62 protein-coding genes (2 of these 62 only partly in view) are annotated in these 52,409 nt (G+C 72.4%); 33 read left to right on the plus strand and 29 right to left on the minus strand.

The window, feature by feature from the left end; genetic code table 11:
* Positions 1–126 carry the final stretch of a TetR/AcrR family transcriptional regulator gene (locus tag ACS5RC_RS06670; protein ID WP_478343038.1) on the plus strand. It extends 492 nt beyond the left edge of the window, so only the last 126 of its 618 coding nucleotides appear in the window; its start codon lies beyond the left edge, outside the window; the stop codon is at positions 124–126.
* A 37-nt stretch (positions 127–163) separates the two neighbouring features.
* Here ACS5RC_RS06670 and ACS5RC_RS06675 read toward each other — a convergent pair whose 3' ends face one another.
* Genes ACS5RC_RS06675 through ACS5RC_RS06690 form a run of 4 tightly spaced genes read right to left on the minus strand, consistent with a single transcriptional unit; the run spans position 164 to position 3,685 of the window.
* On the minus strand, positions 164–1,078 hold the full coding sequence (locus ACS5RC_RS06675; RefSeq protein ID WP_478343039.1) for a polysaccharide deacetylase family protein: 915 nt from the start codon (positions 1,076–1,078) through the stop codon (positions 164–166).
* Entirely contained in the window at positions 1,078–1,869 is a 792-nt protein-coding gene (locus ACS5RC_RS06680) for an ABC transporter ATP-binding protein (protein WP_478343040.1), read from the minus strand. Before ACS5RC_RS06680 ends, ACS5RC_RS06675 begins: the two co-directional genes overlap by 1 nt.
* A gap of 5 nt (positions 1,870–1,874) precedes the next feature.
* A complete protein-coding gene (locus tag ACS5RC_RS06685; RefSeq protein WP_478343041.1) occupies positions 1,875–2,735 on the minus strand; it encodes an ABC transporter permease in 861 nt (286 codons plus the stop codon).
* Complete coding sequence (locus ACS5RC_RS06690) at positions 2,732–3,685, minus strand: ABC transporter substrate-binding protein (RefSeq protein WP_478343042.1); 954 nt, start codon at positions 3,683–3,685, stop codon at positions 2,732–2,734. The genes ACS5RC_RS06685 and ACS5RC_RS06690 overlap by 4 nt, the downstream gene beginning before the upstream one ends.
* Positions 3,686–3,803: 118 nt before the next feature.
* On the opposite strand from ACS5RC_RS06690, the gene ACS5RC_RS06695 reads away from it, so the two are divergent.
* Positions 3,804–4,700, plus strand: a complete 897-nt coding sequence (locus ACS5RC_RS06695; protein ID WP_478343043.1) for a LysR family transcriptional regulator — start codon at positions 3,804–3,806, stop codon at positions 4,698–4,700.
* An 87-nt stretch (positions 4,701–4,787) separates the two neighbouring features.
* On the opposite strand, the gene ACS5RC_RS06700 is transcribed toward ACS5RC_RS06695, so the two are convergent.
* Entirely contained in the window at positions 4,788–5,420 is a 633-nt protein-coding gene (locus tag ACS5RC_RS06700; protein WP_478343044.1) for a hypothetical protein, read from the minus strand.
* A gap of 137 nt (positions 5,421–5,557) precedes the next feature.
* On the opposite strand from ACS5RC_RS06700, the gene ACS5RC_RS06705 reads away from it, so the two are divergent.
* Positions 5,558–5,734, plus strand: a complete 177-nt coding sequence (locus ACS5RC_RS06705; protein ID WP_478343045.1) for a hypothetical protein — start codon at positions 5,558–5,560, stop codon at positions 5,732–5,734.
* A gap of 101 nt (positions 5,735–5,835) precedes the next feature.
* Positions 5,836–6,249, plus strand: a complete 414-nt coding sequence (locus ACS5RC_RS06710; RefSeq protein WP_478343046.1) for a phage holin family protein — start codon at positions 5,836–5,838, stop codon at positions 6,247–6,249.
* Positions 6,250–6,262: 13 nt separating this feature from the next.
* On the opposite strand, the gene ACS5RC_RS06715 is transcribed toward ACS5RC_RS06710, so the two are convergent.
* Together ACS5RC_RS06715 and ACS5RC_RS06720 are read right to left on the minus strand one after the other, a co-directional pair.
* A complete protein-coding gene (locus ACS5RC_RS06715) occupies positions 6,263–7,150 on the minus strand; it encodes an alpha/beta fold hydrolase (protein WP_478343047.1) in 888 nt (295 codons plus the stop codon).
* A 28-nt stretch (positions 7,151–7,178) separates the two neighbouring features.
* Positions 7,179–7,613, minus strand: coding sequence for a phasin family protein (locus ACS5RC_RS06720; protein ID WP_478343048.1), 435 nt, complete (start codon positions 7,611–7,613; stop codon positions 7,179–7,181).
* Between the two features lie 343 nt (positions 7,614–7,956).
* Here ACS5RC_RS06720 and ACS5RC_RS06725 point away from each other — a divergent pair, with 343 nt between their 5' ends.
* Together ACS5RC_RS06725 and ruvC are read left to right on the plus strand one after the other, a co-directional pair.
* On the plus strand, positions 7,957–9,579 hold the full coding sequence (locus ACS5RC_RS06725; RefSeq protein WP_478343049.1) for an AMP-binding protein: 1,623 nt from the start codon (positions 7,957–7,959) through the stop codon (positions 9,577–9,579).
* Positions 9,580–9,766: 187 nt separating this feature from the next.
* Positions 9,767–10,333, plus strand: coding sequence for a crossover junction endodeoxyribonuclease RuvC (gene ruvC / locus ACS5RC_RS06730; RefSeq protein ID WP_478343050.1), 567 nt, complete (start codon positions 9,767–9,769; stop codon positions 10,331–10,333).
* An 8-nt stretch (positions 10,334–10,341) separates the two neighbouring features.
* Here the strand turns inward: ruvC and ACS5RC_RS06735 are convergent, their stop codons facing one another.
* Positions 10,342–10,956: a YceI family protein gene (locus ACS5RC_RS06735; protein WP_478343051.1), complete on the minus strand. Its 615-nt coding sequence runs from the start codon at positions 10,954–10,956 to the stop codon at positions 10,342–10,344.
* Between the two features lie 188 nt (positions 10,957–11,144).
* Between ACS5RC_RS06735 and ruvA the strand changes: the two genes are divergently transcribed.
* From ruvA to ACS5RC_RS06785, 10 genes are all read left to right on the plus strand, one after another.
* Positions 11,145–11,756, plus strand: coding sequence for a Holliday junction branch migration protein RuvA (gene ruvA, locus ACS5RC_RS06740; protein WP_478343052.1), 612 nt, complete (start codon positions 11,145–11,147; stop codon positions 11,754–11,756).
* Between the two features lie 306 nt (positions 11,757–12,062).
* Positions 12,063–12,332: a (2Fe-2S)-binding protein gene (locus tag ACS5RC_RS06745; RefSeq protein WP_478343053.1), complete on the plus strand. Its 270-nt coding sequence runs from the start codon at positions 12,063–12,065 to the stop codon at positions 12,330–12,332.
* 54 nt (positions 12,333–12,386) lie between these two features.
* Positions 12,387–12,884: a bacterioferritin gene (gene bfr / locus ACS5RC_RS06750; RefSeq protein ID WP_478343054.1), complete on the plus strand. Its 498-nt coding sequence runs from the start codon at positions 12,387–12,389 to the stop codon at positions 12,882–12,884.
* 104 nt (positions 12,885–12,988) lie between these two features.
* Positions 12,989–13,786 carry a 4-hydroxy-tetrahydrodipicolinate reductase gene (gene dapB / locus ACS5RC_RS06755; RefSeq protein ID WP_478343430.1) on the plus strand — a complete coding sequence of 266 codons (798 nt, stop codon included), beginning with the start codon at positions 12,989–12,991 and terminating at the stop codon, positions 13,784–13,786.
* Positions 13,787–13,984: 198 nt separating this feature from the next.
* The gene (locus ACS5RC_RS06760) at positions 13,985–14,617 is read left to right on the plus strand and encodes a 2,3-bisphosphoglycerate-dependent phosphoglycerate mutase (RefSeq protein ID WP_478343055.1); all 633 of its coding nucleotides are present in this window, start codon (positions 13,985–13,987) and stop codon (positions 14,615–14,617) included.
* Between the two features lie 4 nt (positions 14,618–14,621).
* Positions 14,622–15,281: an alpha-ketoglutarate-dependent dioxygenase AlkB gene (locus ACS5RC_RS06765; protein WP_478343056.1), complete on the plus strand. Its 660-nt coding sequence runs from the start codon at positions 14,622–14,624 to the stop codon at positions 15,279–15,281.
* 64 nt (positions 15,282–15,345) lie between these two features.
* Complete coding sequence (locus tag ACS5RC_RS06770; protein ID WP_478343057.1) at positions 15,346–16,272, plus strand: DUF817 domain-containing protein; 927 nt, start codon at positions 15,346–15,348, stop codon at positions 16,270–16,272.
* On the plus strand, positions 16,272–16,643 hold the full coding sequence (locus ACS5RC_RS06775) for a ribosomal maturation YjgA family protein (RefSeq protein ID WP_478343058.1): 372 nt from the start codon (positions 16,272–16,274) through the stop codon (positions 16,641–16,643). Before ACS5RC_RS06770 ends, ACS5RC_RS06775 begins: the two co-directional genes overlap by 1 nt.
* Positions 16,644–16,738: 95 nt before the next feature.
* The gene (locus ACS5RC_RS06780; protein WP_478343059.1) at positions 16,739–17,719 is read left to right on the plus strand and encodes a hypothetical protein; all 981 of its coding nucleotides are present in this window, start codon (positions 16,739–16,741) and stop codon (positions 17,717–17,719) included.
* Positions 17,720–17,894: 175 nt separating this feature from the next.
* Entirely contained in the window at positions 17,895–18,944 is a 1,050-nt protein-coding gene (locus tag ACS5RC_RS06785) for a PAS domain-containing protein (protein ID WP_478343060.1), read from the plus strand.
* Positions 18,945–19,007: 63 nt separating this feature from the next.
* Here the strand turns inward: ACS5RC_RS06785 and oxlT are convergent, their stop codons facing one another.
* The 5 genes from oxlT to ACS5RC_RS06810 form a co-directional block, all read right to left on the minus strand.
* On the minus strand, positions 19,008–20,300 hold the full coding sequence (gene oxlT / locus ACS5RC_RS06790) for an oxalate/formate MFS antiporter (protein WP_478343061.1): 1,293 nt from the start codon (positions 20,298–20,300) through the stop codon (positions 19,008–19,010).
* 256 nt (positions 20,301–20,556) lie between these two features.
* Positions 20,557–21,861, minus strand: a complete 1,305-nt coding sequence (locus ACS5RC_RS06795) for a Gfo/Idh/MocA family protein (RefSeq protein WP_478343062.1) — start codon at positions 21,859–21,861, stop codon at positions 20,557–20,559.
* A gap of 112 nt (positions 21,862–21,973) precedes the next feature.
* Positions 21,974–22,684 (minus strand): phosphatase PAP2 family protein, encoded by a 711-nt coding sequence (locus tag ACS5RC_RS06800; protein ID WP_478343431.1) that lies wholly within the window; start codon positions 22,682–22,684, stop codon positions 21,974–21,976.
* Between the two features lie 68 nt (positions 22,685–22,752).
* Positions 22,753–23,268, minus strand: a complete 516-nt coding sequence (locus ACS5RC_RS06805; RefSeq protein WP_478343063.1) for a 2'-5' RNA ligase family protein — start codon at positions 23,266–23,268, stop codon at positions 22,753–22,755.
* A gap of 27 nt (positions 23,269–23,295) precedes the next feature.
* Positions 23,296–24,408, minus strand: a complete 1,113-nt coding sequence (locus ACS5RC_RS06810; protein ID WP_478343064.1) for an SPL family radical SAM protein — start codon at positions 24,406–24,408, stop codon at positions 23,296–23,298.
* A gap of 73 nt (positions 24,409–24,481) precedes the next feature.
* On the opposite strand from ACS5RC_RS06810, the gene ACS5RC_RS06815 reads away from it, so the two are divergent.
* On the plus strand, positions 24,482–25,405 hold the full coding sequence (locus tag ACS5RC_RS06815) for an alginate O-acetyltransferase AlgX-related protein (RefSeq protein ID WP_478343065.1): 924 nt from the start codon (positions 24,482–24,484) through the stop codon (positions 25,403–25,405).
* On the opposite strand, the gene ACS5RC_RS06820 is transcribed toward ACS5RC_RS06815, so the two are convergent.
* Positions 25,398–25,622, minus strand: coding sequence for a hypothetical protein (locus tag ACS5RC_RS06820; protein ID WP_478343066.1), 225 nt, complete (start codon positions 25,620–25,622; stop codon positions 25,398–25,400). The two genes, ACS5RC_RS06815 and ACS5RC_RS06820, sit on opposite strands and share 8 nt — an antisense overlap.
* Before the next feature lie 474 nt (positions 25,623–26,096).
* Between ACS5RC_RS06820 and ACS5RC_RS06825 the strand changes: the two genes are divergently transcribed.
* The 4 genes from ACS5RC_RS06825 (at position 26,097) to ACS5RC_RS06840 (ending at position 28,652) form a co-directional block, all read left to right on the plus strand.
* On the plus strand, positions 26,097–26,615 hold the full coding sequence (locus ACS5RC_RS06825) for a hypothetical protein (protein ID WP_478343067.1): 519 nt from the start codon (positions 26,097–26,099) through the stop codon (positions 26,613–26,615).
* Positions 26,616–26,795: 180 nt separating this feature from the next.
* Positions 26,796–27,710 (plus strand): thioredoxin, encoded by a 915-nt coding sequence (trxA, locus tag ACS5RC_RS06830; RefSeq protein ID WP_478343068.1) that lies wholly within the window; start codon positions 26,796–26,798, stop codon positions 27,708–27,710.
* Between the two features lie 43 nt (positions 27,711–27,753).
* Positions 27,754–28,422: an LON peptidase substrate-binding domain-containing protein gene (locus ACS5RC_RS06835; protein ID WP_478343069.1), complete on the plus strand. Its 669-nt coding sequence runs from the start codon at positions 27,754–27,756 to the stop codon at positions 28,420–28,422.
* A 23-nt stretch (positions 28,423–28,445) separates the two neighbouring features.
* Positions 28,446–28,652: a Trm112 family protein gene (locus ACS5RC_RS06840; protein WP_478343070.1), complete on the plus strand. Its 207-nt coding sequence runs from the start codon at positions 28,446–28,448 to the stop codon at positions 28,650–28,652.
* Here ACS5RC_RS06840 and ACS5RC_RS06845 read toward each other — a convergent pair.
* Together ACS5RC_RS06845 and ACS5RC_RS06850 are read right to left on the minus strand one after the other, a co-directional pair.
* Positions 28,615–29,049 carry a tautomerase family protein gene (locus ACS5RC_RS06845; RefSeq protein WP_478343071.1) on the minus strand — a complete coding sequence of 145 codons (435 nt, stop codon included), beginning with the start codon at positions 29,047–29,049 and terminating at the stop codon, positions 28,615–28,617. The two genes, ACS5RC_RS06840 and ACS5RC_RS06845, sit on opposite strands and share 38 nt — an antisense overlap.
* Positions 29,050–29,185: 136 nt before the next feature.
* Positions 29,186–29,764, minus strand: a complete 579-nt coding sequence (locus ACS5RC_RS06850; RefSeq protein WP_478343072.1) for a DUF4865 family protein — start codon at positions 29,762–29,764, stop codon at positions 29,186–29,188.
* Positions 29,765–29,831: 67 nt separating this feature from the next.
* Here ACS5RC_RS06850 and ACS5RC_RS06855 point away from each other — a divergent pair, with 67 nt between their 5' ends.
* Together ACS5RC_RS06855 and ACS5RC_RS06860 are read left to right on the plus strand one after the other, a co-directional pair.
* Entirely contained in the window at positions 29,832–30,698 is an 867-nt protein-coding gene (locus tag ACS5RC_RS06855) for a LysR family transcriptional regulator (protein WP_478343073.1), read from the plus strand.
* A gap of 264 nt (positions 30,699–30,962) precedes the next feature.
* Positions 30,963–31,373: a hypothetical protein gene (locus tag ACS5RC_RS06860; RefSeq protein ID WP_478343074.1), complete on the plus strand. Its 411-nt coding sequence runs from the start codon at positions 30,963–30,965 to the stop codon at positions 31,371–31,373.
* Between the two features lie 18 nt (positions 31,374–31,391).
* On the opposite strand, the gene ACS5RC_RS06865 is transcribed toward ACS5RC_RS06860, so the two are convergent.
* Positions 31,392–32,615: a thermonuclease family protein gene (locus ACS5RC_RS06865; protein WP_478343075.1), complete on the minus strand. Its 1,224-nt coding sequence runs from the start codon at positions 32,613–32,615 to the stop codon at positions 31,392–31,394.
* Between the two features lie 133 nt (positions 32,616–32,748).
* Positions 32,749–33,606: a hypothetical protein gene (locus ACS5RC_RS06870; protein ID WP_478343076.1), complete on the minus strand. Its 858-nt coding sequence runs from the start codon at positions 33,604–33,606 to the stop codon at positions 32,749–32,751.
* A 438-nt stretch (positions 33,607–34,044) separates the two neighbouring features.
* Here ACS5RC_RS06870 and ACS5RC_RS06875 point away from each other — a divergent pair, with 438 nt between their 5' ends.
* Together ACS5RC_RS06875 and ACS5RC_RS06880 are read left to right on the plus strand one after the other, a co-directional pair.
* On the plus strand, positions 34,045–34,962 hold the full coding sequence (locus ACS5RC_RS06875; RefSeq protein ID WP_478343077.1) for a lipid kinase: 918 nt from the start codon (positions 34,045–34,047) through the stop codon (positions 34,960–34,962).
* A gap of 105 nt (positions 34,963–35,067) precedes the next feature.
* Complete coding sequence (locus ACS5RC_RS06880; RefSeq protein ID WP_478343078.1) at positions 35,068–35,853, plus strand: TerC family protein; 786 nt, start codon at positions 35,068–35,070, stop codon at positions 35,851–35,853.
* Positions 35,854–36,143: 290 nt separating this feature from the next.
* Here ACS5RC_RS06880 and ACS5RC_RS06885 read toward each other — a convergent pair whose 3' ends face one another.
* The 3 genes from ACS5RC_RS06885 to ACS5RC_RS06895 form a co-directional block, all read right to left on the minus strand.
* A complete protein-coding gene (locus tag ACS5RC_RS06885) occupies positions 36,144–36,359 on the minus strand; it encodes a Flp family type IVb pilin (RefSeq protein ID WP_478343079.1) in 216 nt (71 codons plus the stop codon).
* Between the two features lie 223 nt (positions 36,360–36,582).
* A complete protein-coding gene (locus ACS5RC_RS06890) occupies positions 36,583–36,861 on the minus strand; it encodes a DUF3072 domain-containing protein (protein WP_478343080.1) in 279 nt (92 codons plus the stop codon).
* A 98-nt stretch (positions 36,862–36,959) separates the two neighbouring features.
* Entirely contained in the window at positions 36,960–37,847 is an 888-nt protein-coding gene (locus ACS5RC_RS06895) for a branched-chain amino acid aminotransferase (protein WP_478343081.1), read from the minus strand.
* Positions 37,848–37,991: 144 nt separating this feature from the next.
* Between ACS5RC_RS06895 and ACS5RC_RS06900 the strand changes: the two genes are divergently transcribed.
* From ACS5RC_RS06900 to ACS5RC_RS06910, 3 genes are read left to right on the plus strand one after another with little or no spacing between them, the layout of a single operon-like run.
* The gene (locus tag ACS5RC_RS06900; RefSeq protein WP_478343082.1) at positions 37,992–38,603 is read left to right on the plus strand and encodes a MarR family winged helix-turn-helix transcriptional regulator; all 612 of its coding nucleotides are present in this window, start codon (positions 37,992–37,994) and stop codon (positions 38,601–38,603) included.
* Positions 38,603–39,337 carry a response regulator gene (locus tag ACS5RC_RS06905; protein ID WP_478343083.1) on the plus strand — a complete coding sequence of 245 codons (735 nt, stop codon included), beginning with the start codon at positions 38,603–38,605 and terminating at the stop codon, positions 39,335–39,337. The genes ACS5RC_RS06900 and ACS5RC_RS06905 overlap by 1 nt, the downstream gene beginning before the upstream one ends.
* 57 nt (positions 39,338–39,394) lie before the next feature.
* Positions 39,395–40,504, plus strand: coding sequence for a glycosyl transferase family 90 (locus ACS5RC_RS06910; protein WP_478343084.1), 1,110 nt, complete (start codon positions 39,395–39,397; stop codon positions 40,502–40,504).
* A 103-nt stretch (positions 40,505–40,607) separates the two neighbouring features.
* On the opposite strand, the gene ACS5RC_RS06915 is transcribed toward ACS5RC_RS06910, so the two are convergent.
* Both ACS5RC_RS06915 and ACS5RC_RS06920 read right to left on the minus strand, forming a co-directional pair.
* The gene (locus tag ACS5RC_RS06915) at positions 40,608–41,498 is read right to left on the minus strand and encodes a TIGR01459 family HAD-type hydrolase (RefSeq protein WP_478343085.1); all 891 of its coding nucleotides are present in this window, start codon (positions 41,496–41,498) and stop codon (positions 40,608–40,610) included.
* Between the two features lie 113 nt (positions 41,499–41,611).
* On the minus strand, positions 41,612–43,042 hold the full coding sequence (locus tag ACS5RC_RS06920) for an EAL domain-containing protein (RefSeq protein WP_478343086.1): 1,431 nt from the start codon (positions 43,040–43,042) through the stop codon (positions 41,612–41,614).
* Between the two features lie 245 nt (positions 43,043–43,287).
* Between ACS5RC_RS06920 and ACS5RC_RS06925 the strand changes: the two genes are divergently transcribed.
* Together ACS5RC_RS06925 and ACS5RC_RS06930 are read left to right on the plus strand one after the other, a co-directional pair.
* Positions 43,288–43,530, plus strand: coding sequence for a heavy-metal-associated domain-containing protein (locus ACS5RC_RS06925; RefSeq protein ID WP_478343087.1), 243 nt, complete (start codon positions 43,288–43,290; stop codon positions 43,528–43,530).
* 128 nt (positions 43,531–43,658) lie between these two features.
* Entirely contained in the window at positions 43,659–43,892 is a 234-nt protein-coding gene (locus ACS5RC_RS06930) for a hypothetical protein (RefSeq protein WP_478343088.1), read from the plus strand.
* 170 nt (positions 43,893–44,062) lie between these two features.
* Here the strand turns inward: ACS5RC_RS06930 and ACS5RC_RS06935 are convergent, their stop codons facing one another.
* Both ACS5RC_RS06935 and ACS5RC_RS06940 read right to left on the minus strand, forming a co-directional pair.
* Positions 44,063–44,704: a DedA family protein gene (locus tag ACS5RC_RS06935; RefSeq protein WP_478343089.1), complete on the minus strand. Its 642-nt coding sequence runs from the start codon at positions 44,702–44,704 to the stop codon at positions 44,063–44,065.
* Positions 44,705–44,836: 132 nt separating this feature from the next.
* A complete protein-coding gene (locus tag ACS5RC_RS06940) occupies positions 44,837–45,316 on the minus strand; it encodes a redoxin family protein (RefSeq protein WP_478343090.1) in 480 nt (159 codons plus the stop codon).
* A gap of 189 nt (positions 45,317–45,505) precedes the next feature.
* Here ACS5RC_RS06940 and ACS5RC_RS06945 point away from each other — a divergent pair, with 189 nt between their 5' ends.
* A complete protein-coding gene (locus ACS5RC_RS06945) occupies positions 45,506–46,108 on the plus strand; it encodes a YqgE/AlgH family protein (protein ID WP_478343091.1) in 603 nt (200 codons plus the stop codon).
* Between the two features lie 3 nt (positions 46,109–46,111).
* Here the strand turns inward: ACS5RC_RS06945 and ACS5RC_RS06950 are convergent, their stop codons facing one another.
* Positions 46,112–47,098: a hypothetical protein gene (locus ACS5RC_RS06950; protein WP_478343092.1), complete on the minus strand. Its 987-nt coding sequence runs from the start codon at positions 47,096–47,098 to the stop codon at positions 46,112–46,114.
* A 411-nt stretch (positions 47,099–47,509) separates the two neighbouring features.
* Between ACS5RC_RS06950 and dnaK the strand changes: the two genes are divergently transcribed.
* Together dnaK and ACS5RC_RS06960 are read left to right on the plus strand one after the other, a co-directional pair.
* Positions 47,510–49,432: a molecular chaperone DnaK gene (gene dnaK / locus ACS5RC_RS06955; RefSeq protein ID WP_478343093.1), complete on the plus strand. Its 1,923-nt coding sequence runs from the start codon at positions 47,510–47,512 to the stop codon at positions 49,430–49,432.
* Between the two features lie 155 nt (positions 49,433–49,587).
* Complete coding sequence (locus tag ACS5RC_RS06960; protein WP_478343094.1) at positions 49,588–49,863, plus strand: hypothetical protein; 276 nt, start codon at positions 49,588–49,590, stop codon at positions 49,861–49,863.
* A gap of 122 nt (positions 49,864–49,985) precedes the next feature.
* On the opposite strand, the gene ACS5RC_RS06965 is transcribed toward ACS5RC_RS06960, so the two are convergent.
* From ACS5RC_RS06965 to ACS5RC_RS06975, 3 genes are all read right to left on the minus strand, one after another.
* Complete coding sequence (locus tag ACS5RC_RS06965) at positions 49,986–50,654, minus strand: DUF937 domain-containing protein (protein ID WP_478343095.1); 669 nt, start codon at positions 50,652–50,654, stop codon at positions 49,986–49,988.
* A 319-nt stretch (positions 50,655–50,973) separates the two neighbouring features.
* Positions 50,974–52,398, minus strand: a complete 1,425-nt coding sequence (locus tag ACS5RC_RS06970; protein WP_478343096.1) for an MATE family efflux transporter — start codon at positions 52,396–52,398, stop codon at positions 50,974–50,976.
* 5 nt (positions 52,399–52,403) lie between these two features.
* On the minus strand, positions 52,404–52,409 hold the end of the coding sequence (locus ACS5RC_RS06975; protein ID WP_478343097.1) for a monovalent cation:proton antiporter-2 (CPA2) family protein. It continues 1,971 nt past the right edge of the window; the window shows 6 of its 1,977 coding nt (coding positions 1,972–1,977); the start codon falls outside the window, past its right edge; it ends in the stop codon at positions 52,404–52,406.

The raw sequence follows: 52,409 nt of genomic DNA on the forward strand, positions 1-52,409 counted from the left end.
TTCGATCGGGATCTGACGGACCGGGACTGGCGCGCCGCGCGGCGCGCCGATGCCTACGCGATGCTGCGCGGCTTCCTGCTCGCCCGGGACGGGGAGCGGCGCGCGCCTGCCGCCGAGCCGGGGTGAGGCGGGACGGCGGCGCGGCCCGGGCCGGAATGGCGGATCAGGCCTCGTCCCCGGTGGCGAGATACCAGTCGAGGATCTCGCCGCCCTGCATGAAGACCGCGTCGTCGCGCGCCACGAGGGCATCGAGCAGCCGTTCGAGCAGGCCGATGCGGTGCGGCACGCCGGTGATGTAGGGGTGGATCGCGAAGCCCATCACCTTGGCGCCCCCGAGCGGGCCGGAGCCCGCGGCCTCGGCGGCGAGGCGGTCGACATTGGCGAGCGCCCGGTCCACGAACTCGTCGGCGCGGTGGTGCTGGATCGCGAGCATCGGGATGTCGTTCAGCTCGACTGAATAGGGCAGCGCCACGAGCGGCCCCGCGCGGGTGGCCACCCGGCATGGCCGGTCGTCGACCACGAAATCGCCGACATACTCGATGCCGGCGGCGCGCAGGTGATCGGGCGTATCGAGGGTCTCGGTCAGACCTGGACCGAGCCAGCCGCGCGGCGCCTGCCCGGTGATGCCGCGCACCGCCGCGACCGTGCGGGCGATCATCGCGGCCTCGTCGGCGACCCGGTGGGTCGGGATCTGGTGGAAGCCGTGGGCCATGAACTCCCAGCCGGCCTCGTGCGCGGCCGCCGCGATCCGCGGATAGGCGGTGCAGACCGATCCGTTGATCGACAGCGTCGGGCGGATGCCCCGGGCGGCGAAGGCGTCGAGGAAGCGCCAGAAGCCCACCCGCATGCCGTACTCGTGCCACGCCCAGTTCGGCAGGTCCGGCAGCAGGCTCGCCGCGGTCGGCGGCACCAGGATCTGGCGCGGCATGGGATGGTCGATCAGCCAGTGCTCGACGTTGACCACCGGCCACACGGCGACGTGCTTCCCGCCGGGCAGCGCCAGCCGCGGGCGGTCGATGGCGGCCCGGTAGGCGAGCCGATTCTCCGGCCTGCGGGGATCGTCGGGGGGAGCGTCCATCAGGCGGCCGCCACCGCGGCCCTCGGGGCGTGGTGGCTGTTGAGCTGCGCCGCCAGCATCCGGCGCAGGTCGTTGAAGGCCGGGCTCGAGACGTCGCGCCGCCGCGGCAGGTCGATCGGGTGCACGGCCTCGATCCGGCCCGGGCCGGGCGACATCATCACGATGCGATCCGCCAGGAAGATCGCCTCCTCGATGGCATGGGTGACGAACAGGATCGTCAGCCCAGTGCGCGACCAGAGATCGAGCAGCTCGTCCTGCAGCCGCTCGCGGGTCATGGCGTCGAGGGCCCCGAACGGCTCGTCCATCAGCACCACCTCGGCCTCGTTGGCGAGCACGCGGGCGATGGCGACCCGCTGCTTCATGCCGCCCGAGAGCTGGTGCGGATAGGCGTCGGCGAAGGTCTGGAGGCCGACCAGCGCGATGTACCGCTCGGCGGTGTCGCGCACCTCGGCGGCGGGCCGCCCGCGCGATTTCGGACCGAAGCCGATGTTGTCGCGCACGGTGAGCCACGGGAACAGGCCGTAATCCTGGAAGACCATGCCGCGGCTCGGTCCCGGGCCCGCGATGGGCTTGTCCCACATCAGGGCGGCGCCCGAGCTCGGCGTCTCGAAGCCGGCAGCCACGCGCAGCAGCGTCGACTTCCCGCAGCCCGAGGCGCCCAGCAGGCAGACGAACTCGCCGCGCGACACGGTGAGGTTCGCCTCGCGCAGGGCCTCGGTCCGGCGCCCGTTCGCCGCGTAGACCTTCGAGACCGCGCGCATGTCGAGGATCGGGATCGTGGGGTCAGCCATCGGCCTCATCCATGGGTCGGGCTCCAGGAGAGCAGCCGGCGGCCGAGGAGCGTGACGAGCCAGTCGGAGACGAACCCCGCGACCCCGATCACCGCCATCCCGCAGATCACGATCTCGGTGCGCGAGAGCTGGCGCGCCTCCATGATGATCGCGCCGAGGCCGGTCTGGACGCCGGTCATCTCGCCGACCACGATCACCACCCAGGCGAAGCCGAGGCCGAGCCGGAGACCGGTGAAAATCGACGGGAGCGCCGCCGGCAGCACAACCCGGGCGAACTGCGCCGGTCCGGTGCATCCCAGCATCGCGGCGGCCTCGAACAGGCGCGGCTCCACCGAGCGCACCCCGAACACGGTGTTGATCAGCACCGGATAGAAGGCCCCGAGAAACACCAGGAAGAAGGCCGAGCGGGGACCGAGGCCGAACAGGATCATGGCGAGCGGCAGCCACGCGGTGACCGGGACGGGCCGCAGGATCTGCAGGACGGGATCGAGGAGAGCCCGGATCAGGGGGACGCGGCCGATCAGCAGCCCGAGCGGCAGGGCCACGGCGGCGGCCAGCGCGAACCCGCCGTAGACCCGCCCGAGCGAGGCCGCGAGGTGCGTCCACAGGGTGCCGCTGAAGGCGTCGTCGTTGACGCCGCCGATCGCGAGGTCTCGCAATTCCGCCCAGACCTCGGCGGGCGGCGGGATCAGGCTGTAGGGCCGGCCCGCCGTGGTGACCTGCCAGACCGCGACCAGGATCGCAGGCACCACGCAGGCCAGCGCCAGCCGGCGCAGGCGGGCGAGGCCGATGGCGCCACGCTCGGCCCCCGGGGCGCGCGCCGACACGGGTGCCGGCAGGGCGCCGGCCTCGATCCCGGTGGTCACGCCGGCCCCATCGCGTCGACGAAGCGGGTGTCGATGAAGCCGGGCTCGGGCAGGCGCTTGATCTGCTTGAGCGCGAGCATGTGCTGGGCGTAGGCCTCGGCCTGCCGAACCTCGTTCGGTCCGAGGCGCCAGGTCAGCTCGACGTTCGGGGCCGAGAGCTCGAGCGCGTCGCGTTTCTGGCCGAGCTTGGCCACCGCCATGGCGATCATCGCGTTGCGGTCGCCGGCGGCGAAATCCGTGGCCTTGCGGTGGATCTCCAGCATGGTCCGGACCGTGTCGGGCCGCTCGGCCAGCGTGTCGCGGTGGGCCCCGAACACCATGTTCAGGGCGCCCATCTCGGTGCCGTAGGGATACTCGACGAGCTGCCCGACGCCCGAGGCCAGGCTGACGCCCGGTCCGGGCTCGGCGCCGACATAGGCGTCGACGTCGCCGCGGGCCAGGGCGATGTGCATCTCCGAGAAGGAGACCCGCACCGGGGTGATGTCCTTCACGGACAGGCCCTCCATGCGCATCCGCTCCAGGACGAAGACCTCCTGGGTGCTGCCGGGCCAGATCGCGACCCGCTTGCCCCGCAGATCCTTGATGGCGCGGATGTCGGAATCCTTCTTGGCGATCACCGCCATCCCGCGATTGCAGGTGGAGGCGATCACCACGAGGGGCTCGCCCGCGGCGGCCCCCAGCGTCGCGGCGGCGATGCCGAACGTCCCGAAATCGACCGACTTGGTGACGACGGCGTTCTTGCACTCGGTCGGGCTCTCGAAGGGCACCACCTCCACCCGCACGCCCGGGGGCGTGAAGCGTTCGTAGAAGCTCGGGGCGATCGAGTGGATCAGCTTGAGCGACCCCATCCGGATCGTCACGGGCGCGCCCTGTGCGCGCGCGCCGCCGGACAGGCGTCCGAGCGCGAGGCCGGCCCCGAGACCGGCCAGAAGGGTGCGGCGGCGGATCATCGAACGGCTCCTGCAGAGTCCTGAGACCGAGGACGCTAGGAGGGGAAGCCGTTGCGTGGAAGTGCTATTTTCTGAGCGAGCCGTTGCGTTTCAGGCAACACACATCCAGGATCGGCCCGTGAAGCACCTGCGCACCGTCACCTACGTCGCCGAGGTCGCCCGCGCCGGCTCGATCCGGCGCGCGGCGGAGCGGCTGAACATCACCCCATCGGCGCTCACGCGGCAGATCCAGGATCTCGAGTACGAGCTCGGCACGCCGATCTTCGAGCGGCTCCCGGTGGGGATGCGCCTCAACGCGGCCGGCGAATTGTTCGCCCGCCACATCCGCGACCAAGTCGCGGACCTCGACCGGGTGCGCTCCCAGATCGCCGACCTGTCGGGAGTGCGGCGGGGGCACGTGGCGCTGGCCTGTAGCCAAGCCTTCGTGACCCAGGTGGTGCCGGAGGAGGTGGAGACCTATCGCGCGCGCTTTCCGCAGGTCGGCTTCACCGTGCAGGTTCGCGACCACGCGCAGGCGGTGACGGCGCTGATCGGCTTCGAGGCGGATCTCGCCCTGATCCTGCAGCCGCCGCCCTCGGCGGAACTGCATCTTCTCTATTCCGGCCACCAGACCCTGTACGCCCTGATGCGGGCGGGCCACGCCCTAGCGGGGGAGACGGGGCCCGTTCGGCTGCGCGACTGCCTCGCCCATGCCCTGGCCTTGCCGGACCATTCCCTCGCCATCCGGCATCATATCGAGCACGCGCTGGCCCGGCGCGGCGTCGAGCTCCGCCCGGTCGTCGAATCGGGCTCGCTGGAATTCCTGCGCAATCTCGTCCTGCGGGAAGACATGGTCAGCCTGCAGATCCCCAACGGCATCCCCGACGACCCGCGCCTGCACAGCCGCCCGATCGACGCCCGCGATCTGACCCCCATGACCCTGGCTCTCGCTCAGCTGCGCGGCCGGTCGCTCCCGGTGGCGGCGGCCAAGTTCGCCGACCAGCTCGTCGTCCGGCTCAATCGGGAGACCACCTGACGTCAGGCTCGGTCGGTCAGCCGCGACGGCGGCGAGCCGGCAGGCCACGGCCCCCTCGCTGTGCCGGGCGCGGCGGCGGACATCCCGTCAGCTGTCGCGCCCGAGGCCGAGGCCCCGGATCAGGTCGCCGATCGGATCGCTCCTGACCGGCGCCGGGTCGGCGGCCGGCCGGTTCACCGGCGCGGCGACCGCCGCAGCTGCCGGCGCCGTCCCGCGATCCGCGGCGCTCTGCAAGGAGGCTTGGCGGATGCGGGCGCCGCGCTGGGCCTGCTTCCGGCGCTGCGCGCGCTCGACGCGCCGCGGCCGGGCCGCGAGCTCGGTGGTGAGGGGCGCCGCCGTCGCCGCGGCGGGCGATACCAGTGCGGCGGGCGACACCAGCGCGGCGGCGGGCGGGGTCATCGTGGCATCCGCCGCCAGCGCGGTCGTCAGGCGCGGCACCAGGAGCGCCTCCACATCGCGCATAGCGTGCGCCTGTGCCGGGCCGGCCCCGGCGGACAGCTTCGGCGGATCCACCCAGGCCGGCGCGGCCGCGACGGGCACGGGCCGAGCGGGGCGGGGCTGCGCCTCGAAATTGCCCGGGTGCAGGATATGCGCGGCTGCGACCAAACCCAGCACAGCAGCCGAGGCCGTCGCGATCGTGGATCTGAAGTGTTCCATGATCGCAGAACGAACGGCCAAGTTAATGGTTCCGCTTGGCCTTGGACAACCGGAGACGAACACAGTCTCGATTCGCTCGCTCGATCCGCCCGCTCGATCCGCCCGGCCCCCGTGCCCTGGGCCTCCTGTGGCTGATCGGCGTTTGGGCACAAACCGGCGTTCCCCCGGTTGAACCGGCAGGAACAGCGGAGGCGCATCCCATGCCGGACGAGACCGAACTCTCGAAGGAGCCGCCCATCTCGGACGGGCAGAGCGGGCGCCCGCGCGACGAGACGATCGCGCAGACCGGCCGCGGCCTGCCCAACGACACGGGCGAGCCGGTGCGGCTGGACGAGGCCGAGGAGCGGCGGATCGCCGAGGCGATCCGCGCGCTCTGAGCGCGGCCGAGCCTCGGCCGCCGTCCGGAACGCCTGATCGCCGCCCCCGTTGGTTGCGGCCGGGCGCGGCTGCCGGGCGGTGAGGAGCGGCGTCGGCGGTCATGCGTGAGCGGATTTCGGGATCGGACGCGCCCTCTGACAATGTCGTCGTCCTGATGCTCGCGGCCCTGCGCGAGGCGGGCAGCCTCGTCGGCGGCACCCTCGCCCTCGCCCGCGTCGAGATCGACGGCAACATCCGGGCGCTCGTCGGCCTGCTCGCGGCGCTCGGGACGATCGTCGTCCTCCTGGTGACGGCCTTCTTCGTGTTCCTCGACGCCGCCGTGAAGATGATCGCGGCGCTGATCGGCTCGGAGGCGATCGCCGCGCTGATCGTCGCGGCTCCCTTCCTCGTCGCGACGGCGATCCTCGGCGCCCTGGGGGCGCGCCGCCTGACCCTGTCGAGCCTGGAGCCGTGGCGGACCATGCGGCAGGCCGAGCGCGCCGCCCGCGCGGTGGTGCGAGACCGGGCGTCCTGATGCGCGGCCGGCCCTACCGCGCCGGCCCGATCCAGTCGGTCACGATGCGGACCTGATCGTCGGCGAGGAGCGCGGGCGCGTGGCCGCAGCCCGGGATCTCGACGCGGGTCGCGCGCGGCCCCCGCCGGGTCATCTCGTCGGCGGTCTCGGCGCGCAGGAGGTCCGATTCGGCGCCCCGCAGCAGCAGGACGGGGCAGCGCACCGCGTCCCAGTCGCGCCAGAGGCTGACGTTGTAGACCCGGCCCGGCCGGAACGGCACGCCGATCGCCGGGTCGTAATGCGGGCGCCACCCGCCGCCCGGCGCGGGGTAGAAGCTGTGCTCGGTCAGGCTCCGCCACTGCGCGTCCGTGAGCGGGCCGAAGCTCGCGAGCGCCTCGCGCAGACGCGCCTCCGCCGAGTCCAGGGTCGCGTGGTGGCGGGGCGCCTCGCGCAGACGCGTGCCGATCGCCCGCAGGGGCGCCCAGGGCAGGAACGGCCCGATATCGTTGATGACGAGGCGGCGGATCGGCGTGTTCTCGGCGCCGGCCAGCACCATGCCGATCAGCCCGCCGAGCGAGGTGCCGATCCAGTCGAGGCGCGCGACGCCCAGATGGGCGATCAGCGCGGCCATGTCGGCGGCGTATTGCGGCAGGCCGTACTGCTCGGGGTCGGCGAGCCAGCCGCTCTGCCCGCGGCCCGGCAGGTCGGGGCAGACGACGCGGTAGCCGAGCCGCACCAGGGCCTGGGCCAGCACGTCGAAATCCCGGCCCTGCCGGCTCAGCCCATGCACGCACAGGATCACGTGGGGGCAATCGGGATCGCCCCACTCGACATAGGCGAGCGGGTGGAAGCGCCCCGTGGCGAAGCCGAGCGTCCGGCCGCTCCGGAACGGCACCTCGGCCGAACTGGCGGCCTGGCTCATGGGCGGGACGCCGGCCGGAGCCTGCCCCTCACGGCTTCGTCTCGGGCTGGGCCACCGCGCGCGCGACCCGCAGGGCCGTCTGCTGCAGGTCGGTCATCTGGGCGAAGAGGCGCTCGGCCTGCTCCCGCAGGAAGCGGTTCTGCAACTCGGCGGCCTCCCTGAGGTCGGTCGCCCGGGCCAGCTTCTCGGCGAGATCGAACCCGGCCCGCATGTTGGTGTCCGAGGCGACCAGCACGTGCTGCGCGATCTCGCGCAGGCCCGCCCAACCGCGCGTCGCCGCGGCCACGCTTCCGGCCGTGCGCGCCTCCGCGCCCTCGGACGGCCCGCGCAGCCCGGCCAGGGCCTGCCCCGTCGAGGCCTCGAAGGCGTTCAGCGCGATCTCGCCCGCCTCGGCCCAGCGCTCGTAGGCCTGCTTGGCCTGGGCGATCCCGGTCTCGGCCAAACGGCGGCCTTCTGTGGTCATGATGGTGGGCCCCACTTTTCGGCGCCTCGCGGCGCCCGGTCCTTCTGACGCCCGGCGCGCCCGCGATCAAGGGCATGTTGCGGCGCACACAAGACGGCGAACGCGGTCCTGTCGCACCGCCAAAACGGCCTGCATGCGCGCGCTGCGACGCGGCAATGCCGGGCCGGGCGCCCGCGTTCCACGCTCCGGTGCGCCGTGGGCGGTCCTGCCGCGGACGCGCGGTCCCCGGCGTCGGTCCGCGCCCGGGCCGGCCGCCGCCTTGACAGAGCGGGGAGCGCCGCAACACCCTGCCGCCCAAGATCGGAGGGCCAACCCTCCCCATCCGGACAGCACGGGACCGGCCATGATCCATGCGGATCCGCATCCGTTCGAGACGGATCTCGACCGCGGCCCTGCGAATCACGTCCCCCTGACGCCGGTGAGCTTCCTCGCGCGCGCGGCCCATGCCTCGGGCGAGGCGGTCGCGGTGATCGACGGCGACCGGCGCCTGAGCTACCGCGACCTCTACGCGCGCTGCCGCCGCCTCGCCTCGGCCCTCCGGGCCCAGGGGATCGGGCGCCTCGACACGGTGGCTATCCTGGCCGCCAACGTCCCGGAGATGATCGAGGCGCATTTCGCGGTGCCGATGCTCGGCGCGGTGCTGAACCCGCTCAACACCCGGCTCGATCCCGCGACCCTGGCCTTCTCGCTCCGGCACGGCGGCGCCAGGGTGCTGATCGTCGACGCCGACCACGCGGCGCTGGCCGCGCAGGCGCTGTCCGGATTGCCGGAGCCGCCCCGCGTCGTCGCGGTGGCGGGCGACGGCACGATCGCGGGGGCCCTCGACTACGAGGGGCTTCTCGCGCAGGGCGATCCCGACTTCGCCTGGGCGGGCCCGGACGACGAGTGGCAGTCGCTCTGCCTGCTCTACACCTCGGGCACCACGGGCGACCCGAAGGGCGCGGTCTACAGCCATCGCGGCGCCTATCTGCAGGCGCTCGGCAACGCGGTCGCCTTCGGGCTCGGGCCGGACAGCGTCTATCTCTGGACCCTGCCGATGTTCCATTGCAGCGGCTGGTCCTATCCCTGGGCCGTGGTCGCGGCCGGGGGCACCCAGGTCTGCCTGCGCAAGGTCGAGCCGGCGGCGATCTTCCGGCTGATCGCCCGGCACCGGGTCAGCCATCTCTCGGGCGCGCCGATCGTGCTCTCGATGATCGCGCACGCGCCGCCCGAGGCGCGGGTGGCGTTCGACCACGTCGTGCGCTGCGCCACCGGCGGCGCGGCGCCCCCCTCCAGCGTGCTGCGCAGCATGGAGGATCTCGGCTTCCGGGTGACGCATCTCTACGGCGCCACCGAGAGCTACGGCCCGGCGAGCATCGGCCTGCCCCAGCCCGATTGGGCGGACCTGGAGCCCGCCGAGCGCTACGCCCGCATGGCCCGCCAGGGCGCGCCGCTCGCCACCGTCGAGGCGCTGGTCGTCGCCGATCCGGTCACCCTGGAGCCGCTGCCGCGGGACGGAACCAGCGTCGGCGAGATCCTGATCCGCGGCAACACCGTGATGAAGGGCTACCTGAAGAACCCGGCCGCCACGCGGGCCGCCCTCGGCGACGGCTGGTACCGCTCGGGCGACCTCGCGGTCTGGCACGCCGACGGCGCCGTCGAGATCAAGGACCGGGCCAAGGACATCATCATCTCGGGCGGCGAGAACATCTCCAGCCTGGAGGTCGAGGAGGTGCTGACGCAGCACCCCGCGGTGCTGATCGCCGCCGTGGTGGCCCGGCCCGACCCGACCTGGGGCGAGAGCCCCTGCGCCTTCCTGGAGCTGAAGCCGGGCGCCGCGGTGACGGAGGCCGAGATCCTGGCGTTCTGCCGCGCGCGGCTGGCCCGCTTCAAGCTGCCTCGGACGGTGCGGTTCGGCCCGTTGCCGAGGACCGCCACCGGCAAGATCCAGAAATTCGTCCTGCGCGACCAGGCCCGCGGCCTCTGATCCGTGCCCCGCTCGGGTGGAGCGAAGCCCGGATCCGCCTCCCGCAGGGACCCTCCGGATCCGGTTCGCGCCACACCGGGCCGGCGATCCGTCCGACCGCGTTGGCGAAACCCGCCGTTCACGATATGTGCGTAGCGCTCGAGGGGCGGCCGGCGCGCCGGCCTCCCAGGCGATCCCAGGCGATTCCATGAGCGACCCCATCCGCGTCCTCGGCATCGACCCGGGCCTGCGCCGCACCGGCTGGGGCGCCGTGACGGTCACGGGCTCGAAGCTCAGCTACGTCGATTGCGGCGTCGTCACCTCCGACGGCGACCTGCCGCTCGCGCTGCGCCTGCGCGAGCTGCATGCGGGGCTGACCCGGGTGGTGGCGGACTTCCGGCCGGACGAGGTCTCGGTGGAGGAGACCTTCGTCAACAAGGACGGGCAGGCGACGCTGAAGCTCGGACAGGCGCGGGCGATCGCGCTCCTCGTGCCGGCGCTGGCCGGGGTGCCGGTCTTCGAGTACGCGGCCAACCTCATCAAGAAGACGGTCGCCGGCACGGGCCATGCCGACAAGGCGCAGATCCAGGCGATGGTGCGCTTCCTGCTGCCGAAGGCCGAGTTCAAGCTCGCCGACGCGGCCGACGCGCTCGCCATCGCCATCACCCACATCAACCACCGCGACGCCCATGCCCTGAAGCGCGCCCACCTGCCGGCCGGCACCGGCAGCCGCGCCGCCGAGCGGATCGCGGCGGCGCTGGCGCGGCAGGGATAGGCGGGCGGCTACTCCGCCGCCTTGAACTCGCCCTCGAGCCGGAGCGTGACTTCGTCGCCCAGGATCGGCAGGAAGGCGCTGATGCCGAAATCCGAGCGCTTGAGCACCGCGCGCCCGTCGAAGCCCACCGTGTAGAGCTCGTCGACCGGGCTGATGCCGGCTTGGTTGAAGGTCGCGTCGAGCGCGATGGTCTTCGTGACGCCGCGCAGGGTCAGGTCGCCGGTCACCCGGGCCGTGGTCGGGCTCGTGGGCTCGACGGCGGTCGCCGTGAAGGTCGCGGTCGGGAATTTCTGGGTGTCGAAGAAGTCCGGCGTCTTGAGGTGGGCGTCGAGCTTGGGATTGAGGCCGCTCACGCTGTCGATGCCGACGGTGACGCTGAGGCGGCTCTTCGCCGGGTCCTTCGGGTCGAGGGTCGCCTGCCCCGAGACGTCGGTGATCTGGCCGTAATAGGTCGAGTAGCCGAGATGGCTCAGCGACCACGTGATCTTGCCGTGGGCCGGATCGAGCCGGTAGGCGCCGGCGCGCACCTGGGTCGGGTCCGTCGTCGGACCGGCCGGGGCTTCGGCCGCGGCCGGGACGGTCAGGAGAAGCCCGGCGACGAGGGCGAGGGTGGTCCGGCGCATCGGCAATCCGCGGGGCTCGGGGGCTGATCCGGCCGGGGCGCGGCCCGGCGGCGAGGGGCCCCTCTGATTTCACGAAGCTCGGCCGCGCTCAAGCGCGGGCCGTCCTCCGACACCGCGCGCACGCCGCGCATGGTATTGGGGCGCCGGGTTCTGTAGTCACCGGGCGCGGGACGGATCGGCGGGACCGGATGATCGGGAAGCTCAAGGGCACGGTGGATTCCTTCGGCGAGGATTTCGTGATCCTCGACGTGCAGGGCGTCGGCTACGTGGTGCATTGCTCGGCCCGCACCCTGCAGCGCATGCCGGCGGTGGGCGAGCCGGCGCAGCTCTCGATCGAGACCCATGTGCGCGAGGACATGATCCGGCTCTACGGCTTCCGCTCGGATGCCGAGCGCGAGTGGTTCCGCCTGCTCCAGACCGTGCAGGGCGTCGGCGCCCGGGTCGCGCTCGGCGTGCTCTCGGTGCTGGAGCCGGACGCGCTCGGCAACGCCATCGCGGTCGGCGACAAGGCCACGGTCGCCCGCGCGCCCGGGGTCGGCCCGCGCCTCGCCGCCCGGCTGGTCGCCGAGCTGAAGGACAAGACGCCGTCCTTCGCGCCCCTCGATCCGACGCTCGCGGCGATCGGCGGCGCGGTCGAGGGCCCGACAGGCGCCGTGGCCGACGCGGTCTCGGCGCTGACCAACCTCGGCTACCCGCAGGTCCAGGCCGCCGCCGCGGTGGCGGCCGCCCTCCGGAGCGCCGGGGAGGAGGCCGAGGCCAAGGTGCTGATCCGCCTCGGCCTCAAGGAACTCGCGCGCTGAGGCCGGATGGCCGTCCGGGCGAGGCGGCGTTCCGGGACAGGCCCTCCCGCTCTTCACCATCCCGCTATCTTGGGCCGCCGAGGCCCATCCGATCGTGCCCGAATCGATCGGACGCGCTTGACCCGCGGGCTGCCGGATGTCATGTGTCCGCCCGCTAAAGCGTTGAAAACGCTCTAGTTTTCAAGAGTTCTAATCTGGCCTGCATCGTTTTGCCGGATCTGGAGCTTCGCGGCGGGACTCTCATGTCTCCGCGACGGCCGGGCAGAACGCGCGGCCGGGAACCGGAGGACAGGGTTTTCGGATCCGATGATCGTCTGTTCCTGCAACGTCCTGTCCGACGGCGCCGTGCGCGGCTGCCTCGATCCCGGCCCGGCCTGCCCGCGCACGCCGGCCCAGGTCTATGCCTGCCTCGGCTGCAGCCCGAAATGCGGTCGCTGCGCCCGCACGATCCGGTCGATCCTGCAGAAGGCGCTGGAGGATGCGATCGCCGAGACCGGTCACGGCTGCACGGCGGGTTGCGCGAGCGGGTGCAGTCTGGGAAAGGTCCAGCCTGCGGACGAGGGGATCGCCGCCTGAAGCCGTGACACGGCTGGCCCGCCCCTCGCCGGGTCACGCGGGGAGTTTCAGGGCATGAAGGGCGACACCAAGGTCATCGAGTACCTCAATCGCGGCTTGCGCAGCGAGCTGACGGCGGTGAGCCAGTACTGGCTCCATTTCCGCATGCTGAACGATTGGGGCTACGTCGATCTGGCCAAGTTCTGGCGCAAGGAATCGATCGAGGAGATGAACCACGCCGACCGGTTCATCGACCGGATCCTGTTCCTCGACGGCTTCCCGAACCTGCAGGAGCTCGATCCGCTGCGGATCGGCCAGAACGTGCAGGAGATCCTCGAATCCGATCTGGCGGCCGAGAACGAGGCCCGCTCGCTCTATCTCGAGGCCGCCAAGTACTGCGATTCGATCAACGACCGCGTCACCAAGCGCCTGTTCGAGGATCTGGCCGAGGACGAGGAGGGCCATATCGACTTCCTCGAGACGCAGCTCGAGCTGATCGCCCAGATCGGCCTGCCGCTCTACGCCCAGCGCCACATCGGCGGCCTGGAGCAGATCGCCCCCGAGACGGAGTGAGGCGGCGCCCCGTCGTCGCGGATCCGGCCGGGGTCTCGACGACGGGTCATCCGGTCCCGCGGGACCGGCCCTGACGATCAGGCTCTCGACGGAGCGGGGTGACGATGCGGCTCGTGGTGGTGGGCGCCGGCGGGCGCATGGGACGGATGCTGGTGCGGGCGGTGGCCGAGGCGGAGGGCTGCACCCTGTCGGGCGCGGTCGAGCGCGCGGGCTCGGACCTGATCGGCCAGGATGCCGGCACGCTGGCCGGGCTCGGCCCCCTGGGCGTGCCGCTGACCGAGGACGCGCTCGCGGCCTTCGCGGCCACCGACGGCGTGCTCGACTTCACGGCGCCCGCCGCCACGGTGTTCTACGCCGAGCTCGCCGCGCAGGCCCGGATCGTCCACGTGGTCGGCACCACCGGCCTCCAGGAGGACGATCTCGCCGCGTTGCGGGCGGCGGCCTACCACGCCCGCATCGTGCGCTCGGGCAACATGTCGCTGGGCGTCAACCTGCTCGCCGCCCTGGTGCGCAAGGTCGCGGCGGCGCTCGGGCCCGATTTCGACATCGAGATCGCCGAGATGCACCACCGCATGAAGGTCGACGCGCCGTCCGGCACCGCATTGCTGCTCGGCGAGGCCGCGGCGGAGGGCCGCGGGGTGAGCCTGCCCGAGGTGCGGGTCTCCACCCGCGACGGCCATACCGGCGCGCGCCGGCCCGGCGACATCGGATTCGCGACGCTGCGGGGCGGCAGCGTGGTCGGCGATCACAGCGTGATCTTCGCCGGGCCCTCCGAGCGCATCACCATCAGCCACCACGCCGAGGATCGCGGCCTGTTCGCGAGCGGCGCCGTGAAGGCGGCGCTGTGGGCGCATCCGAAGCCGCCGGGCCTGTATTCCATGACAGACGTGCTCGGGCTGTAAGCCCGCAGGGTCCGGGACGGGCGCGGGCTTCCGGCAAGACTTGCTGCACCATCAAAGGCTTGCGGCGACGACCCGGTGGCGCCGCCCGGGACGGCACGCCAGCCATCCCCAGGGCGCGCTTGGGATCGCGGCACCGGCTCTGCTAGGAGCCCCGGGACATTGACCGGCCGGCGCGACCCGGCCTCATGAGGAAGATCGATGGACCGCCTGCTCGTCCTCGCTCGCCACGGCCAGAGCGAGTGGAACCTGAAGAACCTGTTCACGGGCTGGCGCAACCCGGACCTCACGGCGCTCGGCGTCGAGGAGGCCCGCAAGGCCGGACGCTGGCTGAAGAGCGAGGGCTACGGCTTCGACGTGGCCTTCACCTCCGATCTCGGCCGGGCGCAGCGCACCTGCGCGCTGATGCTGGAGGAGATGGACCTCACCGGCATCGAGGTGATCCGGTCGCAGACCCTGAACGAGCGCGATTACGGCGAATTGTCGGGCCTCAACAAGGACGACGCGCGCGCCCGCTGGGGCGCCGAGCAGGTCCACCTGTGGCGCCGCTCCTACGACGTGCCCCCGCCCGGCGGCGAGAGCCTGAAGGACACCGCGGCGCGCGTCCTGCCCTTCTACATCGAGCGGATCCTGCCGCGCGTGATGGCGGGCGACCGGGTGCTGGTGGCCGCGCACGGCAACTCGCTGCGCGCGCTGGTGATGGTGCTCGACCATATGAACACCCAGACCATCGCGGGGCTGGAGATCGCCACCGGGGTGCCCCTGGTCTACCGCCTCAAGGCCGACACCACCGTCGCCTCGAAATCCGTGCTGGAGCGCGACATCGACAACTGATTCGGTGGACACGCCCCTGGGCATCGCCCTCGCGCCGGGCCTGATCCATCATCCGGGCTGGCTCGACGCGGCGGCCACCGCCGCGCTCGCCGACGCGGTGGCCGTGGTGCTCGCCGAGGCGCCGCCCTACGCGCCCCGGATGCCGCGCACCGGCCGGCCCTTCTCGGTGCGGATGTCGAATTGCGGCCCCCTCGGTTGGGTCTCGGACCCGGCGGGCTACCGCTACCAGCCGACGCATCCGGAGACGGGCGCGCCCTGGCCCCCGCTCCCGCCGATCCTGCGCGCGGCCTGGGACGCGCTCGGCGGCTATCCGCACCCGCCCGAGGCCTGCCTGATCAACCTCTACGCGCCGGACGCCCGGATGGGGCTGCACCAGGACCGGGACGAGGCGGATCGCGCGGCGCCCGTGGTCTCGCTCTCCCTCGGCGCGCCCGCCCTGTTCCGCTACGGCGGCACGGGCCGGCGCGACCCGACCCGCTCGGTCCGGCTCGAACCCGGCGACGCCCTGGTGCTCGGCGGCGCCTCGCGCCTTGCCTTCCACGGCATCGACCGCATCCTCCCGGCCGGCGACCTGCTCTCCGGCGCGGCGGCGCCCGGTTTCCTGCCCGCGGGCTGGCGCTGCAACCTCACCCTGCGGCGGGTCACGCATCCGGCGGGTGGCTGACCCGGACACGCCAAGCCCGGCCGCGCGGCGCAGGCGGCGGGTCCCGATCCGCAGAGGGGATGCGATGGGAAGACCGGAGCGACACGAGCCGGCGCGGAGCGCCGCGGAGAGCTGGCCGCCGATCGCCCGCTTCGTCCGGACCGAGCGGCGCCTCGGCGCCCAAGCGATCGCGCGCGGGCCCTGGACGGCCGGCCTCTACGAGTTCCTGCGCTTCGGGATCAAGCAGGGCTGGGCCTGCCTGTTCGGTGGCCTGCTCCTGGCGCTGCTGATCGCGACCCGGCTGGCATACCCGGCCCAGGCGCCGCTCGCCCGCTACGATGCCCTGTTCCTGGCCGCGATCCTGATCCAGACGGTGATGCTGGCCACCCGCATGGAGACTCTGGAGGAGGCCCGGGTCATCCTCGCCTTCCACGTCATCGGCACGGTGATGGAGATCCACAAGACCGCCGTCGGCAGCTGGATCTACCCCGAGCCGAGCCTGTTCCGGATCGGCGGCGTGCCGCTGTTCACGGGCTTCATGTACGCCGCGGTGGGCAGCTATCTCGCCCGGGTCTGGCGCCTGTTCGATTTCCGCTTCACCCGCCATCCCGGCCTCGGCGCGCTCACGCTCCTGTCGCTGGCGATCTACGCCAACTTCCTGCTCAGCCGGCGCGACCTCGATCTCCGGGTCGGCCTGATCGGGGCCGCGGCGCTGCTGTTCGGGCCCGCCACCGTCCATTTCAAGGTCTGGCGGCGCCACCGGCGCATGCCGCTGCTCCTGGGCCTCGTCCTGGTCGCGCTGTTCATCTGGTTTGCGGAGAACATCGGGACGTTCACCGGGACCTGGCTCTACCCGCATCAGGCGGCGGGCTGGACGATGGTCCCGCTCGCCAAGCTCGGCTCGTGGTTCCTGCTGATGATCGTCTCCTACACCCTGGTCGCCCGGGTCGCCGGTATCGCGCCGCCGCGCCGGCCCGGCCTCCCCGGGGCGCCGGTGGCGGGGGTGCCCTGATGCGGCGGCGCGCAGGGGTGGCGGCCGGCCTCGTGATCTCGGCCGGTCTCCTGCTGCGCCTCGTGCCCTGGGGGCTCCCGCTCTGGGCGCACCATTACGGAGGCGGCGTGCTCTGGGGCGCGATGGTCTTCCTGCTGGTCGTGGGCCTGCGCCCGCCCGCATGGGGGCCGACGGCCTGCATCGGAGCGGCGGCCGCGATCGCCACCGCGGTGGAGGGTCTCCGGCTGGTCCACGCCCCCTGGCTCGATGCAGTCCGGGACACGCTGGCCGGCCAGCTCCTGCTCGGGCGCCTGTTCTCCCCGTGGAACCTCCTGGCCTACGCGGCGGGCATCGCGGGAGCGGCGCTCGGCCTGCGGCGGCGCTCCGCTTGACAGCGGCCCTTAGCGGGCCGACGCATCGCATCCGGAGCGGCCCAACGGACGGGCCCGCGAGCGGAAAGTCAGGTCGTATGTCGGTGCGGCGCGTGATGCGGTCTCTCGGCCTCTCCCTCGGATTGCTGCGCGGCCTGCGGCGTCCGGCCCTGCTGGCCTTGGCGGCGCTCTCCGTGCCGGCCGGGGTGGCGGCGGCCGACAGCGTCTATCCGCCGGGCTCGCGCTTCGGCTTCAGCCCGCCCGCCGACATGGTGCCCTCGCGCCGCTTCACCGGCTTCGAGCGGCGGGAGGGCGGAGCGACGCTCTCGGTGGTCGAGCTGCCGCCCAACGCCTTCGCCGAACTCGTCGCCAGCTTCACCGACGCCAACCTGCTGAGCCAGGGCTTCGCGGTGGAGAAGCGCGAGCCGCTCAAGATCGGCGAGGCCGAGGCGATGCTGTTCACCGGCGAGCAGCCGAGCGACCCGGCCACGCAGGCGCCCGCGATCCGCAAGCTGCTGCTCCTCGTGGGCGATCCGACCGTGACCGGCCTGATCATCGGGCAATCCCTGCCGGATGCGGAGACCGAGGCCAGCATGCGCGCCCTCGTCACCGGGGTGACGATCCGGCCGGCGCTGACGCTCGCCCAGCAGGTCGATGCGCTGCCGTTCCGCATCACCGATCCGGCGGGCTTCCGGCCGGTGCGGGTGCTGGCCGGGAACTCGGTGCTGCTCACCGAAGGGCCCAAGGACCAGATGACGAACATGGAGCAGCCGATCCTGGTCCTGGCCCAGGCGGTGCAGCAGCCCCCGACGGCCGAGCAGCGCGACGGCTTCGCCCGCGCGGCGCTCTACTCCAACCAGACCATGAAGGACTTCGTGATCGAGCGCGCGCAGAGCTACCGCAACAACGGCGTCGACTGGCACGAGATCGTGGCCCGCGCCGTCGACGTGCCGACGAACACGCCCGTGGTGGTGTCGCAGACCATCCGCTTCGCCGCCGACGGCTACCTGCGCGCGCTCGGCGTGGTGCGCGAGGACCAGCGGCAGGCGACGCTCGCCAAGTTCCGCGAGGTCGTCGACAGCGTTCAGGTGAAGTGACTCCCTGCGATCCGGGAAACCCGCGCGCGCGCAGCGCGTCCCGGTGCTGCCGCCGGGCGTATTCGGCCGGCCGTTATAGGATCGACATCCTCCGGAATGCGGCGCGCTCCCGTGGCCGAGCCGTGAACGGGTCGCTATGGAGAGGCGTTCGCAGCGCCCTCGGGCACGGAGGCCCATGACGTCGGAACGCGGGACGTGCGAGCCCGGGAATGTCGGGACGGACTTCTCCGCCCGGGCCTTCCTCGACCTGATCGAGGCCGAGGGCCTCTCGGGCTCCTGGCACTGGACCTTCGCGACCGGCGCGCAGAGCTGGTCGCCGGGCCTCGTGCGGCTTCTCGGCCTCACCGGCCTGGGCCTCGTGCCGGGTTACGGGCGCCTCCTCGACCTCGTGCATCCCGAGGATCGGACGATGCTGGAGAGCCCCGGCGAGGTGATGCGGGGCCTCCTCGAGGCCCACCGCTTCCGGCTCGTCCGTCCGAACGGAAGCGTCGTCTGGGTCGCGAGCCGGGGCACGATCTCCGTCGGCCCGGACGGGCGCCCGCGGGCGGCCTCGGGCGTCCTGCTCGACGTGACGGACCGGGAGGCCCTCGCGCGGGCCCATCGGGACGAGCGGCGACGGCGCTGGGCCCTGTTCGAGCAGACGCAGTGCTGGACCCACGCCGCCCTCTACGCCGAGGCCCAGCGCGTGGGCTCGCAGGAGCTCCTCAGCCTCACCGGCCTGTCGCAGGAGGAGTTCCGGGCCGACTGCACCCGCGTGGTGGTGGCCGAGGACCGGGAGCGCACCCGCGACCACGTCCGGGCGATGATGGCCGCGGGCCGGCCGTTCGAGGCCGAGAAGCGTCTCATCCTGGCCGATGGGGGCCAGGCGGATTTCCGCTTCGTCTACGCGCCCATGCGCGACGATCGCGGCCGGATCGAGACCTGGGCGACCGTGGCCGCCCGCGTCGGCGGCCCCAAGCTCGCGGCGGTCGACGCGGTGGTCCGGGACGGTCTCGAATCGGGGATCGGCGGGACGCACCTGCGGGCGGGGCGTGCGCTTCTCGACTGGTCGATGATGAACCTCGCCGAGGCGAGCGGGCTGTCGTTCTCCACGATCCGGCGCCTGGAGGAGGACGATCCGGGCAGCCTCGCGCGGAGCCGGGGGCTCGCCGTCGCGGCCCTGCGCCGGGCCGGGATCGGCTTCCTGATCACGTCCGGCAACGCGATCGCGGTCGTGCGGTACTGACGCGAAAGCCCCCGATCCGGAAGGATCGGGGGCTGCCGGCCGTGCGGGTCGGGGACCGGCGGCTCAGTGGCCGGCGGCCACGGGGTTGAGCAGGCCGTTGCGGGCATGGTGCGCCTTCAGCATCGGGCGCAGGGCGGCGAGGGCGAGCGTCGCGGCGATCAGGTCCATGATGGCCACCGTGTAGAGCACGGTCGCCCAGGTGCCGGTCGCCTGCATCAGCAGGTTGCCCACCGGCACGAACAGCGCGGCGACACCTTTGGCGCAGTAGAGCACGCCGTAGATCTTGCCGATGTGCTTCGAGCCGAAGGTGTCGGCCGCCGTGGCGCTGAACAGCGAGTAGACCTCGCCCCAGGCCAGGAACACGATGCCCGACAGGATCACGAAGGCCCACGGGTTCGAGCCGAAGTAGCCGAGCGCGACGATGCCGATGCCCTCCATCGCGAAGGCGATGAACATCGTCTTCTCGCGGCCGATCCGATCCGAGATCCAGCCGAAGAACGGACGCGAGATCCCGTTCATGATGCGGTCGAGCATCAGGGCGAAGGGCAGCGCCGCCATGGCGAAGAAGTACAGGTTCACCTGGAAGTTCTTCACCCCGAGATCCTGGGCGATCACGCCGAGCTGGGCCACCGCCATCAGGCCGCCGGTCACCGTGCAGGTGAACATCAGGAGCATCACCCAGAACACCGGCGTGGCGAGCGCCTCGCCCAGCGTGTAGTCGCGCCGGCTCTGCTGCACGGTGGTCGAGAAGCGCACCTCCTCCTTGCCCGGTCCCCGCATCATGATCGCGGCCAGGATGATCACCGAGCCCTGGATCAGCCCGAAGGTGAAGAAGGCACTGGCGTAGCTGCCCTGCGCGATCATGTTGGCGATCGGCAGGATGGTGAGCGCGGAGCCCGCGCCGTAGCCGCCCGCCGTGAGGCCGACCGCGAGGCCGCGCCGATCCGGGAACCACTTGAGCGCGTTGTTGATGCAGGTGGCGTAGACGCAGCCGACGCCGATGCCGCCGATCACCGAGCCGAGATAGAAGCCCGAGAGCGAGGTCGCGTAGGAGTTCACCACCCAGGCGAGGCCGGTCATCAGGCCGCCGAACATCACCACCCGGCTCGGGCCGTACTTGTCGATGAAGTAGCCCTCGATCGGGGTGAGCCAGGTCTGGACCACGACGAAGATGGTGAAGGCGACCTGGATCGCGGCGCGGTCCCAGCCGAAGGTCTTCTGGATCTCGGGGACGAACAGGGTCCAGGCGTACTGGATGTTGGCGGCGGCCACCATGCAGATCACGCCGAGCCCGAGCTGAATCCAGCGGCCCGCGACGGGTTTTGCCTCGGCGCGTATCGCGGCGGAGGATGTCATAGAATGTCTCCTTCTCCCTCGCCGGCACGCGGTTCTTCGTCCGAACTTCGCAGGTTCGGATCGCCCACCCGGTCGATGCTTGAGCCGACGTTCGCCACCCGGTCGGAAGACCAGGCGGCGAACGCTGGTATGCAGTATTTGTAAGGAAGAGGGACTTTGCAATCGGAATTTTCTTGCCGATCCCGAATGAATTTTTTCGAGGATTTCGGATAAACCCGGGATTATCCCGACTTCTCGAACGTAATCGCGTTGAGTTCTAGCCGGCATCCTCCGGCTCGGGCCCCCGGGTGACGTCGAGTCCGCCGCCGGCACCGGCAGGCGGTCCGACCTTCACCGGCGCCCCGGTGCGGGCCGCCTCGTAGATCGCCTCCATCAGAACCTGATCCTGCAGGCCCTCCTCGCCGGGCGTGCGGGGGCGGCGGCCCTCCTGGATGCAGCGGGCGAAATGGTCCATCTCCAGGGCGAACTGGTTCTTTTGCCCGAGCACGCGCTCGTCGCGCACCACGGCCTTGCCGTCGCGATGCGTCACGAACAGCCTCTGGCCGCGATACGCGAAGGCGTTCTCGAGGTCGATCTCGGCGCCGCCGCTATGCACGGTCAGGCGGCGCGATTCGTGGACGCCGTAGCTCGCTTGGCACTGGGCGATCGCCCCCGACGGGAAGGAGAGCGTGAAGCTCACGCTCTCCTCGACATCCGCGAACTTGCGGTCGTCGGGGGGCGAGAAGACCTGGGCGGTGATCTGGGACGGCTCCTCGCCCAGCAGCGCCCGCACCCCGTTCAGGCAGTAGAGGCCGATATCGGGCAGCGATCCGCCGCCGGAGAGCGCCCGGCGCAGGCGCCACTGCTCGGGGAGACCCGTGGTCTGGCCGTTGAAGGCCTGGATCATCCGGGGCTTGCCGAACTGGCCGGAGCGGCTGATCCGCACCACCTCGCGGTTGTAGGGCTCGTACTGGCAACGATAGGCGATCATCAGCCGGACGTCGGCGCGCTCGCAGGCGGCGATCATCTCCCGGGCCTCGTCCGAGGAGGCCGCCATCGGCTTCTCGCAGAGCACGTGCTTGCCGGCCTTGGCGGCGGCCAGCACGTTGTCCCGGTGCACCGCGTTCGGCGTCACCACGTAGACGGCCTGCACGTCCGGGTTCTGCCGCAGCTTGTCCCAGTCGCCGTAGCCGTAGACCGCGCTCTCGGGCACGCCGTATTGCTGGGCGACGAGCTTCGCCTTGTCGGGCGAGCCCGACATCACCGCCGCGACCCGGGCGCGCTTGGCCTCGCCGAACGCCGGCAGGATCTCCTCCAGGCTGAGCCGGCCGAGGCCGACGATGCAGAAGCCGACGCGCTGTCCCGGCGGCTGCGGCGCGGGAATCGGCGCGGGCGGCCGGTCGCCCTCGCCGCGCCAGTTCGGGAACATCACCCGCCCGCCCTGCACCGCGCCGGTATCGGCCGGGACCGTGGGACCGGGCGGGGCGGCGGCCTGCGCCTGTCCGCCGAGCCCGATGGCGCCCGTGAGGGCGGCGCCCGCCCGGAGAAGATTGCGGCGGGAGAGCGTGGGATCGTCTGCCATGAGCCTCTATCGCGTCGGTGCCGCATCGGTGCGGTGTCCGGGGAATCGGGCCGGGCACGGGCCGGTTCCGGATCCGCGGCGACCTGTCCGGCCGGGAGGTCGGGCGCGTGGCTCAGGCGCGTGGCGGCGGATCGGGCGCCTCGACCTCGCCGCGGCGCTGGAGCTGGAGGGCGACGAACCAGCAGAGCGCGGCCCAGGCGGCGCCGACGCACCAGCCCGCCAGCACGTCGCTCGGCCAGTGCACCCCGAGATAGATCCGGCTGATCCCGACGAGCAGCGTCATGGCGACGCCGAGGAACAGCACCAGCGCCTTCACGCCCCGGTGCCGGTCGATCCGCGCGAGCAGGGTCGCGAGGGTCAGGTAGGCGATCGCCGACATCATGGCGTGGCCCGACGGGAAGCTCGCGGTGAACACCTCCATGCCGTGGGGCACGAGATCCGGCCGCGGCCGATGGTAGAACAGCTTCAGGACCGTCGAGACGATCTCGCCGCCGCCGACCGCTCCGACCACGAAGGCGCCGATGCGCAGCTTCCCCGAGAGCGCGAGGTAGGCCGCGACCGCGCCCGTGAGGAACACGATGGTGAAGACGCTGCCGAGTCCCGTGATGTCGCGCATCGTCTCCTCGAGCCAGCGCGGCCCGATCGGGTCGGAGAGGTCGGCGGGATTGCGCAGGGCGAGCAGGATCTTGCGGTCGAGGGCCGCGGTCGAGCCCTCGCCGACCTCGTCGGCGAGGTAGAAGAAGCCCCAGCCGAGGGTGCTCACGAGCAGGAGGGCCACCAGCGGACCGACCTCGTTGAGGCGCAGCCGCAGCCAGACCTGCATGGCACGTCCGGTCAGGGCGTTGCCGCGCAGGCGCTCGGGCAGGCGTTCTGGGAGGCGTTCGGCGGGGTTCACGCGTTCTCTCCGAAGGGCAGGCGGGCGACCGGCTCCCAGGGGCCGCCGAGATAGCGCCAGAGCAGGGTGGCGGGCGCGGTGAAGTGGAACGGCGCGAAATCCTGCTGCAGCGCGGCGTGGAGCGCCCGGGCCGTCTCGGGGGACACCTTGTTCTGAACGGTGACGTGCGGTCGCCAGCCCTGGCGGTCCTGCGCCGTCAGGTGGGCGTCGAAGGCGCCGGCCAGCCGGGCCCGGAACCCGGACAGCGCCTCGGACTGGAGCACGTAGGCCACCCCGCGCCCGGTGAAGCGCAGGCCCGTCACCGCGACCTCGGGCGGGGCGAGCGTGCGGGCGAGGCTCGCCACCGTCTCGATCACGCCCCGCTCCCGGTCGCCCGGCAGGTGGTGGAACAGGGTGGCGTGGGCGGGGATGTGGTTGAGCGCCTCCGGGAAGTGGCGGCGGCGCAGGCCGTCGAAGCGCCCGAAGGTGGCGTCGTCGAAGGCGAGGGTGAGGATGAGGGGGGCATCGGACATCTCAGGGCGAGATGGCGCGGACCCGCATCAGGTCCAGTACAGGATGCGCGCGGCCGGCAGGTCGCGGGCGAGGAGGCCGGTCAGCGTCGCCCGCATCTCGGCCATCAGGTCCCTGGGAAAGACGTACTTGACCGAGCCGAACTTGGTGAGCTTGCGCGTGCGCTCCGCCTCGTCGAGGGGCAGGTCCGAGCCCGGATACCAGCCCTGCAGCACCGCCTTGGACCCGGGCGTGAAGCGGTGGGTGATGAGTTCCGCCGTGAGATCGAGATCGGGCACGCCGGCGAGCGCCTCGGCCGCGTCGCGGACCAGGGCCGAGTAGGCTTCGGCCCAGTCCGGCACCGGCAGGATCGGCGCGATGGTGAGCCCGACCGGATAGCCGGCGCGCGCGACCGCGCCCATCGCGGCGAGTCGCCGGGCGAGCGGAGCCGTCCCGCCCTCGTAGCGCGCGGCCGGCGCGGCGTTCACCGAGAAGCGGATGCGCGTGCGCCGGTTGTGCGGCAGATCGAGCAGGGGCTCGACCGCCGCGAACTTCGTGGTGAAGCGCAGCTGAACCGGCGCCGCCCAGGCTCCGAAATGCCGGATCGCCGCCGAGAGCGAGCCGGTCAGGTGCTCGATCCCGAGGGGATCGGTGTAGCAGGAGGCCTCGAAGGTGGTGCCCTCATGTGCGCGGGCCTCCTGCGCCGAGGTGACGCCGCCGCGGCCTGCGTAATCCGCGAGGTTGGCCAGGATGGCGTCGAGATTGGCGTAGGCGCGGGTCACCGGCGGCCCGGAGAGCGAGCCCGCGAGGTAGCAGTACTGGCAATGGGCCGGGCAGCCCTCGGCGAGATCGAAGCGCCAATCCGCCGAGGGCGGGATCGGCTGGAGCCGCAGCTTCGTCGGCGGCGCAACGACGAGGGCGAGGGTCGCCTTCGCCTCGGCGTAGGCCCGGCGCGGATTCTCCTGCGCGAGCCCCGTGAGGCGGTTGGCGCGCAGGCGCTCCACCGGCAGCCCCAGGGCCTCCGCCCGCGCCGCCATGGCGCGGCCGTGCGCGTGGTCGAGAGCCGCCGGCGTCACCAGCACCCGGCGCGGGCGCCAGAGCCTGTCCGGCTGGGGGTCGGCGCCCCGTGATCGGGCGGGCGGGGCCGCGAGGTCGAGTTCCATCGGGAGGGAACACCGGGTCCCGAGGCCAAGCTCCACTCTATCGCGGCTGCCGGGCCGCGGCTAAAGCACCCGCATGCTCCGAAGACGATGGGATACCGTCCATGTCGGCCGCGACGGCTGGCTGTTCCTCACGGGCGGCAGCAACCGCGTCATGGACCAGTATCGCGGCGGCCCGCGGCGATGGTGGCACCTGCGCGCCTGGGCCCGGCTGATCGAGGCGCGCGCCGCCCGCGCCCGCGGCCTCGGCATCCGCTGCCTGCATGTGATCGTGCCCGAGAAGCTCTCCGTCTACGAGAACCTGACCCGCGACCTGCCCTATGACCCCGGACGGGCCTCGACGCGCCGGCTCGCCCGGCGGCTCGCGGGTTCGGCCGCCTATCTCGACCTGCTGGCGCCCTTCCGCGCCGCCCGCGACGGGCCGGTGCCGCTCTACCTGCGCACCGACACCCACTGGACGATCGAGGGCTGCCTGCTCGCCTACCGGGAGATCATGCGGGCGCTCGCCGCGGTGCCGCCCGCCGACATCGCGGACCGGCCGGACTACACCGAGGAGCGCGTGCTCGATCTCGGCGAGAAGCTGCCCGGGCGCCCGACCGAGCGGCTGCGGCGCCCGCAGATCCTGCGCGACGCGGCGCGGGTCGAGACCGGGCCGCTGCTCGCCGCCTACGAGGCCGAGGGGCGGGCCGAGGACCTGCATGTCGGCGCCCACGCGGTCTACCGGAACCCGAAGGCCGCCGACCCGCGCCGGGTCGTGTTGTTCGGCGATTCCTACGCGCATTTCGCCCCGATCCTGCTCACCGGCTTTCTCGCGGAGAGCTTCGCGGAGGTGCACTTCGTCTGGTCGGCGAGCCTGGATTGGCGCTACATCGAGGCGGTGCGGCCCGACATCCTGCTGTTCGAACTGGCTGAACGCTTCCTCGCCCGCCTGCCCACCGACGATTTCGACGTCCGGGCCGGCCGGAGGGCCGGCGGCCCGCCCGCCCCCGGGATCAGTTGACGAAGGTCGTCAGGTCGCCGCTGTCGAGGCTCGCCGTCTGGGCCTTCAGGAACGGCTCCGGCGCGCCCGCGATGCCGAGCATCAGGATCAGGAACAGCAGGAGGCAGCCCAGGGTCGCCGTCATCACGTCGGCATAGCGCCGCAGCTGGTGGATCACGAGGCAGCCCAGGGTGAACAGGGTGGCCTCCGCGAGGGGAAGGGTCATCGCGAACGACATCGGCGGCTCCGCAAGGCAGTCCCGGCACACTGTTGTGCGCCGCACAAAACAGATCGGTTGCACTGCAAAATGCAGAAGCCGGGTTCGCTCGGCAAGCATCCGCAGTGGAGTGTCCGCCATGCTCGCAGTGCAGATCGTGCCCCGTTCGGGGCCGCGCCCGGATCCCCCTCGCCCCCGTGGCGCGGAGCCGGACGAGCAGGACACCATCGGGCGGCACGATGCCGGCCGTCAGCCGATCACCGCGCCGACCGGCCTCGTGCCGGCCGGGATCCACCCTCGCCGTCGCGGCCGCGCACGCCCGGATCCTGCAGTCCGGGCCCCGGCGCGGACGGTTACACGGCTCGCCGTGCACGGGTCGGCGCATGCGTCCGAAAGCGCGCCCGGAAAACGCGGTCGAAGGGCCGGCCGCTCTCGACGCGGGCCCGCGCCTCGCTAGATCACCGCTCCACGAGGAACACCGAGAACGACGCCACGATGAACGCCGGAACCACACGCCCGCCGTCCCGGATATCCGCCCGGACGCGAATCGCCCTCGGCCTCCTGGCGCTGCCCGTCTGGTTCTGCGGCGCCGCCGCGGCGCAGACGGCTCTGAAGCTCGAGGGCACCTGCGAGAAGCTCGTCATCGCGGGCCAGGACCTCAGCGGCTCCTGCACGGGCACGCTGACGAACGCGGTGGCGCGCAACCGCACGAGCTTCGACTTCGCGTCGCGGGACGGTCAGACCCTGAGCTTCAGCGGCAACGGCGCCCAGCAGGAGCGCACGGAGGAGACCGATCCGCTCCAGCCGATCAACCTCGTGATCCCGGGCCGGTCCGGCGCCTCGGGCGTGGCGCAGACGCCCACCATGGCGGTCGGCGCCTGCACCTTCTCGACGCCCGCCCCGGGCAAGACCGCGATCACCTGCGAGGCGCGCGCGCCCGGCCAGGACGCCCTGTACGCCGGCACCTTCGTGACGAGCACCCGCCCGGCGGCCGGCGCGGAGCCGCAGCGGTAGCCGGAAACGGCCGAGCTTCGCGCCGCGCACTGGTCAGACGGCGCCCTGCGTCCCATCTAGCGTGATGCGTCGCGTCGCGCGGCGCACGAGACCGACGCGCCGGCGCGACCGTCGAGCAGGTGGCCGGCACGATGCCGTGAGCCCTGACCGCGCGCAGGAAGAGATCCGAGGCCCGACCCGATGCTGAACGATTCCCTCGCCGGCGATGCGCCCAAGCCCGGCGCGGCCGACCTCGTCAAGGACACCACGACCGCGAGCTTCCGCCAGGACGTGATCGCCGAATCGATGCAGCGCCCGGTGCTGGTCGATTTCTGGGCGCCGTGGTGCGGCCCGTGCAAGCAACTCACGCCGGTGCTGGAGAAGGCCGTCACCGCGGCCGGCGGCGCAGTCGTGCTCGTGAAGATGAACATCGACGAGCATCCCTCGATCGCCGGGCAGCTCGGCATCCAGTCGATCCCCGCCGTCATCGCGTTCCATCGCGGCCAGCCCGTGGACGGGTTCATGGGCGCCGTGCCCGAGAGCCAGGTGAAGAGCTTCATCGAGCGGCTCGCCGGGCCCGCCGGCCCGAGCCCGATCGAGGCGGCCCTCGCCGAGGCGGCGCAACTGGTGGAGGACGGCGACCTCGCCAGCGCCTCCGAGCTCTACGCCGCGGTGCTGGAGCAGGAGCCCGACAACCTCGCGGCGATCGCGGGCCTCGCCAAGCTCCAGCTCGACGCGGGCGAGGTCGAGAACGCCCGCCAGGTCCTGGCGATGGTGCCGGAGGAGAAGGCGAACGACCCCGCCCTCGCCGGCATCCGCGCCGCCCTGGAACTCGCCGATCAGGCGGCGGCACTCGGCGACCTCGCGGGGCTCCAGGCCCGGGTCGAGGCCGACCCCGACGACCATCAGGCCCGGTTCGACCTCGCGCTCGGCCTCGCCGCGCGCGGCGAGCGGTCCAGCGCCGTCGACCACCTGATCGAGATCCGCCGCCGCGACAGCGCCTGGAACGAGGACGGCGCCCGCAAGCAGCTGCTCCAGTTCTTCGAGGCCTGGGGCGTCATGGATCCGGACACGATCCGGGGCCGCCGCAAGCTCTCGACGCTGCTTTTCGCCTGAGGGGCAGCCTCACACACGCGTCCAACCACCGGAGGGAGGCGCCATGAGCACGCATGCGGGCTACAAGAGCCCGGCCGATTGCCCGGCCGTGATCCCGGTCTTCCCCCTGCCCGGCGCCCTGCTGCTGCCGCGGGGGCAGATGCCGCTCAACATCTTCGAGCCGCGCTATCTCGCGATGGTGGACGACGCGCTGCGCACCGAGCGGGTGATCGGCATGATCCAGCCGGACCCCGAGAGCGGTGCGGCCGGCAGCGTGCCGAAGCTCTACCGGGTCGGCTGCCTCGGGCGGCTGACGCAGTTCGCCGAGACCGGCGACGGGCGCTACCTGATCTCGCTCACCGGGATCAGCCGCTTCCGGATCACGAGCGAGCTCGCCACAGCGAGCGCCTACCGGCGCTGCCAAGTCAGCTACGACGACTTCGCGGTGGATTTCGCCGCCCGGGCGGGCGAGGAGCAGGTCGACCGCGAGGGCGTGCTGAAGGCGCTGCGCGACTTCGTGGAATCGAACGATCTCAAGGTCGATTGGGCGGGCATCGAGGAGGCGCCGAACGAGGCCCTCGTCAACGCCCTCTGCATGATGAGCCCCTTCGGCGTGCGCGAGAAGCAGGCTATGCTGGAGGCGGCCGACCTGAAGACGCGGGCCGAGATCCTGATCGCGGTCACGCAGATGGAGCTGGTGCGCGGATCCGGCCCCGAATCGACGCTGCAGTAACGCGAGAACCCGGAAGCGAGAGCATGGCCAACGACCTCACCGCCACCGTCGAGGCGACCCGCGTCGATCCGAAGCTTCTCGAGATCCTGGTCTGCCCGCTGACCAAGCAGACCCTCGAGTACGACGCGGCCCGCCAGGAGCTGATCAGCCGCTCGGCCAAGCTCGCCTATCCGATCCGCGACGGGATCCCGATCATGCTGCCGGAAGAGGCGCGCCCGCTGACGGACTAGCCTCGTCCGCCGCCGCCCCGGAATATTGCGCCAAGCCGTTCCCGAACGACCAGTTCTCCGCCTTCACCTCCACGAGGTTGACGAAGACGTCCTCCGGCCGGAGCCCCGGATCGGCCGCGAGGTTGCGCGCGATCGCCCGGTAGAGCGCGCGCTTCTGGGCTGTGCCGCGGGTGTCGTTGCAGGTGATCTGCACGATCACGAGGTCGTCGCTGCGCGCGATCCCGAGGTAGCTGCGCCCGTAGGCGAAATCCTCCGGCGCGTGCGCATCCACGACCATGAACAGGTCGTCCTCGGGCACGCCGAAAGTCTCGCGCAGGGCGTCGTAGATCCCGCGCATCAGCGCGGCGCGGTAGGCGGGCGGCTTGCCCGCACGCAACGAGATCCGGGTCAGGGGCATCGGTCGGTCTCCTATCGTGACGGATCGGGATCATCCCCTCGGGACGGTGGATCCGGGCTTCGCGCAAGCGCCGCGGGACGGCGCGCTCCGGTCCCTCGCGCTCCGGTCCCTCGCCCTCATCGAGCGAAGAACCGGTTCAGCGGGGGATCTGCGCCCAGCCGGGCGCGGCGAGGTGAAGGACGGTCTCGCAGCCCTCGCGCGGAACCGTCGAGAGGGTGAAGCGGGTGAGGCGCCAGAGGTCGGGGTCGAGGCCGCTGACGGCTGCGGCCGCCCCCTCCGCCACGGCGATCCGGCAGCGCGCGCCCTCGGCTTCGGCCAGGGCGGCGAGGTCGGCGTCCTCCGGGATCGCGACAGACTCGCAGGCCAGGGAGAGGGATGCCGCGGCCAGGCCGACCGCGACGCCGAGGGGCAGCAGCGCCGAGACCCGCGGCCTGCCGAAGGCCTGCTCCACCGCGCGGAAGCGTCCGTCCGTGAGGAAGGCCGTCGCCGCCCCGGCATCCTGCCAGAGATAGGTCGAGGAATAGCCGTTCCGGTCCCCGCCGTTTCGGCCGCCCTCGGTGATCGCGAACGCCTTGAAGCCGAGCCCCGGCACCCCATCCCAATCCGGGGCGCGGGCGGCGACCCGCGCCCGGATGCGCCCCATGTCGTAATCGGCGGGCAGGCGATGTCGGTAGCGCAGGATCAGCATGGCCGCCTCCGGAAGCGAATGGGCCACGCGGTCTTGCCAAACCCGGACGATTACGAAAACATATCGATACTTATATCTCCGATGAGATTTCGTTATGATGGACCCGTCCCGGATCCTCGATCCGGACGCCGTGCAGGCCTTCGTGCTGGTGGCCGATCTCGGCAGCTTCACGCGGGCGGCGGCGGCCCTCGACACCTCGCAGGCGGCGATCAGCCTCAAGCTGAAACGGCTCGAGGACCGGCTCGGGCACCGCCTGCTCGACCGGACGCCGCGCCATGTGCGCCTGACGGCTCGGGGCGAGGCCTTCCTGCCCGCGGCCCGCGACCTGTTGCGGGCGCAGGAGCGCGCCTGGATGCAGGTCGAGGCCGCGCCGGTGCGCCGCCTCGTCCTCGGCATCAGCGACCACGTGGCCGGCCCCGACCTTCCGGTCCTGATCGGCCGGCTCGCGGAGCAGGATCCGGCCCTGGTGATCGAGCTGCGGATCGGCCGCTCGTTCGACCTCGTCGAGGCCTATGACCGCGGTGCCATCGATGCCGTGATCGTGCGCCGCGAGGGCGGGCGCGACGACGGCCGGCTGCTCGCGCGCGAGGCACTGGTCTGGGTCGCCGCCCCGGGCTTCCGCCACCGCCCGGGCGAGCCGCTGCGGATCGCGACGCTGGCCGCGCCCTGCGGGGTGCGGGGCGCGGCGGTGCAGGCCCTCGATGCCGTGGGTCTGCCCTGGACCGAGGTCTTCGTCGGCGGCGGCGTGCTGGCGGTGGGGGCCGCCGTGAGCGCGGGGCTCGGCGTCGCCGCGCTCGCCAGGCGGATCGCTCCGGCCGGGACGGTCGAGATCGGGGCGGCCCTGGGTCTGCCGCCCCTGCCGGCGGTGGAGATCGTCCTGTATGCCCGGGCGCGGGATGCCGGCATCGAGCGGGTTCTGCGGCTGATCGGCGCCGGTTTCAGGGCCTCAAGCGTAGCTTGAACGGGATCGGAACAAGTTCAGTCCTCGTACAGGTTCGCTCTGGTATCGATCCTGCACCACGCTTCGCGGATTGAATGTCGCTACGGATACGCTTCAGTCATGGCAAAGCTTGTGCGAAGCCATGATAGATCGGTCATATTCTCGCCGCTTCGCAAGTTTAATTCCTCTCGTCTCACCCGTTGCCGGGCCCGAGGGGGCCTGCCCTATCAGCGCGCCGCGCCTTTCGCGTCGGCCGTCCCGAATTGTTGTGCCCGAGGGGGATCGATGTCGAAGGTGTTGTCCGCGCTCTCCACCCATTGCGCCGTCCTGGCGGTCTCGGCGCTCTCGGCGCTGCCGCTCTCCGTCGTTCCGGCGCGGGCGGGCGACTTCAACGGCACCTGGGCGGTCGAGCTCGTGACGGAGAGCGGGCTCTGCGACAGCCGCTACACCTACGCGGTCTCGATCCAGGAGGGGCAGGTGCGCCTCGCCTCCGCGGCCGAGGCGGGCACGCGCATGAGCGGGCGCGTCGGTTCCGACGGCGCAGTCGGTCTGCAGGTCTCGAACAGCGGCACCAGCGGAGCGGCCTCGGGCCGGCTCCAGGCCCAGACCGGCTCGGGGACCTGGAAGGTCTCGGCCCTGTGCTCGGGGCGCTGGACCGCACGGCGCACGAACACCCGCACCGCGCAGGCCGAGTAAGGCCGGGGCGTCGCCGCCTCAGCGCTTCCAGACGCCGAGCCGCTCGCTGCGGGCATGGTCCTCGGCGGCCACGAGCTCGGGCGTCGCCTCCGGCGAGGCGCGCCCGCCGCCGTTGAACAGCACCACCTCGGACAGGTCCCGCCCCTCGATCTGGCAGGTCTGGTTGTCGCTGCCCGCCACCGGCTGGCAGGTCACCGGGCGATTGTTGATGTAGCGCGCGAGCTCGTCCGCCTGCCCCCCGCGCACCCACTCGACCCCGAACAGGCGGATGAGCTTGCCGTTGATCCGCAGGGTCGCGGTATCGATCACCTGCGCCTGACCCGTGACCGCGTTGGCCGCGGGACGCGGAGCCTCCGGCTCGGGCGGCCCCTCGGTCTCGGGGGGCGGCGTCTCGGCCGGGGCGGCCGGCGTTTCGGCGGGCGGGGCGGTTTCGCGGGTCGCGACGGCGTCGGGCTCCGTCCCGGATCGCTTGGAGCCGGCGATGATGCCGGCCGCGACGACCATCGCCAGCACGGCGCCCGCTCCGCCCGCGACCCAGCGCCGATGGCGCTGGTCGCTCAGGCCCGCCTCGCGCCAGTCGCGCAGGACCGTGCCGACGCGGTGCAGCGCCTCCGTCGCGGCCGCGCCCGCGCGGCCCTGCGGGGCGCCGGCCTGGCTCGTCGCGGCCTCTCCGGTCGAGGCCGATTCCGGCCGGGCCGAGCCGTCCGGTCCCGCCCCGCGTGCCGCCAGCCGCGCCCGGAGGCCCGCGACGGCCGCCCCCGCCGACCGGGCGAAGGCCCGGCCCTGGACGGAGGAGCGCTCGGCGAGCGCGCGCGCCCGCTCCGACTGGAGGTCGACGAAGCGCGCCGTCGCCGCGCGCATCTCCGAGGCGCTGGCCGACAGGGTGGAATCCCGCGCGGGCTCGACGGGCTCCAGCTCGGGGTCCGGTGGCCGGAACAGGTCAGGATGGCGCCGGACGATCTCGTCGACGTGCTGGGCGAGGGTCAGCTCGCGGGGCGCCCCATGCCGGTCGACGATGCGGTAGCCCGGGCCCTCCGCGCTGGGCTCGACGGCGGCGGCGGCGATCAGCTCGAGCGTCCGCAGGGCGACGGGGTGCGGCCGGCGGCGCGCGATCTCGTCGCGGATGAGCGCGTGCAGCCCCGCCCGCTCCGGCCCCTCCAGCAGGGGCCGCGCAGGCGCGCCGCTCTCACCGTCCCGAATCTCTGTCGCCGCTGAACTCGCCATGTGCCCGATCTGGAGCATCGTCCCGAGAGAGGATCCCGGCTCTTGGAAGGAGGACGACGCACGAAGGAATGCCTGGGGGACCGTCCGGGATCCCTGTCCGGCCCGGTCCTCTAGGCTGCCTTGGCCCGCCTGTCACACCGGCGGATCCGGTTCACACCCCGCCCGGGGACGCGGACGGGGTGGCGAGACTGGCCCCGCGCGACAGGACGCGCCCCGATTCGGAGACGATGACCGGGCGCGGCCCGGCGAGGCTCACCTCCAGCACCACCTCGGCCACGCCCTGCGACACCGCACCCCGCCCGGGATTCGCGGCCCGGAACGCCACCTGCGCATGCACCGTGCAGGTGGCGAGCGCGCCGTTGCAGAGGGTCCGCATGCCGCGCGGTGCGTAGCGGCGCTCCGGCCAGCGCTGGGCGAAGCGCCGCTTCTCCGCGAGCAGGTCGGCCAAGCTCATGGTGCGCCCGTAGAAGCGGATCTGGTCCCGGTAGAAGCGCGGCGCGGCGCTGACCATGCCGCCGCCCGGTCCCGAGATCGCGTCGAAATAATCCGCCGCCAGGCCCTGCGCCGTGCCGGCCCAGTCGCCCGAGCGAGCGGGCGCCGCCGCATGGGTCGCGGGCGGAAGGGCGGCCGGGGCCAGGGGCGGCGTCTCGGCGAGGCGGTGGGCCGCGCGGCGGTGCCGTGCGGCCCGCCGCCCGCGCGCGCCCTCCGGCTGCGTCTCCGCCTCGGCGGCGCGGGTCTCGACGGGCGGGGCGGCGGCCTCGGACGCTCCGGGCGCCCGGCCGCGCGGGGCGTCGGAGGCCTGCGAGCCGGAACCGGCCGGCGCGGCGGGGCCCGGCCCGGTCGCGTCGGGGGCGGCCTTGGCCGGCGCCGCGGCCTTCGGGGCTGCGCCCGCGGGCGGCGTGCTCGCCCGCGCGGGCGGATCGACCCAGGATTGCGCCAGCGCCGAGCCGGCGGGCAGCGCGACGGCGAGGACGAGGCTCAGGGCGGTGAGGGAGCGGAATGGAGGCATGGGGCACCGGATCGCGGCGGCGAGCAGGAATGGGCCGGGCCGGCGCCATGGGGTCGACGCCATCGGGAAACGCGGGCGGGTGGGTGCAAGGTTCCGGCCGGAGACCGGCCTCTGCGTAACAGAAACCCGGAACCGACGGCCGCCGGCCCCGCCCGCCCGGCCCGTCATCCCCGCAGCACCGACAATCCACAGCCGGGGCCGCAGGCCCTGCCGCTCGGTTTGTCTCCGGATTGAATTCACCGGCCCGGGGTTGCGCTCGCGCCGCGAACGCCCAAGTTTCCCCTCAACCCGGGTCCGGGCCCCTCTGACGGTCGAGGCGTCGACCGTGATGTCGGACCGCTTCCCTGCTTTGCGCTGACGCGGCGCGAACGCACCGGAGTGCCCGTCCGTGATCACTTTCCCGCTTCCGTTCGGCTGCGTCCGATCGGACCTCACGCCATGAGCGCCGCTCAGGCGCGCCGCGCCCTCCTCATCTGCAACGCCAAGGCCCGCAACGGCGGCGCCTCCCTCGACGCGGTCCGCGAGGCCCTGCGCGCGGGCGGCATCGAGCCGGTGGAGCCGCGGGACGGCGACTGCGCCGCGCACATCAAGGCCCATGCGGGCTCGGTCGACCTGGTGATCCTGGGCGGCGGCGACGGCACCATGAACGCGGCGGCCGAGGCGCTGGTCGAGACCAAGCTTCCCCTCGGGATCCTGCCCCTCGGCACCGCCAACGATCTCGCCCGCTCCCTCGGCCTGCCGACGGACCCGATCGAGGCGGCCCGGCTGATCACCACGGCCGAGGCGCGCCCGGTCGATCTCGGCTGGGTCAACGGGCACTACTATTTCAACGTGGCGAGCATCGGCTTCTCGGCGGAACTCGCGGGCGAGCTCACCGCCGAATCGAAGAAGAAGTGGGGCACGCTGGGCTACGCCGTCGCCGCGGTGCGGGTGCTGCGCCGGGTGCGGCCCTTCACCGTGACGATCGAGCATGACGGGAAGACCGAGCGCATCACCACCATCCAGGCCTCGGTCGGCAACGGCCGCCATTACGGCGGCGGCATGACGGTCGAGGAGGGAGCGGCCGTCGATGACGGCAACCTCGATTTCTACAGCCTGGAGGTCGCCCATTGGTGGCGGCTCATCGCCCTGCTGCCGGCCCTGCGCAAGGGCACGCACGGGCGGGCGCAGGACGTGCGGGCCTTCAAGACCACCGAGATCCGGATCAGCACGCGCCGGCCGCGGCCGGTCAACACCGACGGCGAGCTGACGACCCACACCCCGGCCCACTTCAAGGTGGTGCCCAAGGTCATCCGCATCTTCGCCCCGGCCCCCGAGGAGCGCCCCGGCGCCCAGGACAGCCTCCTCCCGCTCTGACCCGACGCGGCCATCCCCGGGGCGGCCTCGTCGCGCCCGGAGATCGCCACCGCTCCGCCGCCTCACCCCGGCACCGCCCTCCCGAGACGCCGAGACGACACATCCATGCTCGACACCCTGATGCAGCTCGCAGCCGACCCGGCCGTCTGGGCCGCGCTCGCCACCCTCATCGTGATGGAGGTGGTGCTCGGCATCGACAACCTGATCTTCATCTCGATCCTGACGAACAAGCTGCCGCCCGAGCACCAGACCAAGGCGCGGCGCATCGGCATCGGCCTCGCCCTCGGCCTGCGCCTCGCCCTGCTCGGCACCGTCGCCTTCATCGTGCACCTGACCGAGCCGGTCTTCAGCGTGTTCGGCAAGGGCTTCTCCTGGCGCGACGTGATCCTCGTCGCGGGCGGCCTGTTCCTGCTCTGGAAGGCCACCAAGGAGATTCACGAGACCGTCGATCCGAGCCCCGAGACGAAGGAATCGGGGGCCTCGATCGGCTTCGCGGCGGCGATCGGGCAGATCCTGCTGCTCGACCTCGTCTTCTCGATCGACTCGATCATCACGGCGGTGGGCATGACCGAGCACGTGCCGGTGATGATGATCGCCGTCATCGTCGCCGTGACCGTGATGCTGGTGGCCGCCGAGCCGCTCTCGCGCTTCATCGCCCACAACCCCACGGTGGTGATGCTGGCGCTGGGCTTCCTCATCATGATCGGCATGGTGCTGATCGCCGAGGGCTTCGGGGCGCACGTGCCGAAGGGCTACATCTACACCGCGATGGCCTTCTCGGCGGGCGTCGAGGGCCTCAACATGCTGGCGCGCCGCCGCAAGCGCGCCCAGGCCGGCACATCTGCGCCGACGACCGCCCCGCTGCGGAGGCAGGACGGCCGGGGAGCCTGAACGGGCCGGGCATCCGCACCCGCCCGCGCCCCGGGAGCGCCGCGCGGCGCCTCTCGGGACGCGGAGTCAGTCGTCCGCGCCGTCGCGAGGCCGATGCGGGCGCTCTGTCCGCATCGGGACGCGCGACGGGCCGGCGGCTGGTCCGAAGGATAGGGTATCCGCTCGATGCGGCCGGCGACCGTGTCGCTTCAGCCCACCGGCGCTCGAGCGCGGCCCGGATCCGCCATCCCGACGAGATGATCCGGATCCGGCATGAGGCCGGAGCGGCCTGCGCAAAGCAAGGTCAGGCCCTACTGCACCTGCGCCGCGGCGTTGCCGATCCGGGCGTAGACGTCGTTCAATTTGGAACCGTAGAGGCGGATCGTCCCGGCCGCGACCGCAAAGATCAGCGCGCCGATCATCGCGTATTCCATCGCGGTGCTGCCGCGGATGTCGAGCGCGAAGCGCCGAAGCCACGGCTTCGAGGCTGTCTCGCCCTGCTGCGGTCCGCCGACACGCTTCGTCACGATGGACACCATCCGGGACCGTCCGCCCGCCGCATTCGAGCGGGCAGCGCAGCCTAGACCTCCGTCCGTTGCGGATCATTTAAGACGACGGCCGAAAGACGGGGGCGATACCGGATTCACCGAGACGTTCGGGGTCGCGGATCCAGGCTTCTTGCGACCACCCGGGGCATTCCTCTGTTCCGGCCCCCGCTTCGATCGAACGGAGGCCGTGCGACGACTGGGTTCAGCCGTGGCCGGCTTCCTTGCGCAGCGCATCGATGCGCTTCGAGGCCTCCGCCTTGTCGAGATCGGGATCGAAAGCCTCAGGCTCCTTGGTCTCCTCGGACAGGGTCTTCAGGTAGGAGGCCTGCGCACCCGTCATCGGCTCGCCGCCGGTGGTCCACTGGTCGGGATCCTTGATCTGGTTGGACACGTCCTTCGGATCCGTCTTCGGGTTCTCGGTGCTCGCCGGGGCATCCTTGGAGCTGGTCTTGGAGCTGGTCTTGGCTGCGCTCGTGGCCATCACGGAACCTTTCGTTCATGAAATGTTCCGTTCAACGCCCGGTCCGTGGGATCGTTCCCGCCGGCCTCCGGGCCGGCGGGAACGCCGAACGGGCCGCTTCAGGCGGCCGCGGCCCGGGGCTGCACCTCGGCGAGATAGTCGTCCATCAGCGTCTTCGTCACGGCGCCCGGGGTGAAGCGGTAGGGGCCGATCTCGGCGACCGGGGTCACCTCGGCGGCCGAGCCGGTGATGAAGCACTCGGAGAAGCCCGCCATCTCCTCGGGGAGGATCCGGCGCTCGATCACCTCGATGCCGCGGCGGCGGGCGAGGTCGATCACGGTCTGCCGGGTGATGCCGTCGAGGAAGCGGTCGGCCAGCGGGGTGTGGAGCGCCCCGTCCTTCAGGAAGAACACGTTGGCGCCGGTGCATTCGGCGACGTTGCCCTCGAAGTCGAGCATCAGGGCGTCGGCATAGCCCTTGTTCTCGGCCCGGTGCTTGGAGATCGTGCAGATCATGTAGAGGCCCGCCGCCTTCGAGGCGCAGGGCGCGGTGCGCGGGTCGGGCCGGCGATACTCCGCCATGTCGAGGCGGATGCCCTTCATCTTGGTGGCGGCGTCGAAGTAGCTCGGCCATTCCCAGGCGGCGATGGCGAGGTGGATGGTGTTGCCCTGGGCGGAGACGCCCATCATCTCCGAGCCGCGCCAGGCCACGGGCCGCAGGTAGGCGTCCTGCAGGCCGCTGGTCTTCAGCACGAGGGCCTTGGCCGCCTCGATCTCCTCGACCGTGTAGGGGATCTTGAAATCGAGGAGCTCGGCCGAGCGGTGCAGGCGCCGGCTGTGCTCCAGACTCTTGAAGATGCGCCCGCCATAGGCGCGCTCGCCCTCGAACACCGAGGATCCGTAGTGGAGGCCGTGGCTCAGCACGTGGATCTTCGCGTCCCGCCACGGCACCATGACGCCGTCGAACCAGATGGTGCCTTCGCGCTGGTCGAACGGGATGACGGACATCGATCGGCTCTTCCTGATGGCGGCGCGGTCTCGCGGGGCCGGGCTTCGGGGCTGTGGACGGAGGGGTGCGCGGGTCCGCCGGGCCCGTCAAGGGGCCGGGCCGTCCTGGCCAGCGGGGTTGACGGGTACCAACCGGGCTGAAATATGTCAACGAGACTGACTTATATCGGGGTCGACACCGACGTGACACGTGACGCGGCGCACAGGGCCTCGCGCGCGCCGCAGCCCGCCGAGGCGGGGGGCGCGGCCCGCAGCAGCGACGACCTGATCGAACTCCTGTTCTTCGCCTATCGCGACTTCGTCGGCGATCCCGACCGCATCCTGGCGGCCTACGGCTTCGGCCGGGCGCATCACCGGGTGCTGCACTTCGTCGACCGTTATCCGGGCCTGACCATCGCCGAGCTGCTCGACATCCTGCGCATCACGAAGCAGAGCCTCAACCGGGTGCTCAAGGACCTGATCGAGCAGGGCTACGTCGCCCAGCGCACCGGTACGACCGACCGGCGCCAGCGCCTGCTGTTCTGCACGGCGACGGGCGGGGAGCTTGCCGCGGAGCTGACGCGGGTGCAGACCCGACGCCTCGCCCGCGCGCTCGCCGCGCCGGGCGCCGACGCGCCGGAGACCTTCCTGCTCGCGATGATCGAACCCGAGGAGCGCGACGCGGTGAACCGCCTGATGGCACGCCGCGGCCGGGACACCGCCCCGGACGATCCGCCCCGCGCGGCCGGGACGGGCGACGGCCAGGAGGCCGCCTGATGGCGCTCCCGGCTCTCCCCGCCCAGGCCGGGGCCGCGCGCGCCGACCTGCCGGACACCGCGCCCCACATCCTCGTCGTCGACGACGACCGGCGCCTGCGCGAGCTGCTCTCCCGCTACCTCACGGAGCAGGGCTTCCGCATCACCAGCGCGGCGAGCGCCGCCGAGGCGCGGGCCAAGGCGCAGAGCCTCGTCTTCGACGCGATGGTGCTCGACGTGATGATGCCGGGCGAGACCGGCTTCGACTACGCCCGCAGCGTGCGCGAGACCTCGCGGGTCCCGATCCTGATGCTGACCGCCCGCTCCAACACCAACGACCGGGTGATGGGGCTGGAGATCGGCGCCGACGACTACCTGCCCAAGCCCTTCGAGCCGCGCGAGCTGACGCTGCGGCTGCTCAACATCATCAATCGCGGCGCCCCGTCCCGTCCGGCCTCCGAGCCGGAATCGGTGACCTTCGGACCCTTCGCCTTCCGGCTCGACCGGGGCGAGCTGCGCCGCGGCGACGAGCTGATCCGCATCACCGAGCGCGAGCGCGAGATTCTGACGATCCTGGCCGCCGCCAAGGGCGCCAACGTCGAGCGCGAGCAGCTCGCCGGCAGCGGCGGCGCCGCGGCCGAGCGCACGGTCGACGTCCAGATCAACCGCCTGCGCCGCAAGACCGAGGTCGATTCCGCCAACCCGACCTTCCTGCAGACGGTGCGCGGCGTGGGCTATCGTCTCGCGGTGGATTGAGCCCGCTCTGCCGGGGCCTTAGGACGGGCCTCGCGGCGCGAGGAGGCCGCGCAGGCGATGCAGGCGGCCGCTCCCCACCCCTACGACGCGGACTCGATCCGGCAGGCCCTGTCCGCCGCCCGGGAGCCCGAGGCGGACGCGGATGGCCGCGTCGGCCGCGCCGCGCTCTGGAACGCCCTCAGCGCGGGCGAACTCGCGCCCTGGCGCGGGCTCGACCTCACCCGCCGCCGGTTCCTCGAGCATTGTGCCGCCAACCTGAGCGAGAGCCGCTTCATCCTGTCCGTCGAGGGACGCGCGGTGCGGGTCCGGGAGAAGCCGCAGATCTATCCGCATCCCCATGCGGCGGATCTCGACAAACGCGCGGCGCTCTACGCGGACTTCCTCGCCACCGTCCTGCGGGAGCGCGACCTCGACCTCTCCTGCGTGCTGTTCCTCGACGCGCACGACATGATCGCGCCGCAAGCGGAGGTGCCGACCTTCAACTATCAGAAGCTCGCGGGCGCCAACACGATCTCGTTTCCCGACATCGAGTTCCTGGGAACCGGGTACTACCGGGATCCGGGCCTGATCGACCTCAAGCCCTACGCGCAGAAGCGCGCCACGGCGGCCTTCATCGGCTCCACCTCGGGCTTTCCCTACGTGCTGACGCGCGCGCATGTGGAGGCCGAGGCCTCGCCGCGCCTCCGGGCGGTGGCGTATTTCCGGGATCGGGACGAGGTCGATTTCCGCGTCACCAACATCGTCCAGACCGACGGACCGGAGACGGACGCGCTGATCCGCGCGCGCGACCTCATCTCGACGCCGCTGCCGTTCCAGAGCCTGTACGATCACCGCTTCATCATCTCGATGGACGGGAACGGGGCGACCTGCTCGCGGGTGGCGCTGGCGCTCGCGAGCCGGAGCGTGCTGCTGAAGTACCAGAGCGATCACGCGCTGTTCTACTTCCCGGCACTGAAGCCCTGGCTGCACTACATCCCGATCCGCCGCGACGACGACGTTCTGGCGATCGTGCGCTACGAGCGGGCCCATCCCGGGGCCTTCGCGCACGTGGCGGAGGCGGGCGCGCGGTTCTACCGGGCGACCTTGACTCGCGAGCGCCTGCTCGATTACGGCGCCGCCCTGCTCTCGGGCTACGCCGCGCTGTACGCGGCGCTGCCGGAGGGCTGATCGGAGCCCGGCGCGATCGGACCGGGCGCTGCACCGGCCAAGCTCGCGCGACGCCCGAACCCGCCATCCCGGACGGATCGGCCGGATCGGGTCTGCGGCGCGCTCACCAGACCAGCCGCTCGATCACCGCGTCGGGCTGCACCGCCTGGGCGGCGAGCCAGGCGGCGATCTCGCCGAGGCGGTGGTGCTCGGCCGTGACGCCCAGTTCCTCGGCATGGATGCCGCGGGCCACGAGCAGGTTCGGGATGCCGAAGCCCCGCGCGCCCGCGATGTCGGTGCGGATCGCGTCGCCGACCGCCAGGACCCGGGCGCGCTCCGGCGGCGCGCGCCCGTCGAGGGCGCCCGCGCGGGCGAGGGCCGCCTCGTAGACCGGCCGGTGCGGCTTGCCCGCGTAGACGACCGGGCCGCCCGCTTCCGCGTAGGCCTCGGCGAGGAGGCCCGCGCAGGGAATCAGCCGGCCGTCGAACTCGACCACGAGATCGGGATTGGCGCAGATCATCGGCACCTTGCGGGCGCCCAGCGTCGCCAGGGTGTCGCGGTAATCCGCCACGGTCTCCGAGCGGTCGTCGAACAGGCCGGTGCAGAGCACGAGATCGGCGGATTCGGGCCCCGCCGGGGCGAGGTCGAGCCCCCGGAAGATGCCGGCATCGCGCTCCGGCCCGAGATGGTACATGCGGATCCCGGGCGTCTGCGCGATCAGGTCGCGGGTCAGGTCGCCCGAGGTCACGATGGCGTCGTAGGCGTCGCGCGGCACCCCGAGCCGGTCGAGGATGCGCTGGACGCCCTCCCCCGGCCGGGGCGCGTTCGAGACCAGCACGACCCGGCGCGGTCGGTCCCCCGGCAGGGCGCGGAAGCGGATCAGCGCGTCGCCCGCGCCCGGATGCGCCCGGTTGCCGTCGTGCAGCACGCCCCAGACGTCGCACAGGATGAGGTCGTAGGCCTCCGCGATTCCGGCGAGGCCGGTGAGGGTCGGGATCGGGTGCGGGTCTGACATGCCGGGTCCTGCTGGGAGCGCGGGGCCGGGTTAGGCGGGCGGGGCGCGGAAGGCAACGCCCAGGGCCGGACAGGGCCTGGACGGCCCCGCCGGGGCCTCATCGGGCCCGGGCCTCAGCTCGCCCGGCGCAGGAAGGAGCGGAACGGCCGCTTCTGCGGCGGTTCCGGCTCGTCGCCGGCCGGCGCGACCGCCGGGGGATTGGCCAGCACGTCGGCGCGCACCGGGCGCGGCGCGGCGAACACCGTGCCCTGCGCCAGGGCGACGTCCAGATCGATCAGGTCGGGCACGTCGGCCTCGGCCTCGACCCCGCAGGCGACGAGCCGGATGCCCGCACGGGCGAGCGCCGTGACGAGATCCTCGACCGCGATGTCGGCGAGGTCCGGGGCCCCGCTCCGCAGCAGCAGCTCGGCCGGGACCTTGATCTGCCCGATGCCGCGGGCGGCGAGTGCGCCGGCGTCGAAGCGCAGGTCGCCCGGGCGGTCCAGGACGAACCCCACCTTGCCCCGCAGCGCGGCCAGCGCGGCGGCCTGCCCCGCATCGAGGGTGCGCCAGCTCGCCTGGGGCAGGGCGAGGATGAGCCGGCCCCCGAGCAGCGGCTCCTCCGAGACCAGGCGGCCGAGCCAGCGCAGGAAGCCCGGCTCGAACAGCGAGAGGGGCGAGAGGCCGTAGGTCACGCTGGCCTCGCTGCCCCGCCCGCCGAGATGGCGCACGATGGTCGCCACCCGCTGCAGCATCCGGCGGTCGAGCTCGGTGGTGCGGCCGTTGCGCTCGAGCGCCTGCAGGAAGGCGTCGGGGCCGAGCACCTGCGCCCCGGTCCTCAGCCGCGCCAGCGCCTCGTAGGCGACCACCTTGCGCTGGGGCAGCGTGACGACCGGCTGGAGATGGACCTCGAGGCCCTCGCCCTCGAAGGCAGCGACCAGCACGTCCTCCGGCGGGGTCTCGGCGCGCGGGAGGATCGGCCGCGGCGGGATCGGCCGGGCCGCGGGAGCCGGGCGCGGCCGGCTGGCGGCCGGCCGCGGCGGCGCGGTCTCGGCCGGAGCCGGGCGCGGGGCGACCGCCGCCGGGGGCGGCGTCAGGGGCAGAGCGGAGACGGGCGGGGCGGAAACGGGCGGGGCGGAGACCGGCGGCGGGGCCGGGACAGGCCGCGCGGCGACGGCTTTCAGGCGGGCGATCTCGTCGTCCTGGGCGGTGACCACGGCGGTGAGGTCGCGCACGATCCCGCTGAGGAGGCCGATCTCGACGGTGAGCTCCTCGATGTCGTTCACGAGCCCGGCCCGGCCCGCGTCGGGCGGCGCGGCCTCGCGATCGCGGGCCTCGGCCTGCAGGAGGCGCTTCGAGAGGCCGTCGACCTCGCGCGAGAGCACGTCGCAGCGCGTCCTCAGGCCGGTGGCGCGCATATGGGCGGCCAGGCCCGCGATCGCGGCCAGCGCGGCGAGGAGGAGCGCCCCGACCGCCGGCAGGAAGACCGCGACCGGGCCGATCAGGACGGCCGCCAGCACCCCGAAGGCCAACAGGCTTGCATGCCGGCCGAGGAACCGGAACATCGCGCGGGGAACACCTTACAGGAGATACTTGGAACGACCGCGGACCGGTTGAACCGGACCGAAGCAACCCGAATGTTGTCGCCGAGCGCCGATGAACCGGCAAGATGGAGCGGCGACCGCCCACCGGTTTTCGGCGCAGTGTGACATTGCGGGGCGGCGTTGCGCGTCGCACGCGGCGCCTTGTCGGGGCCGGTGTCGGTTCCGACATCCAGGCCTCGCTTCTCGCACCCGCCGGAGACGGTCGCATGACACCCCACACGGAGATCCCATCGGACGAGGCCATCGAGCTGATGATGCGCGTCGAGGGCATGACCTGCGACGGTTGCGCCGAAGCGGTGCGGCGGACGGTGCGCCGCCTCGACCCGGAGGCCCGCATCGAGGTCGACCGCCCGAACGGCCGCGTCTCCATCCGCACCCGGGCCCAGAGCCTCGCCATCGCCGACGCCCTCGGCAAGGCGGGCTACACCGCCACCGCCATGACGGGCTGATCGCGCGGGGGGCGTGACGGGCCGCGTCGCCGAAGGGAGCCGGCCCGCGGCGAGGCCGGGCGCCCGGAACGGGCGTGTCGGCCCGGCCCTTGCTAGGCTTGTGGCCGGTCTTTTACCGGAGAAGCAATATGCACAGGGTCTTCGTCGGCGTCTTCCTGCTCGCGGCCATTCCGGCCGCGGCCTCGGCGCAGACCTACATCTCCCCCACCCCGACGGATGTTCCGAGCAGCGGGATCAGGGGATTGAGCAAGGCCGACCGCAAGGTGGCCTGCACCCAGGTCGCCGACAACCGGCACCTGACGGGATTGCAGCGCCAGCGCTACCGCGCGGCCTGCCGCGGGCGGGCCCTGCCCAAAGGTTGAACACGACCACGGGCTGAACCTGCCCAGGGCTTGATCTCGCCCGCGGGCTGATCCGCCCGATCCTCGCGGGACCGGCTCCCGATCCCGCGGGACGTCCCGAGAGCCGGATCCGGCTCTCGGTCTGGGGCACCTTCTTTCGACGAAGCGGCCCCCCTGCGCCGGAGCGGGCTCTAGGCCAGCGGGCCGGGAATCGCCGCCTCGGCCTTACTCAGCAGCCGCGCCTCGTGGCGGCGCACGAACAGCCACAGGGCCAGCCCGCCGAACACCACCACGGCGAGGAGCGCGAGGCCCACCGGGCCGGCGATGCGCTCGATCGAGCGGCCGCAATAATACGAGCCGAGGCCCATGCCGGTCGCCCAGGCGAGGCCGCCGAGCCCGTTGAACAGCATGAAGCGTCGGGCATCGAGCCTGTTCACGCCGGCGAGCAGGGCCGCGTAGGCCCGCAGCATCGCGGTGAAGCGGCCGAAGAACACGATCTTGCCGCCGTGCTCGCGGAACAGGTACTGGCCGAGCTTGAGCCGCCCGTGGTCGAGGGCGATCACGTGGCCGTAGCGCAGCAGCAGCGGCATGCCCCAGCGCCGACCGACCCAGTAGCCGAGATTGTCGCCGATGATCGCCGCCGCCGCGGCTGCGGCGATGATGAGGACGATGTTCAGGTTGCCGGTGCTGCCGGCATAGACGGCCGAGGAGATCAGCACCGTCTCGCCCGGCATCGGCACGCCCGCGCTCTCGAGGGTGATGATCAGGAAGATCGCCAGGTAGCCGTAGCTGGCGATCAGGTCTGCGATCGGCAGATCATGGAGGAAGGACACGCGGATCGACCCATTGATGTTTCCGGTACGGCCCGCACGCAGCCTCGCGAACGTGGCCGGAGCGGGGCGAGGCCGGGACCGGAATCGGGCCGGCCGCGCCTTGCCGGAGCGCGGGCCGTGCGCGGCCCGGCCTCAGAGCACCTTCAGCAGGGCCTCGGCGCCGGAGGCCTCCGCCTTCGAGGGCGATTCCTCGACGTTGAGCACCCGCACCACGCCGTCCTCGACGAGCGCGGAGTAGCGCTTCGAGCGCATGCCGAGGCCGAAGCCCGTCCCGTCCATCTCCAGGCCGGTCGCCTTGGCGAAATCGGCGTTGCCGTCGGCCAGGAACTCGATGCCCTCGGCGCCGCTCGCCTTGGCCCAGGCGTCCAGCACGAAGACGTCGTTGACCGAGGTCACCGCGATGGCGTCGACGCCGCGGCCCAGGATCTCGTCGCGCTTGGCGACGAAGCCCGGCAGGTGGTTGCGGTGGCAGCTCGGCGTGAAGGCGCCCGGCACGCCGACGAGGACCACGCGACGGCCCTTGAAGACGTCGTCCGTGGTCTTGGCCATCGGGCCGTCCGGGCCGTTCACGCGGAACGTCGCCTGGGGCAGGTGGTCGCCGACCTGAATCATCCGCCGTCTCCGTCGTCTCGATGCCTTGCGCCAAGCTGTGCCTTGCGCCCGGCGCTCAACTAGCGTGGCGACCCGGACCTGTCGAGGCGAGGGCGCGCGCCCGCCGCAGCGGGGATGCAGTCCGTTCGCGCACGCCCGCCAGACGTTTTGTCCGCTGGACAAGCGATAGTCGGCGCGTAGCATGGGCCGATGCAGATGCCGCCGCCCGGTGATCCCTCGTTTCTCGATGGCCAGTTCCTGGTCGCCATGCCGGGCATGGGCGACGCGCGCTTCGCCCGCACGGTGATCTACGTCTGCGCCCACTCGGCGGACGGGGCGATGGGCATCATCGTGAACAAGCCGGTGGCCGATCTCTCGATGCCGGACCTGCTGCTGCAGCTCGACGTGGCGCAGGAGGCCGACGCCATCCGGCTGCGCGAGCGGGTCGGGCACATGCCGGTGCTGATGGGCGGTCCCGTCGAGGGGCGCCGCGGCTTCGTCCTGCACTCGGACGATTTCCACATCGCGCAATCGACGCTGATCATCGACGACGGCATCTGCCTCACCGCCACGGTGGAGATCCTGCGCGCCATCGCGAGCGGCGAGGGGCCGGCGAGCGCGGTGCTGGCGCTCGGCTATGCCGGCTGGCAGGCGGGGCAGCTCGAGAGCGAGATCATGGCCAACGGCTGGCTCAATTGCCCGGCCGACCCGTCCCTGATCTTCAACACCGATCTCGACGCGAAGTACGACCGGGCCCTGCGCGGCATCGGCATCGATCCGGCGATGCTCTCGGTCAGCGTCGGCCGGGCCTGATCCCTATTCGGGCAGCGGGGCCGCGGCGGCGTCGGGGTTCATCCCGTCCACCGGGGGCTTGCGCCGCGGCCGCGGGGTCGCCGCCGTGGTCGTGGGGGCCGCCGCCGTGTTGACGCCGAGGCGCGTGGCGAGCGCCAGCGCCCGGTTCTCGGTGACGCGCAGGTGGCAGAAGCCGTGCGCCCCCTCCCGCGCGTAGGTCCGGCACAGCTGCTCCCGGTCGGAGGAGAAGGCGGCCTGCTCGGTCACGATCGGGCGCACGTCCTCGCGCCGCGCCCGCTGGGTCAGCAGCTTGTAATTGTCGCGCACCGCCCGGTCGGCGACGCCGCGCGCGGTGTCGAACTCGGCCGAGCGCGGGATCAGCCCGGCGGCGGGCGGCCCCCACAGGCCGTTCGGCGTCGTGGCGCAATCGGCCGCCGTGAAGGTGCAGACCGGGTTCGGATTCAGCGGGGTGACGATGAGGCCGCCCTCGGTCACGTCGAGGCGCAGCGGGCACTCGCCGCCCGTCGCCTCGAACCGGGGCACCCCCTCAGGCCGGCTCTCCGTGAGGGTCACCGGGCCGCCCCCCGCGAGGGGCACCGTACAGGATTCCGTCGGCTGCGAGACCTTCGTGCCCGGCAGGACGATCCGCGCGGTCATCGCTCCGCCGGCGCGCTCGAGCTTCATCTTGCCCGCGAGCCCGTTGAGCTGGAGGTCCTGGCCCAGCACGCTGTCCTCGCCCGGGGCCTTGAGCACCACGGGCTTGGGCGGGGCCGCCGGGCGCGGCGCCTCGGCCGCCGGGGGCGTGCCGGCATCCGGCGGGAGCGGGTCGCCGGGCAGCGGCGCGGCGGGGGGCGGCGCGGTCGGCACGCCGCGGGGCGGCACCGGGGGCTTGGCCGCGCGGCCGATCCCGAACAGCTCCTCGAAGAAGTTCTGCGCCGCGGCCGGGCTTGGGACGGCGGCCGCGCCGCCGAGGCAGAGGAGCGGTATCAGGAGAGCGCGGGTCGGACGCATCGGGTCCTTCGGGCCGGAGGAGCGGGCCGTGCACCGGGTTCGGCGCGGTTCGGCAACGGACCGTTAACACGCCATCGATGGCGTGGGCGTGGCAACGCGGCAACAAAATCCCGGCCGGCTCTCGGGCCGTGACGGTCCGGTGTCGCAGATCCCCTCGTCCGGACAAGGGGATAGGGCGCCTGTCGCAGGACTTCGTCCCCGTGCGGCGGTTCGTCTTGCGAGGCCGCAACAGCCTTCTTATATCGGCCTCGACACGGGATTAAGCGCGGATCTTTCGCCGGCCCAGGCCCTTGATCCGCCCCCCCTCCCGTACGCACATCACCACACGTCGCACTCATCGCGTCGCCATGGGCCGAGCTGCTTCGGGGCTCGGCGGTCTGCTTGATCACGCAACAACAGAGGGATCCCACCATGGGTAAAGTCATCGGTATCGACTTGGGCACCACCAATTCCTGCGTGGCCGTCATGGAAGGCACGCAGCCCAAGGTCATCGAGAATTCGGAAGGCGCCCGCACCACCCCGTCCATCGTCGCCTTCACGGATGACGGGGAGCGCCTCGTCGGCCAGCCGGCCAAGCGGCAGGCCGTCACCAATCCCGAGCGCACCTTCTTCGCCATCAAGCGCCTGATCGGTCGCACCTACGACGACCCGATGACCCAGAAGGACAAGGGCCTCGTGCCCTACAAGATCGTCCGCGGCGACAACGGCGACGCCTGGGTCGAGGCCGACGGCAAGAAGTATTCGCCGTCCCAGATCTCCGCCTTCACCCTTCAGAAGATGAAGGAGACCGCCGAGTCGCATCTCGGCCAGCCGGTCACCCAGGCCGTCATCACGGTGCCCGCCTATTTCAACGACGCCCAGCGTCAGGCCACCAAGGATGCCGGCAAGATCGCGGGCCTCGAGGTGCTGCGCATCATCAACGAGCCGACGGCCGCCGCGCTCGCCTACGGCCTCGACAAGAAGAAGGCCGGCACGATCGCGGTCTACGACCTCGGCGGCGGCACCTTCGACGTCTCGATCCTGGAGATCGGTGACGGCGTGTTCGAGGTGAAGTCCACCAATGGCGACACCTTCCTGGGCGGTGAGGATTTCGACAACCGGGTGGTCGAGTACCTGACGGCCGAGTTCAAGCGCGAGCAGGGCATCGACCTGACCAAGGACAAGCTCGCGCTCCAGCGCCTCAAGGAGGCCGCCGAGAAGGCGAAGATCGAGCTGTCCTCGGCCACCCAGACCGAGATCAACCTGCCCTACATCACCGCGGACGCCACCGGGCCGAAGCACCTCGCGCTCAAGCTCAGCCGGGCCAAGTTCGAGTCGCTCGTCGACGACCTCGTGCAGCGCACCATCGAGCCCTGCCGCAAGGCGCTCAAGGATGCGGGCGTCTCGGCGGCCGAGATCGACGAGGTGGTGCTGGTCGGCGGCATGATCCGCATGCCGAAGATCCAGGAGGTGGTGAAGTCGTTCTTCGGGAAGGAGCCCCACAAGGGCGTCAACCCGGACGAGGTCGTGGCCATCGGCGCCGCCGTCCAGGCCGGCGTGCTCCAGGGCGACGTGAAGGACGTGCTGCTCCTCGACGTCACCCCCCTCTCGCTCGGCATCGAGACGCTGGGCGGCGTGTTCACCCGGCTCATCGACCGCAACACCACCATCCCGACGAAGAAGTCGCAGACCTTCTCGACGGCCGAGGACAACCAGAACGCGGTCACCATCCGGGTCTTCCAGGGTGAGCGCGAGATGGCGGCCGACAACAAGCTGCTCGGCCAGTTCGACCTCGTCGGCATCCCGCCGGCGCCCCGCGGCATGCCGCAGATCGAGGTGACCTTCGACATCGACGCCAACGGCATCGTCAACGTGACGGCCAAGGACAAGGCGACGAACAAAGAGCACCAGATCCGCATCCAGGCCTCGGGCGGCCTGTCCGACGCCGACATCGACCGGATGGTGAAGGACGCCGAGGCCAATGCCGAGGCGGACAAGAAGCGCCGCGAGCTCGTCGAGGTGAAGAACCAGGGCGAGAGCCTGATCCACGCCACCGAGAAGTCGGTGAAGGAGTACGGCGACAAGGTCTCGGAGGCCGACAAGGGCGGCATCGAGACCGCGATGACGGCGCTGCGCACCGCGCTCGAGGGCGACGACGTCGAGACCATCAAGGCCCGCACCACGGACCTGATGCAGGCCTCGATGAAGCTCGGCGAGGCGATGTACGCCGCGAGCCAGGCCGCGGGCCCGGACGCCGCCGCGGCGGGCGCCCAGGCGGGCGAGGAGAAGAAGGACGACGTCATCGACGCCGACTTCCAGGAGGTCGACGAGAAGGACCAGAAGAAGCGGGCCTGAGCGCCCGCCTCGGGTCCGGGGCAGCGTCCGACGATCAGAAAGAGGGGCCGGAGCGATCCGGCCCCTCTTTTTCGTGCGCGGCGCCTGCGCCCGTCCTCCGAACGATCGGCGCCCGCAGCCGTTGGTCCGTCATGCGACCCACACGGAGATCACGGATGCAGCTGAAGATCCTCGCCCTCGCGACCGCGCTCGGCCTCGGCGCCTCGGGGGCGGCCCTCGCCCAGACAGCGACCGGCGCCCCCGGGCGCGATCCGGCGGCCTCGCCCTCGGGCGGCCTCGACCGCGCGCCGGCCGCGGGCGCCACCACCGGCACGGTCAACACGCCCGGCCGCGAGGGCGGCATGGGCAACATGGGCGGCGGGAGCGGCCCGAGCGCCAACACGGGCGTCGGCCTCGGCAAGGGCGGCGCGAACCAGGGCCCGCGCCAGTAAGAGCGTCCTGCGCCAGTCAGGCATCTTGCGCGGGAGGCGGCCCCGGATCGAGATCGGGCCGCTCTCCCGCCGCTCGGCTCCGCGCCCGGAGAGCGGCCCGGTTCGCCCGACCGGGGCCCGGTTCAGCCGGGCTTGCGCCCGGTGCCGGCGGTCGGCGGCGTCTCGCTGCGGCCGCTCTCCGGCCAGAGCGCATCGAACAGGCTCTGCATCGCCCGGACGTTCTGCTCCTGCACCTCGGCGCCGGTGCGCATGAATTGCTGGAACATCTCCCGGCCGAGATCGGGCTGGGCCTCGGGCGGCGGGGCGGGCCGGGCGCTCCGCGCGGCCGGCCGCGGCGCGGCCTTCGCCGGTGCGGCCGGGGCCCGGCGCTCCGGCGCCTCGGCGGGCGGCAGGAAGGCCTTCATCATCTCCATCCAGGCCGCGTTGAGCGGAAAGGCGGAGGGGGCGGGCTGGGCCGGCTCGGGCGCGGCCTGCTGGTTCAGCAGCATGTGCACGATGCTGGCGACCACGGCACCCGCCATCATGGGCAGCATCTGCCGCAGCACCTGCGCGCCGACGCCGCTCGTGAGCGAGGCCTGCTGCACCACCGCCTGCATCAGCTGCGGCGAGCCGAACAGGTGAGCGAGGCCCATCGGATCGTTGGGTGCGGTGCGCTGAAGACCGATGGCGAAGGCCGGCATCAGCGCCTCGAGCGCCCGCCGCGTCTGCTCCGGGCTGATCCCGAACTGCTGGGCCATCCCCTGCATGGCCGCTCCGCCTTGCGCTTGGAGCATGTCGATCGGGTTGAACATGGCCTGGGGCCTCAGCTGCGGCGACGCGGATCCGGAGACCGGCCCGCGCGATGGGCAGCCCGCCCGCCGGGCAGGTCTGCACGAAGATGCAAGTCTGCCCTTTTGCAACGCAGAAGGCCAGAAGCCCGCGCCGGTCCGCACCGGTCCAATTGCGCTCGTCCCGCCAAACCCCGCACGGCGGCACGCTCGCCGGGTCCCGCCGGGCATCCGGGACGCGCCGGCCGGTCCTCGCCTCGGACGGGATCCGGGCGCTCCGTCCGGGATGGCGGATCGGGGGGCGGCGGGTCCGGGCTCCGGTTCGCTCGACCGGAAGCCCCGGTCAGACCAGGGCGCCGCTGCCCTGGCTGCCCAGCGGGATCGCCTCCGGCGCCACCGGCGCGATCGGCGCCGGCTCGGGCGGCGGAGCATCCCGCTCGCCCAGGATCGTCACCGTGCGCAGCGCCATCGCGAGGCCGAGGAGGCCGAACGCGACCGAGCCGACCCCCGCGCCCGCGATCGCCCCGCGCGGCCCGTACAGGGCCGCTCCGAGGAGCGCCGGCGGCATGGTGCCGAGCGTCGCCCGGCCCCAGTTGAGCAGGGTCGAGCGGAACGGGAAACCGAGGTTGTTGAAGGCCGCGTTGGCGAGGAAGAGCAGCCCGTTGAAGGCCCAGATCGCCCCGCTCGCGAGGCAGAAGAACCCGAACAGGTCGGCGGCGATTCCGCCGAGGCCGAACAGCCGCATCAGCGGCTCGCGCGCCAGCGCGAGGACGAGCCAGACCAGAGCCACGTAGGCGAGCGCCAGGGCCGCGCCGTCGCGCAGCACCGCGCGCATCCGGTCGGGCCGGCCGGCGCCCCAGTTCTGGCCGAGGATGGGCCCGATCGCGCCCGAGAGGGCGAACAGGCCGCCGAAGGCCACCGGCGTCAGCCGGTCGATCACCGCGTTGGCGGCGATCGCCTCCGCGCCGTAGCGGGCCAGGACATGGGCCAGGAAGGCGCTGGCCACGGAGGGCGCGAGGTTCGTCAGCACCGCCGGCCCCGCGATGCGCAGCATCACCGGCGCGTCGGCGATCACCGCGCCGAGCCGCGGCACGGCCAGCAGGCGCAGGCGCCGCACCCCGTGCCAGCCGATCGCCAGGAAGGTGGCGCGCGCCACGCAGGTGGTGATCGCCGCCCCGTCGACCCCGAGCCCGGCGCCGAAGATCAGCAGCGGATCGAGGAAGGCCGTGACGATGGCGCCGCCCAGCGTGACGTACATCGCCCGGCGCGCGTCACCCGCCGCGCGCAGGAGCCCGGAGAACAGCATGCCGGTGCCCATCAGCACGTTCGAGGGCAGGGCGATCCAGAGGAACCGCTCCGCGACGCGCAGGGGCTCGCCCGCGGCCCCGATCAGGCGCAGCAGCGGGTCGGCCGCCGGCAGCAGCAGGGCGACGATCAGGCCCGCGGCCAGCGCGCCCAGCACCGTCGCCGAGGTGGCGAGGCGGCGCGCGCCGGCCCCGTCCCCGGCCCCGAGCGCCCGGGAGACCAGGGCGCCCGCCGCGATCATCAGCCCGATATTGATCGCGATGCCGGCGAACTGGACGATGGTGGCGAACCCGACCGCCGCCGTCAGCGCCGGGTCGCCGAGCTTCGAGACGTAGAGCAGCGAGAGCAGGTCGACGACGAAGACCGCCATCAGGCCGACGGAGCCCGTCGCGCTCATCACCGCCACGTGCCGCAGGATCGAGCCGGTGACGAAGCGGCCGGGCTCGCCCGAAGCCTCAGGCATCGGGATCAGTC

This window comes from Methylobacterium sp. HJ2, from assembly GCF_056431005.1.

What these genes read in the sequence shown, in the direction of transcription:
- ACS5RC_RS06890 (WP_478343080.1), bottom strand. Translation starts at nt 36,861, where the DNA reads ATGGCCACGAGCGCAGCCAAGACCAGCTCCAAGACCAGCTCCAAGGAT.
- ACS5RC_RS06815 (WP_478343065.1), top strand. Translation starts at nt 24,482, where the DNA reads ATGCTCCGAAGACGATGGGATACCGTCCATGTCGGCCGCGACGGCTGG.
- ACS5RC_RS06770 (WP_478343057.1), top strand. Translation starts at nt 15,346, where the DNA reads ATGGGAAGACCGGAGCGACACGAGCCGGCGCGGAGCGCCGCGGAGAGC.
- ACS5RC_RS06865 (WP_478343075.1), bottom strand. Translation starts at nt 32,615, where the DNA reads ATGCTCCAGATCGGGCACATGGCGAGTTCAGCGGCGACAGAGATTCGG.
- oxlT (WP_478343061.1), bottom strand. Translation starts at nt 20,300, where the DNA reads ATGACATCCTCCGCCGCGATACGCGCCGAGGCAAAACCCGTCGCGGGC.
- ACS5RC_RS06875 (WP_478343077.1), top strand. Translation starts at nt 34,045, where the DNA reads ATGAGCGCCGCTCAGGCGCGCCGCGCCCTCCTCATCTGCAACGCCAAG.
- ACS5RC_RS06870 (WP_478343076.1), bottom strand. Translation starts at nt 33,606, where the DNA reads ATGCCTCCATTCCGCTCCCTCACCGCCCTGAGCCTCGTCCTCGCCGTC.
- ACS5RC_RS06920 (WP_478343086.1), bottom strand. Translation starts at nt 43,042, where the DNA reads ATGTTCCGGTTCCTCGGCCGGCATGCAAGCCTGTTGGCCTTCGGGGTG.
- ACS5RC_RS06720 (WP_478343048.1), bottom strand. Translation starts at nt 7,613, where the DNA reads ATGACCACAGAAGGCCGCCGTTTGGCCGAGACCGGGATCGCCCAGGCC.
- ACS5RC_RS06705 (WP_478343045.1), top strand. Translation starts at nt 5,558, where the DNA reads ATGCCGGACGAGACCGAACTCTCGAAGGAGCCGCCCATCTCGGACGGG.
- ACS5RC_RS06835 (WP_478343069.1), top strand. Translation starts at nt 27,754, where the DNA reads ATGAGCACGCATGCGGGCTACAAGAGCCCGGCCGATTGCCCGGCCGTG.
- ruvC (WP_478343050.1), top strand. Translation starts at nt 9,767, where the DNA reads ATGAGCGACCCCATCCGCGTCCTCGGCATCGACCCGGGCCTGCGCCGC.
- bfr (WP_478343054.1), top strand. Translation starts at nt 12,387, where the DNA reads ATGAAGGGCGACACCAAGGTCATCGAGTACCTCAATCGCGGCTTGCGC.
- ruvA (WP_478343052.1), top strand. Translation starts at nt 11,145, where the DNA reads ATGATCGGGAAGCTCAAGGGCACGGTGGATTCCTTCGGCGAGGATTTC.
- ACS5RC_RS06760 (WP_478343055.1), top strand. Translation starts at nt 13,985, where the DNA reads ATGGACCGCCTGCTCGTCCTCGCTCGCCACGGCCAGAGCGAGTGGAAC.
- ACS5RC_RS06775 (WP_478343058.1), top strand. Translation starts at nt 16,272, where the DNA reads ATGCGGCGGCGCGCAGGGGTGGCGGCCGGCCTCGTGATCTCGGCCGGT.
- ACS5RC_RS06970 (WP_478343096.1), bottom strand. Translation starts at nt 52,398, where the DNA reads ATGCCTGAGGCTTCGGGCGAGCCCGGCCGCTTCGTCACCGGCTCGATC.
- ACS5RC_RS06950 (WP_478343092.1), bottom strand. Translation starts at nt 47,098, where the DNA reads ATGCGTCCGACCCGCGCTCTCCTGATACCGCTCCTCTGCCTCGGCGGC.
- ACS5RC_RS06800 (WP_478343431.1), bottom strand. Translation starts at nt 22,684, where the DNA reads ATGCAGGTCTGGCTGCGGCTGCGCCTCAACGAGGTCGGTCCGCTGGTG.
- dapB (WP_478343430.1), top strand. Translation starts at nt 12,989, where the DNA reads ATGCGGCTCGTGGTGGTGGGCGCCGGCGGGCGCATGGGACGGATGCTG.
- ACS5RC_RS06965 (WP_478343095.1), bottom strand. Translation starts at nt 50,654, where the DNA reads ATGTTCAACCCGATCGACATGCTCCAAGCGCAAGGCGGAGCGGCCATG.
- ACS5RC_RS06820 (WP_478343066.1), bottom strand. Translation starts at nt 25,622, where the DNA reads ATGTCGTTCGCGATGACCCTTCCCCTCGCGGAGGCCACCCTGTTCACC.
- ACS5RC_RS06725 (WP_478343049.1), top strand. Translation starts at nt 7,957, where the DNA reads ATGATCCATGCGGATCCGCATCCGTTCGAGACGGATCTCGACCGCGGC.
- ACS5RC_RS06690 (WP_478343042.1), bottom strand. Translation starts at nt 3,685, where the DNA reads ATGATCCGCCGCCGCACCCTTCTGGCCGGTCTCGGGGCCGGCCTCGCG.
- ACS5RC_RS06845 (WP_478343071.1), bottom strand. Translation starts at nt 29,049, where the DNA reads ATGCCCCTGACCCGGATCTCGTTGCGTGCGGGCAAGCCGCCCGCCTAC.
- ACS5RC_RS06945 (WP_478343091.1), top strand. Translation starts at nt 45,506, where the DNA reads ATGCAGATGCCGCCGCCCGGTGATCCCTCGTTTCTCGATGGCCAGTTC.
- ACS5RC_RS06780 (WP_478343059.1), top strand. Translation starts at nt 16,739, where the DNA reads ATGCGGTCTCTCGGCCTCTCCCTCGGATTGCTGCGCGGCCTGCGGCGT.
- ACS5RC_RS06930 (WP_478343088.1), top strand. Translation starts at nt 43,659, where the DNA reads ATGCACAGGGTCTTCGTCGGCGTCTTCCTGCTCGCGGCCATTCCGGCC.
- ACS5RC_RS06855 (WP_478343073.1), top strand. Translation starts at nt 29,832, where the DNA reads ATGATGGACCCGTCCCGGATCCTCGATCCGGACGCCGTGCAGGCCTTC.
- ACS5RC_RS06840 (WP_478343070.1), top strand. Translation starts at nt 28,446, where the DNA reads ATGGCCAACGACCTCACCGCCACCGTCGAGGCGACCCGCGTCGATCCG.
- ACS5RC_RS06735 (WP_478343051.1), bottom strand. Translation starts at nt 10,956, where the DNA reads ATGCGCCGGACCACCCTCGCCCTCGTCGCCGGGCTTCTCCTGACCGTC.
- ACS5RC_RS06960 (WP_478343094.1), top strand. Translation starts at nt 49,588, where the DNA reads ATGCAGCTGAAGATCCTCGCCCTCGCGACCGCGCTCGGCCTCGGCGCC.
- dnaK (WP_478343093.1), top strand. Translation starts at nt 47,510, where the DNA reads ATGGGTAAAGTCATCGGTATCGACTTGGGCACCACCAATTCCTGCGTG.
- ACS5RC_RS06915 (WP_478343085.1), bottom strand. Translation starts at nt 41,498, where the DNA reads ATGTCAGACCCGCACCCGATCCCGACCCTCACCGGCCTCGCCGGAATC.
- ACS5RC_RS06810 (WP_478343064.1), bottom strand. Translation starts at nt 24,408, where the DNA reads ATGGAACTCGACCTCGCGGCCCCGCCCGCCCGATCACGGGGCGCCGAC.
- ACS5RC_RS06745 (WP_478343053.1), top strand. Translation starts at nt 12,063, where the DNA reads ATGATCGTCTGTTCCTGCAACGTCCTGTCCGACGGCGCCGTGCGCGGC.
- ACS5RC_RS06805 (WP_478343063.1), bottom strand. Translation starts at nt 23,268, where the DNA reads ATGTCCGATGCCCCCCTCATCCTCACCCTCGCCTTCGACGACGCCACC.
- ACS5RC_RS06905 (WP_478343083.1), top strand. Translation starts at nt 38,603, where the DNA reads ATGGCGCTCCCGGCTCTCCCCGCCCAGGCCGGGGCCGCGCGCGCCGAC.
- ACS5RC_RS06910 (WP_478343084.1), top strand. Translation starts at nt 39,395, where the DNA reads ATGCAGGCGGCCGCTCCCCACCCCTACGACGCGGACTCGATCCGGCAG.
- ACS5RC_RS06895 (WP_478343081.1), bottom strand. Translation starts at nt 37,847, where the DNA reads ATGTCCGTCATCCCGTTCGACCAGCGCGAAGGCACCATCTGGTTCGAC.
- ACS5RC_RS06675 (WP_478343039.1), bottom strand. Translation starts at nt 1,078, where the DNA reads ATGGACGCTCCCCCCGACGATCCCCGCAGGCCGGAGAATCGGCTCGCC.
- ACS5RC_RS06900 (WP_478343082.1), top strand. Translation starts at nt 37,992, where the DNA reads ATGTCAACGAGACTGACTTATATCGGGGTCGACACCGACGTGACACGT.
- ACS5RC_RS06680 (WP_478343040.1), bottom strand. Translation starts at nt 1,869, where the DNA reads ATGGCTGACCCCACGATCCCGATCCTCGACATGCGCGCGGTCTCGAAG.
- ACS5RC_RS06940 (WP_478343090.1), bottom strand. Translation starts at nt 45,316, where the DNA reads ATGATTCAGGTCGGCGACCACCTGCCCCAGGCGACGTTCCGCGTGAAC.
- ACS5RC_RS06710 (WP_478343046.1), top strand. Translation starts at nt 5,836, where the DNA reads ATGCGTGAGCGGATTTCGGGATCGGACGCGCCCTCTGACAATGTCGTC.
- ACS5RC_RS06825 (WP_478343067.1), top strand. Translation starts at nt 26,097, where the DNA reads ATGAACGCCGGAACCACACGCCCGCCGTCCCGGATATCCGCCCGGACG.
- ACS5RC_RS06795 (WP_478343062.1), bottom strand. Translation starts at nt 21,861, where the DNA reads ATGGCAGACGATCCCACGCTCTCCCGCCGCAATCTTCTCCGGGCGGGC.
- ACS5RC_RS06925 (WP_478343087.1), top strand. Translation starts at nt 43,288, where the DNA reads ATGACACCCCACACGGAGATCCCATCGGACGAGGCCATCGAGCTGATG.
- ACS5RC_RS06715 (WP_478343047.1), bottom strand. Translation starts at nt 7,150, where the DNA reads ATGAGCCAGGCCGCCAGTTCGGCCGAGGTGCCGTTCCGGAGCGGCCGG.
- trxA (WP_478343068.1), top strand. Translation starts at nt 26,796, where the DNA reads ATGCTGAACGATTCCCTCGCCGGCGATGCGCCCAAGCCCGGCGCGGCC.
- ACS5RC_RS06785 (WP_478343060.1), top strand. Translation starts at nt 17,895, where the DNA reads ATGACGTCGGAACGCGGGACGTGCGAGCCCGGGAATGTCGGGACGGAC.
- ACS5RC_RS06860 (WP_478343074.1), top strand. Translation starts at nt 30,963, where the DNA reads ATGTCGAAGGTGTTGTCCGCGCTCTCCACCCATTGCGCCGTCCTGGCG.
- ACS5RC_RS06880 (WP_478343078.1), top strand. Translation starts at nt 35,068, where the DNA reads ATGCTCGACACCCTGATGCAGCTCGCAGCCGACCCGGCCGTCTGGGCC.